The sequence below is a fragment of the Streptomyces marokkonensis genome (assembly GCF_039539045.1).
GTDB classification, from domain to species: domain Bacteria; phylum Actinomycetota; class Actinomycetes; order Streptomycetales; family Streptomycetaceae; genus Streptomyces; species Streptomyces marokkonensis.
The window spans coordinates 1-52,165 of record NZ_BAABCQ010000038.1; the positions used below are offsets into that span (position 1 = coordinate 1).

Genomic DNA, 52,165 nt, shown 5'->3' on the forward strand with positions numbered 1-52,165 from the left:
GTTTTCGCATATTTGCACCGTCCGCGTCCGCGGACCCATCCGTGTGTCGTAGCATCCTCCACGGACCGCCCCATCCGCTCCTCGGTCAACGTGGCCACCGTCGAGCCCAGTTGGTCCGGCGCTCGTGGAGGTTGTATGAAGCAGCGCGGCAGACACCGCCGACGCAGGCGGGGCAGGGCGCTTCGCGCGGCCCTGACCGGGGCGGCCCTCGCACTGACGGGTGCCGCCACACTGATCAGCGCCTCGCAGGCCACGGTCGCCGACGACCCCGGCGCCCTCGAACCTCTCACCTCCGCCGCCGCGACCGACGCGCTGCGGCTGACGGAGCACCGCGTGCCGTCGCCCTGGCTCGACCGGCTCTCCGCCGCGATGGGCGAACCGGTGGGCGTCGACACCGTCCTCGACTCCGCCGACCACACGCTGCGCGACTCCGCCGACTGCGCGACCGGGGACCGGGAAGCGCTGCCGGTCTCCCCCGCCGCCACCCGCGCCTACTGCTGGGAGGACGACGACACCGAAGGCTGGCGTCCCGGCGCGGTCACCACCTCGGGGGACGCCGACGAGGACGGCCGCTGGGGCCCCCACCGCGTCATCCTCTCCGCCTGGTCCCGCGACGACGGCACGCCCGAGAGCGGCCTCGCCCGGGTCTCCTTCGTCGACGCCGACGATCCCGACCACCTCGGCTACACCTCCGCGCTCCTCGCCGTCCCGGTCGACGGCGGCCACAACTACCGGGGGCTCGCCTCCCCGGTCTCCGGCATGGTCTGGTACCAGGACAAACTGCTGGTCACCACCGGTGCCGGGGACCGTGACGCGCTGTACGTGTACGACGTGGACCGGATCCAGCGCGCCACCACCGACGTGGACGCCGTCGGGCGGGTGCCCGGGGGCTGGGCGGCGGACGGTCACCCGTACGTGCTGCCCGCCGTCGCCTCGTACCGGCTCTCCGGGGCACAGGACGCCGCACGCCCGGTCGCGATCTCCCTGGACCGCGGCACGGCCCCCGACAGCCTGGTGGCGAGCGAGCGGGTGCCCGCGGACGGCGACCGTCCCACCCGACTGTGGCGCTACGCGTTCGGCACGGAGCCGGACCGCACCGGGCTGCCTGCCGTCGACTCCACCGGGCACGTCGACGCGGTGGAGGCGTACGAGACCGGGGCGGCGGAGGTCGGGGGCGTGCTGTCGCACCGTCCGGCCGGCGCGGAACGGACCGACTGGTATCTGGGACGCGCGGCCGGCGGACACGACGGGCGCGGGACCCTGTGGCGCCAGGACACGGAGGGCGCCCGGGCCACGGAGTGCGGGGCGGACCGCTCCCAGCGGTGCTGGAGCGGGCAGGCGGGCTCCCTGTCCTACTGGGCACAGACCGGTGAGGTCTGGTCGCAGTCGGGCCGCATGCTGTTCGCGCTGCCGCTGGCCTCGATCGAGGACGCGCTCGACTGACGGCCACCGGCCCCCGGTACGGGCTACGTCGAGGCCCCCCGGGCCACGCGAGGTGCGTTGAGACCTCCGGGGCCACACGGGGTACGTCGAGATTCCCGGGCCGCACCGGCCGCGTGCCCCGCCCCCGCACCGGCCGCGTGCCCCGTCCCCGCGCGGGCCGCGCGGGGGCGGGGATCGACAGACCCGCGGACCGGATGATTCCCTGACCGTCATGACCCACATCGCCGTGACCACCTGGTCCCTGGAGCAGACGGCGCCGACCGATCTGCTGCCGGCCGCCGCACCGGAGGGGGACGTCCGGATCGTCCGCGCCGAGGTGCCCTCCCCCGAGTTCAGCCGCTTCCTGTACGCCTCGGTGGGCGGCGACATCCGCTGGACGGACCGGCTCGGCTGGAGCCACGCGCGCTGGCGGGAACACCTGGAGCGGGCCGGCGTGGAGACCTGGGTCGCCCACGACCACGGCACTCCCGCCGGATACGTGGAACTGACGTCCGGGGACGACGGGGTCGTGGAGATCGAGTACTTCGGCCTCATCCCGGCCTTCCGGGGCCGGCGCATCGGCGGCCACCTGCTCTCGTACGGCGCCGCCCGCGCCTGGGACCTGGCGGACCGGTGGCCCGGGCTGGCCACGACCAAGCGGGTGTGGCTGCACACCTGCAGCAAGGACGGCCCGTACGCGATGGACAACTACCAGCGCCGCGGCTTCCGCCTGTTCGACACCAAGGTCGAGGAGGAGGCGGAGGTGGCCACACCGGGGCCCTGGCCCGGAGCGTTCCCCGCCTGACCGACCGGCCGACCGCCCCCTCCACCGGAGGGCCGCACTGTGACCCACAACACCTCTGTCTTGCTCTGCGAGACAGGGGTGTCCGCGTTTTGGACAAAGCTGGACTGCGTCCAGATCGCCGTGCCAGGCTTCCGCCATGCCTGGAACTGGAATTGCCTTGGTGAGTCGGCGGCACGTCGACCTCGGCCGCATGTCCAGCGCCATCTGTCCGGTCCGCTGAGAGCCTTCTCCAGCACCATCGGATTTCCCCCATTCACCTGACTCCCACGCAATGACGCGCTGGGACACCACACGTGTGCCATGCGCCATGCGTGCAGGTCAGAGTCGCTTTCCGTCTGCCTTGAAGGACGTGTCAACCATGGCCGCCACGCCGCCGAAACCTGCTGCCGCGACCCCCCGCCGCAAGGTGAGCCGTCACCGCGGCGAGGGCCAGTGGGCGGTCGGTCACTTCACCCCGCTCAACGGCAACGAGCAAGTCAAGAAGGACGACGACGGTCTCAATGTGCGGACACGTATTGAGACGATCTACTCCAAGCGGGGTTTCGACTCGATCGACCCCAGCGACCTGCGTGGACGAATGCGCTGGTGGGGGCTGTACACCCAGCGCAAGCAGGGCATCGACGGCGGAAAGACGGCCGTCCTGGAGCCGGAGGAGCTGGACGACAGCTACTTCATGTTGCGGGTACGCGTCGACGGCGGCGCGCTGACCACCGCACAGCTGCGCGTCATCGGCGAGATCTCCCAGGAGTTCGCGCGCGGTACGGCCGACATCACCGACCGGCAGAACGTCCAGTACCACTGGATCCGCATCGAGGACGTTCCCGAGATCTGGGAGCGACTGGAGGCCGTCGGCCTGTCCACGGTCACCGCCTGCGGCGACACGCCCCGCGTCATGATCGCCTCCCCGGTCGCGGGCATCGCCGAGGACGAGATCATCGACGGCACGCCGGCCCTGGAGGAGATGAAGCGCCGGGTCCTGAACAACCCGGCGTACTCGAACCTCCCCCGGAAGTTCAAGACCGCGATCTCCGGGTCACCGGTGCTGGACGTGGTGCACGAGATCAACGACGTGGCCTTCGTCGGCGTCGAACACCCCGACCACGGGCCGGGCTTCGACCTGTGGGTCGGCGGCGGCCTGTCCACCAACCCGAAGCTGGGCGTGCGCCTCGGCGCCTGGGTGCCGATCGACGACGTCCCCGACGTCTACGAGGGCGTCCTGTCGATCTTCCGCGACTACGGCTACCGGCGACTGCGCAACCGCGCCCGCCTGAAGTTCCTGGTCGCCGACTGGGGCACGGAGAAGTTCCGCCAGGTGCTGGAGGACGAGTACCTGAAGCGGAAGCTGACCGACGGCCCGGCGCCCGCCGAGCCGACCAGCCGCTGGCGCGACCACATCGGCGTGCACCGGCAGCGGGACGGCCGCTACTACGTCGGCTTCGCCCCGCGCGTCGGCCGCGTCGACGGCACGATCCTGACGAAGGTCGCCGACCTGGCGGAGGCGCACGGCTCGGGCCGCGTGCGCACCACGGTCGAGCAGAAGATGATCGTCCTCGACGTCGAGGAGGGGCGGGTCGAGTCCCTGGTGGAGTCCCTGGAGGCACTGGACCTCACCGCCCGGCCCTCCACCTTCCGGCGCGGCACCATGGCCTGCACCGGCATCGAGTTCTGCAAGCTCGCCATCGTCGAGACCAAGGCACGCGGCGCCTCGCTGATCGACGAGCTGGAGCGCCGGCTCCCGGAGTTCGACGAGCCCCTCACCATCAACCTCAACGGCTGCCCGAACGCCTGCGCCCGTATCCAGACCGCGGACATCGGTCTCAAGGGCCAGCTGATGCTGAACGACCGGGGCGAGCAGGTCGAGGGCTATCAGGTGCACCTGGGCGGCGCACTCGGCCTGGAGGCGAGCTTCGGCCGCAAGGTGCGCGGCCTGAAGGTCACGGCGGAGGAACTGCCGGACTACGTGGAGCGCGTCCTGACCCGCTACCAGGCCGAGCGCGAGGACGGCGAGCGCTTCGCCACCTGGGCGACCCGCGCCTCCGAGGAGGCCCTGTCGTGAGCGAGCGCGCCGCGCCCTTCTACTGCCCCTACTGCGGCGACGAGGACCTCCGTCCCCACGAGGAAGGTCACGGCGCCTGGGAATGCGGGGCGTGCAACCGCGCATTCCAGCTGAGGTTCCTCGGGCTGCTCGCCCGAGGCGTTCAGCCCAACTCCACGGGAGCGGAATCGATATGACGGTGGTTCAAGAAGAACGTACGACCGAGGACCTCAAGGCGCTCGCCGAGCGGGCGGGCCGCGAGCTGGAGGACGCCTCCGCGTTGGACATCCTCCGGTGGGCCGCCGAGACGTTCGGCAGCCGCTTCTGCGTGACCTCCTCGATGGAGGACGCGGTCGTCGCCCACCTCGCCTCCCGCGCCCTGCCCGGCGTGGACGTGGTGTTCCTCGACACCGGCTACCACTTCCCGGAGACCATCGGCACCCGGGACGCGGTGGAGGCCGTGATGGACGTCAACGTCATCACGCTCACCCCGCGCCGGACGGTCGCCGAGCAGGACGCCGAGTACGGCCCGAAGCTGCACGACCGCGACCCCGACCTGTGCTGCGCGCTGCGCAAGGTGCGCCCGCTGGAGGAGGGCCTGGAGGGCTACCAGGCCTGGGCGACCGGTCTGCGCCGCGACGAGTCCGCGACCAGGGCGAACACTCCGGTGGTCGGCTGGGACGAGAAGCGGGGGAAGGTGAAGGTCTCCCCGATCGCACGGTGGTCACAGGAAGATGTGCAAACGTACGTCGCCGAGCACGGTGTCCTCACCAACCCGCTGCTGATGGACGGCTATGCCTCCGTGGGCTGCGCGCCCTGCACCCGCCGCGTGCTGGAGGGCGAGGACTCACGCGCCGGGCGCTGGGCGGGCCGCTCCAAGACCGAATGCGGACTGCACGGCTGACATGACGACGACCACCGGGACGACCGGGACCGGGACCGCCGGGACCGGGACGACCGAGATTCAGGAGAACCACGTGAGGAGCGGAGCCACCGTCTGGCTCACGGGTCTGCCGAGTGCCGGCAAGACCACCATCGCCCACGAACTGGCCGACCGGCTCCGCGAGGAGGGCCACCGCGTCGAGGTCCTGGACGGCGACGAGATCCGCGAGTTCCTCTCGGCGGGCCTCGGCTTCGGCCGCGCGGACCGGCACACCAACGTGCAGCGCATCGGCTTCGTCGCCGAACTGCTCGCCCGCAACGGCGTCACGGCGCTGGTCCCGGTGATCGCGCCGTACGCGGACAGCCGGGACGCGGTCCGCGGGCGCCACGAGGCGAACGGCACGGCCTACGTGGAGGTGCACGTGGCCACCCCGGTCGAGGTGTGTTCGGTGCGCGACGTGAAGGGCCTGTACGCCAAGCAGGCCGCAGGTGAGCTGACGGGGCTCACCGGCGTCGACGACCCGTACGAGGAGCCCGTCAAGCCCGACCTGCGCATCGAGTCGCAGGACCAGACCGCCCAGGAGTCCGCCGCGGCGGTCCACGCCCTGCTCACCGAAAGGGGACTGGCATGACGACGACCGTGGCCACAGTGGAGAAGGGTTCGGCCGGCCCGTACGCCCTCTCCCACCTCGACGCCCTCGAGTCCGAGGCCGTGCACATCTTCCGCGAGGTGGCGGGCGAGTTCGAGCGGCCGGTGATCCTCTTCTCCGGCGGCAAGGACTCGATCCTCATGCTGCACTTGGCGCTGAAGGCGTTCGCCCCCGCGGCGGTGCCGTTCTCCCTGCTGCACGTGGACACCGGGCACAACTTCCCCGAGGTCCTCGACTACCGCGACCGCACGGTGGAGAAGCACGGGCTGCGGCTGCACGTCGCCTCCGTGCAGGACTACATCGACCGGGGGGTGCTCAAGGAGCGCCCCGACGGCACCCGCAACCCGCTGCAGACGCTGCCGCTGACCGAGAAGATCCAGGCGGAGAAGTTCGACGCCGTCTTCGGCGGCGGGCGCCGCGACGAGGAGAAGGCCCGGGCGAAGGAGCGGGTGTTCTCGCTGCGGGACGAGTTCTCCCAGTGGGACCCTCGCCGCCAGCGCCCCGAGCTGTGGAACCTGTACAACGGCCGGCACGCCCCCGGCGAGCACGTCCGGGTCTTCCCGCTGTCCAACTGGACCGAGCTCGACGTGTGGCAGTACATCGCCCGCGAGGGCATCGAGCTGCCGGCCATCTACTACGCCCACGAGCGCGAGGTCTTCGGGCGCAGCGGCATGTGGCTGACGGCCGGCGAGTGGGGCGGTCCGAAGGACGACGAGACCGTGGTCGAGCGGCGGGTGCGCTACCGCACCGTCGGCGACATGTCCTGCACCGGAGCCGTCGACTCGGACGCCGACAGCATCGAGAAGGTGATCGCCGAGATCGCCGTCTCCCGGCTCACCGAGCGCGGCGCCACGCGTGCCGACGACAAGATGTCCGAGGCCGCGATGGAAGACCGCAAGCGCGAGGGGTACTTCTAGAGATGACCAGCACCACCGAACCCACCGAGCCGCCGGCGACCTGGCAGCTTTCGGAGACCACCCTGCTGCGGTTCGCCACCGCCGGGTCCGTCGACGACGGCAAGTCCACCCTGGTCGGCCGTCTGCTGCACGACTCCAAGTCGGTCCTCGTCGACCAGCTGGAGGCCGTCGAGCGGGCCTCCGCGAGCCGCGGCCAGGAGGCCCCGGACCTCGCGCTGCTCACCGACGGCCTGCGGGCCGAGCGCGAGCAGGGCATCACCATCGACGTGGCCTACCGCTACTTCGCCACCCCGCGCCGCCGGTTCATCCTGGCCGACACGCCCGGGCACGTGCAGTACACCCGGAACATGGTCACCGGCGCTTCCACGGCCGAGCTGACGGTGATCCTCGTCGACGCCCGCAACGGCGTGGTCGAGCAGACCCGCCGGCACGCCGCGATCGCCGCCCTGCTGCGGGTGCCGCACGTCGTCCTCGCCGTGAACAAGATGGATCTGGTCGACTACAAGGAGCCCGTGTTCGCCGCCATCGCCGAGGAGTTCACGGCGTACGCGACCGAGCTGGGCGTCCCGGAGGTCACCGCGATCCCGATCTCGGCGCTCGCCGGCGACAACGTGGTGGAGCCTTCCGCGGTCATGGACTGGTACGGCGGCCCGACCGTGCTGGAGCACCTGGAGACCGTCCCGGTCAGCCACGACCTGGCGCACTGCCACGCCCGGCTGCCCGTGCAGTACGTGATCCGCCCGCGGACCGCCGAGCACCCCGACTACCGCGGCTACGCGGGCCAGATCGCCGCCGGCACCTTCCGGGTCGGCGACGAGGTCACCGTGCTGCCCTCGGGCCGCACCTCGAAGGTGTCCGGCATCGACCTGCTCGGCGAGCCGGTCGACGTCGCCTGGACGCCGCAGTCGGTGACGCTGCTGCTCCAGGACGACATCGACGTCTCGCGCGGCGACCTGATCGTGCCCCGCGAGGACGCGCCGGCCACCACCCAGGACGTCGAGGCCACCGTGTGCCACGTCGCCGACGCGCCGCTCACCGTCGGCCACCGGGTGCTGCTCAAGCACGGCACCCGCACGGTCAAGGCGATCGTCAAGGACATCCCGGCCCGGCTCACGCTGGACGACCTGTCCCTGCACCCGCACCCCGGGCAGCTCGCCGCCAACGACATCGGCCGGGTGAAGATCCGCACGGCGGAGCCGCTGCCCGCCGACTCCTACGCCGACTCACGGCGCACCGGTTCGTTCATCCTGATCGACCCGAGCGACGGCACCACGCTCACGGCCGGCATGGCCGGCGAGTCCTTCGCCACGCCGGAGCCGGTCAAGGACGAAGCCGACGACGGGTGGGACTTCTGAGCATGGGCTCCCCCGACTTCTACTCCACGTTCGCGAAGGAGGGCGGCCGCGTCGGCAGCGGTGCTCTTGGCAGCGGGCAGGGCGGGGTCGCGCGATGTGCGTGCTGACGTACGCGCACCGCTCGCGCGCCCTCACCCCGCACCGCCGTAGACGCGAACCCGCCGATCTCCCGGCCACGACCTGACACCTCGGACCAACCGACAGGCGTGACCGCCGGGCCAACGAGAGGACCACCTCCCGTGCCTGCCACCACCGCCCCGTGCCGCACCCTCGCGGTCCTTGCCGCCCTCCCGCTGCTGGCCCTCGCCGGCTGCGGGTACGGCTCGCAGGCCAAGGACGACGACACCGTGAAAGTCGCGGCGGGCGCCGAGAAGACCGACGGTCTCGACTCCGTCCGGATCGGCTACTTCGGCAACGTCACCCACGCGACTCCCCTGGTCGGCAACCAGAAGGGCTTCTTCCAGAAGGAGCTGGGCGCCACCGAGGCGAAGTACGCGGTGTTCAACGCGGGGCCGTCCGAGATCGAGGCGCTGAACTCCGGCTCGATCGACATCGGCTGGATCGGCCCGTCCCCGGCGATCAACGGCTACGCGAAGTCGGACGGCAAGAACCTGCGGATCATCGGCGGTTCGGCCTCCGGCGGTGTGAGGCTGGTGGTGAACCCCGACAAGATCAAGACCCTGAAGGACGTCAAGGGCAAGCGCATCGCGACCCCGCAGCTGGGCAACACACAGGACGTCGCGTTCCTCAACTGGATCGCCGAGCAGGGCTGGAAGGTCGACGCGCAGAGCGGCAGGGGCGACGTGACGGTCGTCCGCAGTGACAACAAGGTGACCCCGAACGCCTTCAAGTCCGGCTCCGTCGACGGGGCGTGGGTGCCGGAGCCCACCGCGTCCCGGCTGGTCGCCCAGGGCGGCGAGGTACTGCTGGACGAGTCGGCGCTGTGGCCGGACGAGGAGTTCGTGATCACGAACATCATCGTGCGGCAGGAGTTCCTCGAGGAGCACCCGAAAGCCGTGGAGGCGGTGTTGAGGGCCTCCGTGGACACCAACGAGTGGATCGGGGCCCATCCCGACGAGGCCAAGGCCGCGGCGAACAAGCAGTTGGAGAGGGACACCGGCAAGGCGCTGCCGGCCGACGTCCTGGACCCGGCGTGGAAGTCGATCCGGCTGACCGACGACCCGCTGGCCGCCACCCTCGGCGCCCAGGCGGAGCACGCCGTCACGGCCGGCCTGCTGGAGGAGCCCGGCCTCGAGGGCATCTACGACCTCACGCTGCTCAACAAGGTCCTCGAGGCCAAGGGCGAACCCGCGGTCGACGACGCCGGTCTCGGCGTCCAGTAGGCCCGGATCCCGACCATTCCCCAGGAGGTGACGACCATGGCCACGACCACCACCCTCGCCAAGGCCGACGAGGGCACCGCGGCGGTCACGCACGCCGCCCGGATCGAGCACGTCTCCAAGTCGTTTCCGGGCCCCGCCGGGCGGCAGCTCGTGCTGGACGACATCACCCTCGATGTCGCGCCCGGCGAGTTCGTCACCCTCCTGGGGGCCTCCGGCTGCGGGAAGTCCACGCTGCTGAACCTGGTGGCGGGGCTGGACAAGCCGAGCGCCGGCGCGATCAGCACGGACGGGCGGCCGGCCCTGATGTTCCAGGAGCACGCCCTGTTCCCGTGGCTGACCGCGGGCAAGAACATCGAACTCGCCCTGAAGCTGCGGGGGGTGCCCAAGTCCGAGCGCCGCGACAAGGCGGAGGAACTGCTCGAACTCGTCCGGCTGAAGGGCGCGTACGGCAAGCGGGTGCACGAGCTGTCGGGCGGTATGCGCCAGCGGGTCGCGATGGCCCGGGCGCTCGCCCAGGAGAGCCGGCTGCTGCTGATGGACGAGCCGTTCGCGGCGCTGGACGCCATCACGCGGGACGTGCTGCACGACGAACTGACCCGGATCTGGCGCGAGACGCGGCTCTCCGTCCTGTTCGTCACGCACAACGTCCGCGAGGCCGTGCGGCTCGCCGAGCGGGTGGTGCTGCTGTCCTCCCGTCCCGGGCGCGTGGCCCGCGAGTGGACGGTCGGCATCCCGCATCCGCGCCGCATCGAGGACACCGCCGTGGCGGAGCTCTCCGTCGAGATCACCGAAGAACTGCGTGGGGAGATCCGCCGCCATGGCCAGCACTGACACGAAGCGCTCCCAGGGAGGCGGCGCCAAGGACGGCGTCCCCGGCGGCAAAGGCCCCGGGGACGGCGGCGATCTCGCCGGTCTGGAGGCGGGCCTGGACGCGCTGGAGACGGTGCAGCAGGGCCGCACACCCTTCCGGCAGACCTTCGTGGAGAAGATCCTGCCGCCCACCGTCGCCGTTCTCCTGGTGATCGCGGTGTGGCAGGGACTCGTCTCCTTCGAGATCGTCGACGACCCGACCAAGCTGCCCGCCCCGTCCGACGTGTGGGACGTGGTCCACCAGGCCTGGCTTCAGGGCGAACTGCTCGGCTACATCTGGACCAGCGTCTCGCGCGGCCTGCTCGGCTTCTGCTTCGCCCTGCTGATCGGCACCCCGCTGGGACTGCTGGTGGCGCGGGTGAAGTTCGTACGCGCGGCGATCGGCCCGATCCTGTCCGGCCTCCAGTCGCTGCCGTCGGTGGCCTGGGTGCCGCCGGCCGTGATCTGGCTGGGCCTGAACAACTCGATGATGTACGCCGTCATCCTGCTGGGCGCGGTGCCGTCCATCGCGAACGGCCTGGTCTCCGGCGTCGACCAGGTGTCCCCGATCTTCCTCCGCGCGGGCCGCACGCTGGGCGCGACGGGGCTGAAGGGCACCTGGCACATCGTGCTGCCCGCCGCGCTGCCCGGCTATGTGGCGGGCCTGAAGCAGGGCTGGGCGTTCTCCTGGCGCTCGCTGATGGCCGCCGAGATCATCGCGTCCTTCCCCGACCTCGGCGTGGGCCTCGGCCAGTTGCTGGAGAACGGCCGCAACGCCAGCGACATGGCGATGGTGTTCGAGGCCATCCTGCTGATCCTGTTCGTCGGCATCGCGATCGACCTGCTGATCTTCAGCCCGCTGGAGCGGTGGGTGCTGCGCAGCCGCGGTCTGCTGGTGAGGAGCTGACAGCCATCATGTCCGCGCCGGTTCTCCTCGTCATTGCCCACGGCAGCCGCGACCCGCGACACGCCGCGACCGTGCACGCCCTGGTGCGCCGGGTCAGGTCTCTGCGCCCGGAGGTACGGGTGGAGACCGGCTTCCTGGACTTCAACGTCCCCTCGGTGCAGGGGGTACTGGAGTCCCTGGAGACGGAGGGAGTGCGGGACGTCGTGGCGCTGCCGCTGCTGCTGACCCGCGCCTTCCACGCCAAGGCGGACATCCCGGCGGTCCTCGCGGACGCGCCCCCGCGGCTGCGAATCCGGCAGGCCGAGGTGCTCGGCCCGTCCCCACTGCTGCGCTCCGCGCTGGAGCGGCGCCTGTACGAGGCGGGTCTGACGCCCGCCGACAAGTCCTCGACCGGGGTCGTGCTGGCCTCGGCGGGGTCCACCGACCCGGAGGCGATCGCGGTGATCGCAGAAATCGCGCGGGAGTGGCGGCACACCGGTTGGTGCGCCGTGCGGCCCGCGTTCGCCTCCGCATCCCTTCCGCGCACCGAGGACGCGGTGCGGGAGCTGCGGGAGTCGGGCTGCGCCCGCGTCGCCGTGGCACCGTACGTCCTGGCCCCGGGCTTCCTGCCGGACCGCATCGCGCGGGGCGCTGCCGAGGCCGACGTACTGGCGGACGTCCTCGGTCCCTCGCCGGAGGTGGCGCGGGTGGTGCTGGACCGGTACGACGAGGCACGGATGCCGGCGCTGACGGCGGTCGGGGCCTGAACCCCGGGTTCCTCGGCAGGGGCCGCTCAGGCCCCGGTCAGCTCCACGAGCTTGACGACGGTGTTCCAGTTGCGGGTGGTGGCGATCAGGCCCTTGTTCACGCGGGGTCGCGCCAGGGCCTCGGCGAGCTTCGAGCGGCCGAGGCCGTTCGGCGCGTACAGGTACAGGGCCCGGTCGCCGAGGCGGAACTCCTCGGGGAGGAAGGCCGGCCGGTCGACCGTCTCGAAGCGCTCGGCGGCGACCGGCGCGGAGAAGTAGGTGACGTGCAGCTGCTTGGCCTCCAGGTCGGCGGCCGGGAACGGGCACGCCTCGGCGACCGCCTTGAGATAGGCGTGGTCGCGCACGATCACGTCCACCGCGAAGCCGAAGCGTTCCTCGATCGCCTCCGCCAACTCGGCGGCCAGGGACTTCTCGTCCCCGTGGCCGGACGCGAACACGGCCTGCCCGCTCTGGAGGTGGGTGCGTACGGCGTCATGGCCGAGGTCCGTCAGGAGCGCGCGCAGTCCGGCCATCGGGAGCTTCTTCGTGCCACCCACGTTGATCCCGCGCAGCAGCGCCGCGTACGTCGTCGTCATGCGCACACCATAGTGCGGCCGTCGTGCCCCGTGGGGGTGGGCACGACGGCCGCGTCCACGCACCGGGCGGACGTGCGCGCCACTCTCGCCGATGCGGTGTCCAAGGTTCAACCACTGCGCACGCCTGTGACTTATTCAACAAGTCTGCGGAAGGGTCGCGCGGGGGCGCGTCGATCACCGCCGCGTACTGCTGCCGGACCTCACCCACGGCCCGTAAGGCTGAGAGCCGAAGGGCCCCTCGGTTCCCGGGAGTCCTCCCAGCGACCGACGGGCCCTTCTTCTGCCGCGTCTTCTGCTTCGGTGCTCTCTCCCCTGTGGCGGTCAGGCCCGTGCCGCGGCCAGTTCCGCCTCGATCAGGTCGGCGGCCCGTCGGGTGCCGCCCTCCTTGGCCATCCGGGCCTGGAGCTCCGCCAGGCGCCGGGCCACCTCCGGGTCGTCGACCAGGGCGAGGGCGGCGGTGCGCAGCGCCTCGGCGGTGGCCTCCTCGGTCGGCAGGTGGCGTGCGACGCCGAGCCCCTGGAGCATGTCCGCGTTGCCGAACTGGTCCACGGCCTGCGGCACGGCGATCATCGGTGTGGCGGTGGCCAGCCCTTCCTGGCTGCCGCCCGCACCCGCGTGGGTGACGAACAGGTCGGCCTCCTTGAGGATCGCCAACTGAGGCACCCAGGACCGGACTTCGACGTTGTCCGGTAGGTCGCCCAGCTCGGCGGCGTCGACGTGCTTGCCGACCTGGAGCACCACGTGCCAGCCGGGCAGCCCACCGAAGGCCTCGACGCACTCCCGGTAGAAGGCCGGCTGCTTGGTGAAGGACGACCCGAGGGAGACCAGGACGACCTTCTCGGCGCCGTGGGGACGCTGCCACTCCCCCTCGGCGGAGCGGTCGCCCTGGCAGGCGCCGACGAAGGTGTACGTCTTCTCGTCGACCCGGTCGGCGTTCGGCTGGAGGGCCTTGGGGATCAACACCAGGGAGCGGTCGGGGTAGCTGGTGAACACGTCGGGGTGCACGGTGATCCCGTTCTCCTCCAGCCAGGCACGGAAACGGGCGTAGTAGGCCTGGCCGCGTTCGGTCTTCAGCGGCTCCTCCCACATCGGCTCGCCGATCTCCTTGTCGTACCCCTCCCAGGCCACCAGGTTCGGCGAGAGGGAGACCACCGGCACGTTCCAGCGGTGGCCGAGAACGCGGGCCGGGTAGGAGGTGATGTCGTGCAGGACGAGATCCGGCTCGTCGCCCCGGTACGCCTCGATGAGCTGCGGGAGCGCCTGGACGGCGTCGTGGAAGAACGGCTCGACGTTGTCCAGCAGTGTGGTCCCCCAGGCCTCCGGGTCGGCGTCGGGGCCGGGGAGCGTGCTGTTCCACAGCTTGGGTTCGGCGCCCGTCTCGGCGACCTTCTCCGCGAAGAGCGGCGGGATCGCGTACGTCACCCGGTGCCCTCGCGCGACGAGCTCGCGGATCACCTCCAGACTGGGATTCACGTGCCCGTGCGCGGCGATGGAGAACATGGCGATGTGAGCGGGACTGGTCATGCGGAGAATGTAGCCGAGACGAGACGTCTCGTACAACACCTTTTCCCGCAGGTTCGGCGTCAGCGCTGATAGCGGGCGAGGACGAGGTTTCCGTCCTTCTCCAGGCGGCTGCGCAGCTCCTCCAGGTCGATCGCTCCGCTGTAGTACTCCTGGAGCGCGGGGGTGGCCACCTTGTCCTTCCATTCGGGATAGCCCCTCACGGACTGCGCGGGCGCCGTACGCAGCTGCCCGGCGAGGGCGATGCCCGTGGCCCAGCCGTGCTCGGCGGTGTGCAGGGCCGGGTCCTTCAGCGCCTCGGTACCGGTGGGCAGCATCCAGTCGCCGAGGGCCAGGCGCACCATGTTGTCCGGCTGGAGGAGGAAGTCGACGAACGCGGCGGCCTGCATCTTGTGCGGGCTGTCCTCGGCGATCGAGAGGGTCTGCGGGCTGACGCCCTGGGTGAGCCCTTCGGCGCCGGCCGGGGCGGGCAACACCTGCCAGTCGAAGCCCTCGGGTGCCTGCTGCTGGATCTGCTGGCGGTAGGAGAAGCCGAGCGGCACCATCGCGTACTTGCCCGCGAAGAAGCCGGGCAGGGTGTCGGAGCCGCCGCTGCCGAGGGTGGTGGAGGAGGCACTGTGGTCCGTGTTGACCTGGCCGTGGATGGTGCGGGGCACCACCTGGTCGCCCGCCTCGAACCGGACGGTGACCTTCCCGTCCGCTCCCCGGTGGAACAGCTTCCCGCCGGTGGACAGCGACAGGTTGAGCGTGGCGGACACGGGCTCCTTGAGCGGCCAGGCCACTCCGTATCTCCCGTCGCCGCTGAGCCGCTTCGTCACCTGCCGGAACTCGGGCCAGCTCCAGGGGTGTTCGGGCGTGGGGATCCGGACGCCCGACGTCCGCAGCAGGTCGGCGTTGGCGATCAGCACCCGTGGCTCCTGGAGGAACGGAACGCCGTAGACGCCGTCGCCGAAGGTGACCGTCTCCCAACTGCGCTGCGGGATGTCCGACCTCAGCCGTCCCGGCAGCAGGTCGGTCAGGTCGGCGAGGTAGCCGCCGTGGGCGAAGTCCGCGAGGTCGTCGGAGGCGTCGTGGATGATGTCGGGCGCCTCGCCGCCCTCGAAGGAGGTGAGGAGCTGGTCGTGGACGCTGTCCCAGCTGCCCTGGACGTACTCGACGCGCACGTCCGGGTGGGTGGTGTTCCACTCCCGCACCAGTTCCCTGGTGGCCGCCACGGACTCCTCCTGCCAGGCCAGGGACTGGAAGCGCAGGGTGATCCGGCCGTCGTCCGCCCCGTCGCCGCCGCCCGAGCAGCCGGCGAGCAGCAGGGCGAGGGAGGCGAGCAGGGTGATGATCCTCGTGCGTGCCCGCATCAGCCCTTCACCGCCCCGGCGAGCATGCCGCCCGTGATCCGGCGCTGGATGAGGGCGAAGACCACCAGCGAGGGCAGCGTCGCGAGGAAGGCGGCCGCCGCGAGCGGGCCGAGGTCCGCGACGCCCTCGGCGCCGATGAAGTGGGTGAGGATCACCGGCAGGGTCTGCTTCTCCGGTGTCTTCAGCAGCACCAGCGCGAAGAAGAACTCGTTCCACGCGGTGATGAAGGCGAACAGGGCCGTCGCCACGATCCCCGGCGCGAGCAGCGGCGCGGTGACCGACACCAGCGTCCGCAGCCGCCCGGCGCCGTCGACCGCCGCCGCCTCCTCCAGCTCGGCCGGCACCGCCCGGACGTACCCGGCGAGCATCCAGAGCGCGAACGGCAGCGACCACACGACGTACACCATGACCAGCCCCGGTACGGAGTTGATCAGTCGGAGGTTCTTCAGGACCAGGAAGAGCGGGATGATCAGCAGGACGAAGGGAAAGGCCTGGCTGACCACGACCCACCCGGTGGCCGCCTTGGTGAGCCGGCCGCGGCGCCGGGCCATGACGTATGCCATCGGCGTCGCGATCACGACGGCGACCACCGCGGCGCCGAGCGCGGCGAGCAGCGAGTGGAGGGCGGCTCGCAGCAGCGGCTGTTCGTCGAAGGCCTGCCGGAAGTTGTCGAGGGTGGGGTTTTGTGGGATCCAGGTGGGGTGGAGGCTTGCCAGCTCCTGCGGTGGCTTGAACGCGGTGGAGACGAGCCAGAGGAACGGGAAGGCCAGGAAGACGAGATACGCGAGCAGCGCGGCGTACTGGCCCACGCGGGCCCCTGTCGAGGTCCTCATGCCTCGTCACCTCCCGCGGGCCGACCCTTGGGTTGGCTCCTGAGTCCGCCTTTGAGCCGGCCGGCGAGGAAGACGGCCAGCAGGACCGAGATCACGGCGACCATGACGCATCCCATCGCCGCGGCGTAGCCGAACTGCCCGTAGCGGAAGGCCTCCTCGTAGGCGAAGAGCATGGGCAGCCGGGTCCTGCCACCCGGTCCGCCGTTGGTCAGCACGTAGACCAGGGCGAAGGAGTTGAAGTTCCAGATCAGGTTGAGCGCGGTGATGGCGAGCGCGACGGGTCTCAGGGCGGGCCAGGTGACCGTGCGGAAGCGGCGCCAGGCTCCGGCACCGTCGACGGCGGCGGCCTCGTGCAGCTCGCGCGGGGTGTTCTGGAGTCCGGCGAGCAGGGCGACCGTGGTCTGGGGCATGCCGGCCCAGATTCCGACGACGATGACCGCGGGCAGCGCGGTGGCGAGGCCGCTGAGCCAGTCCCGGCCGTCGCCGAGACCGAGGTCGCGCAGGGTCTCGTTGAGGATGCCCGCGTCCGGGTTGTAGACCAGCCGCCACATGATGCCGACGACGACCTCGGGCATCGCCCAGGGAACGATCGCCAGGGCGCGGGCCGGCCAGCGCATCCGCAGGTTCTGGTTGAGCAGCAGGGCGAGGCCGAGCGCGAGCAGGAACTGCGGCACCGTCACCCCGACGGCCCACAGCAGCCCGATGCGGAACGACTCCCAGAACAGCGTGTCCCGCATCAGGTCCTGGAAGTTCAGGGTGCCGACCCACTGGGTGGGCTGCGTCCGACCCGACTGGGCGTCGGTGAACGCCAGCAGGACGCCGTAGAGCAGCGGCCCGACGCTGAGGACCAGGATGGGGATCAGCGCGGGCAGCACCAGGAACCAGGCGCCGTGGTCGGGGCCGCGCCGCTGCCGGTCCCGGCCGGGCGCGCGACGCGCCGGTCTGCTCGGCTCGGTCACCAATGTCACGCAATCAGCCCCTTTGCACGGCTCGAGCGGGCCTGGCCATGGTCGTGAAGGCGCCGTGCCCCGTCAAGACACCTCGCACACGCTCCCACCTGTGCGAATGCGACACTGGCCGACGGTTGGCGGGAATCCGCCGGACATGACGGACACGGAGGCACACAACGATGGACGAGGCACGGGCGCGGGAGGTGCTGGCCGCGGCGGGGGTGCTGCCCGGCCGGGCACGGGAGGCGCGGCTGCTCGCCCTCGGCGAGAACGCGGTGTTCGCCGCCGGTGGCCTGGCCGTCAAGGTGGGCCGCGACGCCGAGCTCCTCGGCCGCGCACGCCGGGAACTGGCCGTCGCGGTGTGGCTGGAGGAGGCCGGGGTGCCGGCGGTGCGGGCGGCCGACCCGACTGCGCTGTTCGTCGACGGGCACCCGGTGACCGTGTGGCAGCGGCTGCCCGACCCGGTGCGGCCCGCCGAGCCGCGGGACGTGGCCGCGCTGCTCCGGCTGGTCCACGCGCTGCCCTCCCCCTCCTTCGAGCTGCCGCCCCGCGAACTGCTGGGCGGTGTGGAACGCTGGCTGCGACTCGCGGGCGACGTGATCGACCCCGCGGACGCCGCGTACCTGCGCGAGCGGCGGGACGGCTTCGCGACGGCCGCCGCCGCGCTCGTCCCCCATCTTCCGCCGGGCCCGATCCACGGCGACGCGCTGCCGCGCAACGTGCACGTGGGACCCGACGGGCCGGTCCTGGTCGACCTGGAGACCTTCTCCGCCGACCTGCGGGAGCACGACCTGGTGGTGATGGCGCTCAGCCGGGACCGCTACGGGCTGCCCGCCGAGGCACACGACGCCTTCACCGCGACCTACGGCTGGGACGTACGGGAGTGGAACGGCTGCGCGGTGCTGCGCGGCGCCCGGGAGACGGCCAGCTGTGCCTGGGTGGCCCAGCACGCGCCCAGCAACCCGAAGGCACTGGCCGAGTTCGAGCGCAGGGTGGCGTCGCTGCGGGACGGGGACCCGACAGTGCGGTGGTATCCGTTCTGACCGCGCGCCGCCTTCCGGCCCGCGGTCCCTGACGGGGGCTTGCGGACCGGGGTTTCCGATACCAGGGGTTTCCGGTACTGGCCACTCCCGATACCGGGCTCGTCCGATACCGGGCTCGTCCGATACCGAGCCTTCCGATACCGAGCCTTCCGGTACCGGGTCAGACCCGCTCGTCGGCCGGTTCGCGCACCGGCCATCTCCCGTCGATGACGGCCGTGGTGTCGCCCTTGCGGCGCAGGAAGCTCTGGAAGTCCGCCGCCCACTCGGCGTACCACTCGATCTGGCGGTGGTGCAGGTCCGCCGGGCCGAGGGACGCGACCTTGGGGTGGCGGCCGGCTATCGCGCAGGCCAGCCGGGCCGCGGCGAGGGCGTCGGCCGTGGCGTCGTGGGCGGCGTCGAGCGGGACGCCGTATTCCCGGCAGACGGCTTCCAGATTGCGTTTGCCGCGGCGATAGCGGTCGACCGAACGGTCGATGGTGTACGGGTCGATGACCGGGGCCGGGTCCAGGCCGCCGAGGCGGTCGCGCAGGGACGGCAGTCCGTAGCGTCGCAGTTCGGCGGAGAGGAGAGTGAGGTCGAAGGCCGCATTGTAGGCGACGACCGGGACGCCCGTCTTCCAGTGGGCGGCGAGCACACCGGCGATGGCGTCCGCGACCTGGTCGGCGGGCCGCCCCTCGCCGGCCGCCCGCTCGTTGGTGATGCCGTGCACCGCCACCGCGTCCGCCGGGATCTCCACCCCGGGGTCGGCCAGCCACTCCCGGCGTCCTCGCGGTTCCCCGCCCACGACCTCGATCACGGCCCCCGTGACGATGCGTGCCTCACACGGATCGGTGCCCGTCGTCTCCAGGTCGAAGCCGATCAGCAGCTCCCGGTGCCAGCCCATGGGCGGTCCCCCTTCTTGGTGGTGCGTTCCCCCAGTGGTCTCCACCTTCCCATGGGCCACTGACAACCAGAGGATCGCATTCCGCTTACGCCCGGGGCCGGCCCCACCCCCGGCCCCGCACCCCGCCCAACACCCGGCCCCCCGCCCGGCCCCCGCCCGGTCCGGCTCCGGACCCGGCGCCGACGCTCACGACACCGGACGCGAATCCGCCCACATCAGCTCGAACTCCTCGCGATAGGTGGGGAAAAGTCCGCCTTCGTCGACCTGGTCCGACTTCACCACCTTGCCGCCGTTCCGCCCGTTCCGCAGGACGAGCACCGGCGCCTCCATCCCCCGCGTCCGGCGCAGATAGGACTGCACGACCGCGATGCCGTCGACGCCGTCCCCGTCGACGAGGTAGGCCGTGAAGCGCGGTGTCTCGTCGAAGACCTGGATCTCGAACGCGCCCGGGTCCCGCAGCCTCGAGCGCACCCGGCGCATGTGCAGGATGTTCATCTCCACGGCGCGGCTCAGCTCGCCCCGCTTGATGCCGAGTTCACGCTCCCGGCGCTTGATCGCGCTGGAGGCCGGGTTCAGGAAGAGCAGCCGCACCCGGCCGCCCGACTCGGCCAGCCGGAGCAGGCGGCGGCCGGAGAAGTTCTGCACGAGCAGGTTGAGGCCGATACCGAGGGCGTCCAGCCGTCGCGCGCTGCCGAAGATGTCCTCCGCCGGAAACTGGCGCAGCAGCCGCACCCGGTCCGAGTGCACGGCGACCACGTCGGCGTAGCGGTCGCCTACCAGGTCCTCCACGGCGTCGACCGGCAGCCGCCGCGTGGCCGGCACGTCGCCGCCCGCGCCGAGGACCTCCAGCAGCCGCGCCGAGGCGCGCTCGGCCTGGTTCAGCACCGCCTCGGACAACGCCCGGTTGCGGGAGACGACGTTGCGGGTGACCTCCAGCTCGTCCAGGGCGAGTTCCACGTCGCGGCGCTCGTCCAGGTACGGCTCGAAGCAGGGCCAGTGCTGGACCATCAGCTCGCGCAGCTGCGGCAGGGTGAGGAAGCTGAGGACGTTGTCGTCGGCCGGGTCGAGCAGGTAGCCCTTGCGGCGGCTGACCTCGCGGACGGCGACGGCCCGCTGCACCCACTCCTGGCCGGCGGGTCCCGCGGCGGCGACCACCCACTCGTCGCCGTGCACGGGTTCGTAGACCGGCCTGAGGACGGCGGCCACGACCGCGCGCAGCCGCTGTTCGACGAGGTTGAGCCAGATGTAGGCCCGGCCGGCCCGCTGCGCACGGGTGCGCACCTCGTGCCAGGCGTCGGTGTCCCAGTCCAGCTCCGGACCGATCGCGCCCGCGCTCATCGGCCGCGCCAGGGACACCGCACCGGGCGGGACGTCCGTGGAGTTCTCCTGGTGACCTTCGTCACCAGGAGGCAGCTCCAGCCCTCCCGAGCCCACCCGCGCACCGCCTTCCGCTCCCCCGGAGCACTACCGGTCAGACCCCGTCTCAACGATCAAGGAAGGGTACTCCGCGAGCGGTCCGCGGTGCAGCCCGATGGACCGGCCGGTTTTCCCAACGACCGTGATCCCCGGGACCGTTCCGGTCCGCCGGACACAGGGGAGTGAGCGGATTCATAGCGGTGACGCCGCCCGGTACGGGGAAGACTTCCTCGCGCCCCCACCGGGGCACTTGCCGAGGAGAACGCCGAGGGGCGGGTAGGAGGACGTACGTGCCAGGTGGTCGCCTCACTTTCGGGGAGACTTCCGGGGGACTCGGACCCAAGGCGTCCGCACCGGCGCCGTACACCTGAAAGAGTCGTGTCCATGCAGGTATGGCCTGGAGAGGCGTATCCACTCGGTGCCACGTACGACGGCGCCGGCACCAACTTCGCGGTCTTCACGGAGGCCGCCGACCGAGTAGAGCTGTGTCTGCTGCACGACGACGGCTCGGAGACCGCGATCGAGTTACGGGAGAGCGACGCGTTCGTACGGCACGCGTACGTGCCGGGCGTGATGCCGGGGCAGCGGTACGGCTACCGCGCGCACGGCCCGTACGCTCCGGAGCGCGGGCTGCGCTGCAACAGCGCCAAGCTGCTCCTCGACCCGTACGCGCGTGCGATCAGTGGCTCGGTCCAGTGGGGCGAGGAGGTGTACGGCTACCACTTCGGCGACCCCGGCCGGCGCAACGACCTGGACTCGGCACCGCACTCGATGACGTCGGTCGTGGTCAACCCGTACTTCGACTGGGGCGACGACCGGCGCCCCCGGACGGAGTACCACCACACGGTGATCTACGAGGCCCACGTGAAGGGCCTGAGCATGCGGCACCCCGGGCTCCCCGAGGAGCTGCGCGGCACCTACGCGGCCCTCGCCCACCCGGCGCTGATCGAGCACCTCACCGAGCTGGGGGTGACCGCGCTGGAGCTGATGCCGGTACACCAGTTCGTCAACGACCACCGCCTGGTGGACATGGGCCTGAACAACTACTGGGGCTACAACACGATCGGCTTCTTCGCCCCGCACAACGCCTACGCCTCCTGGGGCGACCGCGGTCAGCAGGTGCTGGAGTTCAAGTCGGCGGTGAAGGCGCTGCACGAGGCAGGGATCGAGGTCATCCTCGATGTCGTCTACAACCACACCGCCGAGGGCAACCACCTGGGTCCGACGCTGTCCTTCAAGGGCCTCGACAACCCCTCCTACTACCGGCTGGCCGACGACCCCCGCTACTACACGGACACCACGGGCACCGGGAACTCCCTGCTCATGCGGTCCCCGCACGTCCTCCAGATGATCATGGACTCGCTGCGGTACTGGGTCACCGAGATGCACGTCGACGGCTTCCGCTTCGACCTCGCCGCCACCCTGGCCCGGCAGTTCCACGAGGTGGACCGGCTGTCGTCGTTCTTCGACCTGGTGCAGCAGGACCCCGTGGTCTCGCAGGTCAAGCTGATCGCCGAGCCGTGGGACGTCGGCGAGGGCGGCTACCAGGTGGGCAACTTCCCCCCTCTGTGGACCGAGTGGAACGGCAAGTACCGGGACACGGTGCGGGACCTGTGGCGCGGTGAGCAGCGCACGCTGGCGGAGTTCGCGTCCCGGCTGACCGGGTCCTCCGACCTCTACCAGGACGACGGCCGCCGCCCGCTGGCCTCGATCAACTTCGTGACCTGCCACGACGGCTTCACCCTGCACGACATGGTGGCGTACAACGACAAGCACAACCACGCCAACGGCGAGGACAACCGGGACGGCGAGAGCCACAACCGGTCCTGGAACTGCGGCGTCGAGGGCGACACCGACGACCCGGCGGTGCTGGAGCTGCGGGCGCGGCAGATGCGGAACCTCATCGCCACCCTGCTGCTCTCCCAGGGCGTGCCGATGATCAGTCACGGTGACGAGTTCGCCCGCACCCAGCGGGGCAACAACAACGCCTACTGCCAGGACAACGAGCTGGCGTGGGTGGCGTGGCCGGACGGAGACGGCGACGGTGACGGCGACGGCGACGGCTCCGGCACCGGGCTGCTGGAGTTCACCCGTGCGATGGTCTGGCTGCGCAAGGACCACCCGGTCTTCCGCAGACGCCGCTTCTTCCACGGACGCCCCGTGGAAGGCACCCACGACGAGCTGTCGGACATCGCCTGGTTCACCCCCGAGGGAGCGGAGATGGCCCAGCGGGACTGGAACTCGGCGCGGGCGTCGGCGCTCACGGTGTTCTTGAACGGCAACGCGATCTCGGAGCCCGGCGCGCGCGGGGAGCGCATCGCCGACGACTCGTTCCTGCTGATGTTCAACGCCTCGCCGAAGCCGCTGGACTTCGTGGTGCCGGTCGACCACGGCCGGCAGTGGGAGGTGGTCGTCGACACCGCCCTGTCGGAGGGAGTGCCCCCGGTCCCGGCCGCGAAGGTGCAGGCCGGGGACCGGCTGATCCTGCTGGACCGGAGCCTGACGGTGTTGCAGCGGCCGGTCTAGGGACGCAGGGGCGTGTCCCGCGAAAGACACGCCCCTGCGTCCGTGCAGGGGGCGCGATGACACGAAAGGCGGCGGGGCGGGTACGTAGGTCTCCATGACACCTGAGCGACCCGACCCGGTGCTGCCCTCGACCTCCCCGGCCCCCTCGGCCACCTACCGGCTGCAGCTGCAGCCCTCGTTCCCCTTCGGGGCCGCCGCGGCGGCGGTGCCGTCCCTGGCCTCGCTCGGTGTGTCGCATCTGCACCTGTCCCCCGTCCTGGAGGCGGTCCCCGGCTCGCAGCACGGCTACGACGTCGTGGACCACGCGCGCGTGCGCGGGGAACTGGGTGGCGAGGAGGGACTGCGGGCACTGGCGCGCACCGCGCGGGAGCACGGTCTCGGCCTGGTGCTGGACATCGTGCCGAACCACATGGCGATGTCCCCCCGCCACAACCGCGCCCTGTGGGAGGTGCTGCGCGAGGGACCGAAGTCGCCCTACGCGCGGTGGTTCGACATCGACTGGGAGGCGCAGGGGGGCCAGGTGCTGCTGCCGGTGCTCGGCGCCCCGGTCGGCGAGGTACTGGACGAGCTGAGGGTCGACGGCGACGTACTGCGCTACCACGACCACGCCTTCCCCCTGCGGAGCGGCACCGCGGACCTGCCGCTGCCGCGGCTTCTGGACGCGCAGTGGTACCGCCCGGTGTGGTGGCGGCTCGCGCGCACGGAGCTGAACTACCGGCGCTTCTTCAGCATCTCCGAGCTGATCGGCGTGCGCGTGGAGGACCCGGTGGTCTTCGAGGCCACGCACGCCACGGTGCTGCGGCTGCTGCACGAGGGGGTGGTCGACGGGCTGCGCGTCGACCACCCCGACGGCCTCGCCGACCCCGACACCTACCTGCGGCGCCTGCACGAGGCCACTGGCGGCCGGTGGACGGTGGTGGAGAAGATCCTCGCGGACGGGGAGCGGCTGCCGGCCGCCTGGCCCGTCGCGGGCACGACCGGCTACGACGCCCTGCGGCACATCGACGGGCTCTTCACGGACCCGGCCGGGTACGGGGAGTTGCTCGGCCAGTACCGCAGGTTCGCCGCCCCGCAGACGGACCGGGGCGGGGACTGGGCGGCGACGGTGCGGCGGGCGGCGTACAAGGTGCTCACGCACGAGCTGGCCACCGAGACGGACCGGCTGACCCGGGTGGCGCACCGCCTGTGCGTCGCCTCACCGGAGCCCGCGCTGCGCGACCGGGCGCCGTGGGCGCTGCGCACGGCGCTGCGGGAGCTGCTGGTCCGGCTGAAGGTGTACCGGCCGTACGCGTCGGTGGACGCGGCGTCGATCGTCACCGAGGAGGCGGCGGCCGAGGCGCGGCTCGCGTTCGCGGTGCCTCAGGAGGCCGGCGCGGTGGACGTCGTACGGGGTCTGGTGCTGGGCCGGTACGGGGACGGGCCCGGCCACGTGGAGTTCCGCACGCGGTTCGCGCAGACGGCGTCGGCGCTGCGCGCGAAGTCGGTGGAGGACACGGCGTTCTACCGCTACGTGCCGCTGCTGTCGGCGACCGAGGTGGGCGGGAACCCGGCAAGTCCCGCCCTGTCGCCGGAGGACTTCCACGCGTACTGCGCGCGCGTGCAGCGCGACTGGCCCGCGACCGGCACGGTCGTCTCCACCCACGACACCAAGCGCAGCGCCGACGTACGCGCCGCGCTGGCGGTGCTCACCGAGTGCCCGGAGCGCTGGGCGGACGTGCTGACGGAGGTCACCCGCACGGGTGACGGCGTGCCGGACGCGCAGCTGGCGTGGGCAGCCTGGCAGACGGTGTTCGGGCTGGGGCCGGCGGACGGTGGGCGAGTGCGGGAGGCGCTGCTGAAGCATGTGCGGGAGTCGGGGATGTACACCAGCTGGACGGAGCCGGAGCCGCCGTACGAGGAGGCGGTGGTCCGGTTCGTGGCGGCGGGGCCGTGCGGCGCGCCGGGCGAGCGGGTGGCCGCCTTCCGCGACGCCCTGGAGCCGCACATCCGGGCCAATGTCCTCGGCACGGCCCTGACGCACCTGACGATGCCGGGGGTCCCGGACCTCTACCAGGGCACGGAGGACGAGTATCTGGCCCTGGTGGACCCGGACAACCGCCGGCCGGTGAGTTTCGGGGAGAGTGGGGGGATCGGAGGGTCCCGCGACGGGGAGAAGGGCGCGGTGACCCGGGCGGCGCTGGCCCTGCGCGCGCGGCGGCCGGACGTCTTCGGCGACGCGGCGACGTACGAGCCGCTGCGCGCCGAGGGACCGGCGGCCGCGCACTGCGTGGCGTTCGTCCGCTCGGGGGAGGTCCTGACGGCCGTGACCCGGCTGTCGCTGCGGCTGGCGGAGGCGGGCGGCTGGCGCGGGACCGCACTGCCGCTGCCGCCGGGCCGGTGGGCGGACGCGCTGACGCCCGGTCGGGAGTTCACCGGGCACGCGCCCGTGGCGGAACTGTTCGAGGGCGTGCCGGTGGCGTTGCTGGAGCGGGTGCGGGCGGCGGAGGGCGGCGGGGGCCGACCGGTGGCCGACGGAGCCCGACCGGTGGCCGATGAGGGCTGACCGGTGGCCGACGGAGCCCGACCGGTGGCCGATACCGCACTCGGCTCGGAGGCCGGACACGTGTCGCCGCTCACCGGTCCGCCCGGCTCACCCCTCCGTGTCCCACGCGAACACCGCCCCCGTCCGCGCCGCCATCACGCACGGGTTGGGGAAGGTCTGCGTGTACTCCACCGGCCGGTCCCGCCACTGACCGTGCGCGTGGGCGGTCACCGGGGCGTAGATCATCGGGCAGTGGGTGTCCCGCGGCGGGATGTCGGCGATGCGGCCGCCGGCCGCGTCGAGCTCCGCGCAGGCGCGGGCCGCGTGGGCGTGGCCGCGGGGCGGGTGGCACAGCAGCAGGGCGTCGCGCGTGGCGCCGGAGTGGTCACCTGACGGGGTACCGGGCAGGACGTCCGGCCGGACGTCCTGCTGGGCGTCGCCCCGGGTGAGGGTGAGATGGAGCCAGTCGTTCGCCGGTTTCCGCTCCGCGGCGGCCTGTGCGGGGGTGGCGCAGGTGAGGAGGAGGGCGGCTGCTGCCAGGAGGGCGGTGCGTGCCGCCCGGGCGGTGGTGGTGTGGGTCATTCCCGGTGCATCGGCACCGCGGCCTCGGAACCCCAGCCCGGCTCACCCGAACGGGATCCCGCGGTGGGGCGCCGCGCGGCCAGTTCGAAGGCGGCGAGTACGACCCGCGTCTGGTACTCCACCTGGCGTGCGACCGGTATCCAGCGGGCCGCGCAGCCGTCGCGGTAGTCGGCGCAGCCTTCGTCGACGAGCCGGTCCAGTTCGGGCAGCACGCCCGCCTGATCGCCTCCGGTACGGGTCACCAGCTGGTGCAGCAGCCCCGCGGTCCGCAGGGACAGGCGCCGTCCGGCGAGTCGCAGGGAGACCAGGTGGGCGGTGTTCATCGGCGGCAGTGAGCGGCCCGAACCATCGTCGGTGTCGGGGTCCCAGGCGTCGGCCAGCCGGGGGCAGACCAGCAGGTAGTCGTCGACCGGTGCGAGGAGGTGTGCCGCCCCGGGCACGGTGGCGAGGTGGGGGCGGAGCCGGGCGAGGACGCGGTGCAGGCGCTGGGTGTCGTGCCGCAGGGTGCGGCTCACGGAGCGCAGCACCCCGTCCCGGTCGGCCGGGGGCGAGCCGTCCGCCACGGCGGCGACACCCCACATGGGCGCCTCGACGACCGCGGTGACCGTGCCGTACCGCTGCGGGTGGCACCACGTCGAGTCGACGGCGGCCTCGGTGATGGCCGCGGTGAGGTCCCCGCGGCGGGGCGAGGGGATGTGGTAGACGGCGGGGCCGAGATCGGGCCAGTACAGGGTGTCGTAGGCGCCGAGTTCGCGGGGGACGCCGAGCCGGGCCGCGGTGTGGGCGATGCGCTGGGCGAGGCCCGGCAGCTCGTGGGTCACCTCGACGAAGCCGCCGCCGACGTCGACGCCGTGCAGGGAGCACTGCAGGAAGGGCCGCAGTTCGTCCTGAAGGGTGAGCAGGGCGCGGGTCTCCGGCAGCACGGCGCGGTCCGGGCCGTCGGGCAGCCACTCGGGCTGTTCCAGGAAGCCGGGCCGGAAGAAGTTCCGCGCGTAGCGGCCGAGGGTGTACGGGCCGGACAGCCAGCCCTCGTTGCGGCGCAGACCGTCGGGGTCGACGGACAGCAGGAGGTTCCAGGTGGCGTCGGCTCCCTGGGTGAGACGCGGGTCGGCGAGAGCGCGCTCGGCCAGGCTCAGGGCGGTGGCACCGCCCACGGGCTCGTTGGCGTGCGGTCCGGCGACAACGAGGATCTGGCGGCTGCCGTGGCCGACGGAGAGCAGCAGCAGCGGGACACCCGAGCGGGACGTGCCGACGCGGCGCAGCCGGGCGTCCCCGGGGTGGCGGGTGACGAGTGCGGCGGCCCGGGCGCCCAGCTCGTCCACGGTCGGATAGCACAGGAGGGGCGGCAGGGCACACCTCCACGATGCGGGCCGTCGGTTCACCTGACGTGCGCGGTGTACGCACAGTCAGTCACGACTTCAGGGGTACGTCAACACCATGAAAAGCAAAGGGGTTTGTCCTATCAGCCGCCCCGTCGTGATGCGCAACTTCGGGTGAAGCCCAGGCCAGAGCTGTGCTCCGTCCCTTCCTCCGGCTCAGTTCACCGCGAGGCGGAAGGCCATCTGGCCGAAGCCGATCTGGTCACCCTCGCGGACGACGGCCGCACCGATGACCCGCCGTCCGTTGACCGTGGTGCCGTTGGTGGAACCGAGGTCCCGCAGCACCCACATGCCGCCCTGCCGGCTGAGTTCGGCGTGCACGCGGGAGACCGTCTCGTGGGTCAGCCGCAGCCCGCTCGCCGGATCGCGTCCTATACGCAGCGGATGACCGCCACCGGAGTGGGGCAGCAGCAGCTTGGGCAGCCGCTCGGCCTGCCAGGCCCTGCGCAGCCGTACGCCGAACCCGGACACGGCCTCGACGGTGCCGAACACCAGCCGCGACATCCGCCCCTCGGTGGCGAGGTCGGCGGTGAGCGGGGCGAGTTCGTCCGGGCGGCGAGCGGCGAGCGCCAGCTCCATCCTGCGGATGTACGTGTCGTGCGACAGACGTCCCATGGCGACGCCGTCCCGGAGCAAGTTCAGCGCCTTGTCGCGCTCCGCGTCGGACAACCGCGCGGGGTACGTGTTGAACTCGAAGGACGACGTCACGCAGGTGATTGTCGGTCAGCCGGGCCGGAGTGTCCAGAAAACGGGAAAACGGCCGCCACGCGCGCCGGGCACGGCCGTCACCCTCGGATCACGGCACGACACCCGCCGCAAACGGGGACTTTCAGCAGCGCGGAGATCACTTTTGCAGGACCATGGACGGGCTACATCACGGTGAGCAGACGAAGGGGAACCGTCCGTGCAGTTCGAGGTGTGGGCACCGCAGGCCGGCCGAGTCACGTTGCAGTGCGACGGCGCCACGCGCGCTTTGGAGCGCGATCCGGAGCGGCCGGGGTGGTGGTGCGCCACGGCCGAGGCGCGTGACGGCTCGCGGTACGGCTTCGCGGTGGACGACGGACCGGTGCTGCCGGACCCGCGGTCGCGCCGGCAGCCGGACGGACCCGACGGGCCGAGTGCGGTCGTCGACCACGGACGGTACGCGTGGCGTACCGACTGGGCCGGGCGCTCGCTGCCCGGTGCCGTCCTGTACGAGCTGCACGTGGGCACCTACACGTCCGAGGGCACACTCGACGCCGCCGCCGAACGGCTCGGCCACCTGGCGGACCTCGGCGTCACGCACGTGGAGTTGATGCCGCTGTGCCCCTTCCCCGGTCGGCACGGCTGGGGGTACGAGGGGGTCTCGCTGTGGGCCGTGCACGAGCCGTACGGCGGCCCCGAGGCGCTGAAACGGTTCGTCGACCGGGCCCACGCACACGGTCTGGGCGTGGTCCTGGACGTGGTGCACAACCATCTGGGCCCGTCCGGCAACCACCTGCCCGCCTTCGGCCCGTACTTCACGGACACCCACCACACACCCTGGGGCGTCGCCGTCAACCTCGACGCTCCCGGCTCGGACGAGGTCCGTGCCTTTCTGGTGGACAGCGCGCTGGCGTGGCTACGGGACTACCGGATCGACGGACTGCGCCTGGACGCGGTGCACGCCCTGGCCGACACGCGCGCGTGCCACTTCCTGGAGGAACTGTCGACCGCGGTGGACGGCCTCGCCGCCGACCTGGCCCGTCCGCTGTTCCTGATCGCCGAGTCCGACCTCAACGACCCGCGGATCATCACCCCGCGCGCGGAAGGCGGCCTGGGCGTGCACGCACAGTGGAACGACGACTTCCACCACGCCCTGCACACCGCGCTGACCGGTGAGTCTCAGGGCTACTACGCCGACTTCGCGCACGCTCCACTGGCGGCGCTCGCCAAGACGCTGACGCGGGGCTACTTCCACGACGGCACCTACTCCAGCTTCCGGGGCCGCCGTCACGGCCGGCCGCTGGACCGCGGCCGGGTCGCCGCGCACCGGCTGACCGGCTACAGCCAGACCCACGACCAGGTCGGCAACCGCGCCCAGGGCGACCGCCTGGCCGCCCTCGTCTCCCCCGGTCTCGCGGCCTGCGCGGCCACGCTGACGCTGACCGCGCCGTTCACACCGATGCTGTTCATGGGCGAGGAGTGGGCGGCGGGCACGCCCTGGCAGTTCTTCACCGACCACACCGACCCGGGACTCGCCGAGGCGGTCCGCGGCGGCAGGCGGCGCGAGTTCGCCGCGCACGGCTGGAAGGAGGAGGACGTGCCCGACCCACAGGACCCGGCGACACGCGAGCGCTCCTGCCTCGACTGGTCCGAGCCGGAACGCGAGCCGCACGCGCGCGTACTGGCCTGGTACCGCCGGCTGATCGCCCTGCGCCGCGAGCAGCCGGACCTGACCGCCGCCGACCTCGCCGACACCAGGGTGGCGTACGACGGTGAGGCGCGCTGGCTGGCCTTCCGGCGCGGCGACATCCGGGTGGCCGTCAACCTGGACTCCGAACCGGCGGCGATCCCGCTGGGCACCCGCCCCGCTCGCGTGCTCGCCGCATGGGAGCCGGTGCGGGCGCCGGGCGAGGACGGGGTGTTGCGGGTGCCGGGCGAGTCGAGCGTGGTGCTCGTGCAGGAGTGACTTGTACAGGAGGTGACTCCTGCAGGAGTGAGGGGCGCTCAGGGCGGGGTGTCGTCCGTGCCGTCCTCGCGCAGCTCCGTCACGCGTTCCAGCAGGATCGGCTCCCAGGCGCGCCGCAACCGGGTCCTCAGCAGGGGCGGGAGCAGGGGCGGGAGCAGGGGCGGGAGCAGCGGCGGCACGGACACGGGTTCGGCGGACCGGCCGGCGAGGGCTTCGGCGAGGTGGACGAGGGCGTCGCAGCGGGCCAGCCACAGGCCGCGCAGGCAGGGGCGGGCACCGTAACCGGCGAGGGTGGCGGCACGGACGGCGGCGGGCGAGCCGACACAGAGCGCGAGTGCGGCAATGTCCTCGGCCGGGTCGCCGAGGACCGCCTCGGTCCAGCCGAGGACACCGCGTACCCGGCCGTCGGCGCCGACCACGAGGTGCTCACCGGCCAGCCCGTGGTGGACGAGGACCGGCGCGCCGGGCTGCACACCGAGCTGAGCCGTCGCGGCCCGGGTGAGCCGCTCCGGCCGGGCGGCGTCGAACTCGTCGGCCTCGGCGAGGTGGCGGACGGCCCGCTCGGCACTCTGCCGCAGCGTCTCCAGCGTGCGCGGGGCGGACCGGGGCACGCCGAGAGTCTCGGCCTGACGGACCGGGACCTCGCGCAGCCCCGCGAGCATCGCCGCGAGGTCCGCCTCGCCGAGGGCCGACACGTCGTGGCCCTCGCCCGGCCCGGCGGGCACCCCGGCGTCCAGCGTGTAGGTCAGCCCCGGTGCCCACTCGCCGTGCGCCACGCTCGTCGGCACGGCGACGGAGACGTACGGGCGGACCAGCTCGCGCAGGCGCAGCTCGCGCCGCTGCCGTACCGCGGCCCCGCGGTCGGGGGCCAGGCGCAGCACGTGCCGGTCGCCGACCCACCAGGTGGCGGGTCCGGCGCCCGGCGCGACGGGCCGTACGTCGTCCTCCGCCCTCTCGCCCAGCAGGGAACGGACCAGTCGGCGGACGGTGTCCGCGGTGGGTGTCGGTGCCTGGGTCATGGTCGCGCCGTCGTCTTCCGCATCTGCCGGGGCGCTCGGGCCCGCCGGGGCGTTCGGGGCTCTTCGTCGCCGCTCACTCCACTATGACCATCTCCCGGGTCGTGTCGTTGAGACGCCGGCCGCCGTCCTCGGTGACCGTGACGATGTCCTCGATGCGTACCCCGAACCGGCCGGGCAGATAGACGCCGGGCTCGACGGAGAAGCACATGCCGGGCACGAGGAGCTGCTCCTCGCCCTCGATCATGTACGGCGGCTCGTGCGTGGTCACGCCGATGCCGTGCCCGGTGCGGTGGATGAAGTACTCGCCGTAGCCGGCGCCGGCGATGACCGCGCGGGCGGCCCGGTCGACCTCCTGGCAGGCCACCCCGGGCCGTACCGCACCGAAGCCCGCCTCCTGCGCCTCGCGGACGAGGTCGTGCACCCGGCGCTCCTCGTCGGTGGGCGCGCCCACGTGGACGGTGCGGGAGGTGTCGGAGCCGTAGCCGTCCTTCAGGCCGCCGAAGTCGAGCACGATCATGTCGCCGTCCCCGATGACGCGGTCGCCGACCTCGTGGTGCGGGTTGGCCCCGTTGGGGCCGGAGGCGACGATGGTGAAGTCCACCTGGGAGTGCCCGAACCGCCGCAGCAGTCCGGCGAGGTCGGCGGCGACGTCGGACTCCCGCCGCCCGCCGAAGGGCACCTTGCGGATCTCCTCGAAGGCGGCGTCCGCGGCCGCACCCGCCGCCGTCAGCAGCTCCAGTTCCGCCGTGTCCTTGACGGCGCGCAGCATGGGCAGCGCCTCGGTGAGGGCGGCGTACGAGGTGTCGGGCAGTGTGCGTTGCAGGGCCAGCAGGTGTATCGCCCAGGCGTTGTCGCTGACGCCGAACCGTCCGGAGCCGTCGAGGAGGGCGGCGGTGGCGGCGTAGGGGTCCTTGCCGTCGGTCCAGTCGCGCAGGGTCAGGGCGGGCGCGCCGACGGCCTTCTCCGCGTCGGGCGCCTCCAGTGTCGGGACGACGAGGACGGGGTCGCGGCCGGCGGCGAGGACGAGCAGAGTGAGCCGTTCGGTGGCCGCGGTGGGCGCGTAGCCGGTGAGCCACACGAGGTCCGGGCCCGGCGCCACCAGCAGTCCGGCCAGCCCGGCGTCGGCGGCCGCCCGAGCCGCGCGCTCCATGCGGGCCCGGTAGTCGTCGGCGGTGAAGGAAGCAGTGGGCGCGCTGCCGGTCATCCGGGTCTCCCTGAGCGACAAGAGTGAAGGGGCTACGGGCAGCATCCTGCCCCCGGCGAGGAGGTGACGCGAGCCGATCGGCAGGGAACGACCGTCACGCCGTTGCCGGACTCCTGCCGACCGCCCCACCCGGATTGCCTCGTCGCGCCGCTCGGCCGGCGGACGGCAAGGCCTCCGGTCGGGTCGGCCCACCACGTGCCGGACGGCACGGGACGGCTCACGAGCCACATCCGTGCGGTCAGGTGACGACCCCCGGTACGGCCGTCAGCTGCTGGTAGCCGCCGCTACCGCGACGCACGGTGACCTTGACCTCCTTGCCCGGCCGGGCGCGGGCCACGGCTCGGGCGAGGTCGGCGGCCGAGTCGACCCGGGCCGTACCGAACGCCAGGAGCACGTCGCCCCGGACCAGGCCCGCCGCGTATCCGGGGCCGGGCACGTGGACTCCCACGACCAGGGCCCCCGGCTTCTCGTCGTCCACGGCCTCCACACCGAGGGTCGCGGCGGCCGGCACCGGGGACGGGGACGACGACGTGCCGGCCGGCGGACGCTCCGGGGCGGCCCGGCCTCCCTTCGGCACCGCCACTTCTCCGGCCGCACCCGACGGCCCCGCCTGCCGTTGCAGTTCGGCGAGTCTGCTCATGCCGATCACCGTGGCGCCCATCGTGCCGAGTCCCGCGCCCGCCAGGAGCAGGACCGTCGCGGCGCACACGACCAGCAGCAGGGCGGTGACCCGTCGTCGGCGCCGGCCCCCGGCCTGCGGACGCCGGGTGGTGTCGGGTGCGGTGCCGGCCCCCGGCTCCTGACCGGGCATCGGCTTGGGTCGCAACGCTGTCTGTTCCATGGTTCGCCTCCGGCAGGTGCTCTACCCGGCGCACCGGCGCGTGACGAGCCACGAAAGAGTGAGACTGACCGAGGGTCAGCCGAGCGCGGACAGAACGGTGCGCCTCGGGACGGGCACGGCCGGGATCCGGTCCGGGAGGAAGCCGTGGGTGCGCCCGGCGAGGTACCCGGCCTTGTACCGCGGGACCTCCCGGTGCCAGTTGAGGATGCCGGCCATCCAGTTCTGCAGATCGGTCACATACCCCTGCATGATGGCGCGCGCCTCGTCCGACAGCTGGAAATCGTCGTATACGACGGGGAGTTCATGCGCGACGACGTGCTCGAACTGGCGCATGCGCTGGTTCATCAGGTCCTGGACGACGGGCAGCGCGGTCGGATAGTCGACGCCGAAGAAGTTCTGCACGACGAGGACCGCGTTGTGGATCTCGCCCTCGTACTCGATCTCCTTCTGGTACGAGAAGACGTCGTTGAGGAGGCACGCGTAGTCGATCGCCGCGTTCTCCAGGGAGCGGACGGGACCGCTGCGGTAGACCTCGGGCGGCACGGCGGGGCCGTGGCCGGCGCGGCACAGGCCCAGGGTGAGGTCGGAGCCGAAGGTGGCGCGCCGCATCTCCAGGTAGTCCACCGGGTCGGGGACGCGGTTCTGGATCTGGTTGGCCAGCTCCCACACCCAGGCCTCGGTCATCTTGTCGACGGCCGTCTTCAACGGGAGCCGCTCCTCGGGCGTCATGCCCGCGGTGGTGCGTGCCCACAGGTCGATCAGGGAGCGTTCCATGGCGTTGGCGGGCGGCGGGACCGGCTCGGCGTCCAGCGGCATGCAGGCCGACAGCCGGGCCGTGGTCACCCGGGCGGCGGCCAGGTCGCGGCGGTGGCCGTAGACGAGCGGGTAGTAGTCGTCGCCGTAGGTGCCGAAGGCCAGCCAGCCGGAGGCGAGGTTCAGCTGGTCCTGGGTGGCGTCCGGGTCGAGGCCGGCGGCGCACAGGGGCAGGTCGCAGCTCGCGAGCTTGTCCTCGTCCCACACCCCTTCGCTGAGGAACCCGATGCGGTGGGACCACTCGAACAGGTGCTGTCGGGCGCCGTCCAGGGCGGGACTCAGCTCCAGCGGGAACGGCATGCGGATCTCGGGGATGACCGAGGGGCCTACCTTCTGGAAGGGCGTGTACGTGTAGGGCCGCGCCCGCTCGGCGGCGGCCGCGGCGAGCAGCCCGCCGACGTCGGCGGCGGAGGTACCGGGGCCGGTCAGCGCCTGCCAGGGGGCCGTGGGCCGGGCCCCCTTGTTCATGTAGCGGCTGGAGCGCATGTGCCATTCGTGGCCGCCGGACTGCCAGTCCTGCAGGCCCTTCGCGTACGCCCCGACGGCGGCGACCTCGGCCGGGGTCAGGCCGCTCTCCAGGGCCACCGCGGGCACCTCGGTGAACGCGGTGTGCTCGAACTGGTGCAGCCGGGAGGTGAGGACGTCGTTGACCAGCTCGGCGGCCTCCTGGGTGGTGCAGTCGAAGAAGGTCTCCAGGACCAGCACGCCGTTGCTCAGCTCGCCCTCGTCCTCGACCTCCCGCTGGTAGGAGAAGAGGTCGTTGCGCAGGTGCACGGCGTCGGAGAACGTCTCCATCAGCACCCGCAGCGGCCTGGAGCCGGCGACGGCGGAGGGCACCTCGGCGGTCGCGTACTCCACGAGCCCGGCCGACCAGGGTGCGCCGCCGACCTTGCGCCGCATCTCGATGTACTCGACGGGGTTGGCGACGCGTCCCTCGTTGATGTTGGACAGCTCCCACAGGGACTCGTTGAGCAGGTGCTCGGTGGCGACGGCGAAACGGCCGCGCCAGTCGGCCGACATCGCGGGCACCGTGCGCCTCCAGAGGTCGGCGAGGCCGGCCTCGACCGGGTTCTCCGGGGCGGGCGTGTCGGCGGCGGGGTCGAGCGGCATGAACAGGGGGAGCCGGTCGAGGTGTGCCTTGCCGCCCACGCGGTCCTGGCTGCGTTTGAACTTCTCCAGGAAGTGGTCGTCGAAGAAGAAGACCCACACGTACCAGTCGGTGACGAGGGAGAGCGCCGGCCCGTCGCAGTCGGGGTGGGTGTAGGCGCAGAGCAGGCCGTAGTCGTGTGCGTCGAGGTCGGACTGCTCCCAGACCCCGGAGCCCTCCAGCATGCCCATCTCGCGCGCCCACGTCGTCGAATGGGCGCGGGCCTCGTCGAGGTGTGGGTTGAGCCGCGCGGGATGCGGCAGGTAGAAGTGCGGGAGTTCGAAGGGCTGTCGCGTCATGGCCGGGCACTACCCACGGCCCTCCGGGCACATCCACGGGCCGGGACATGATCACACCATCGCGTGAATCAGGGCGAAACGTGGAACTTCTGCCGGTCGGCCCTCCGGGGCGCGGGGGCGCGGACGGGGTTCGCCGCTTCCGATGCGGGCGTTCAGCGCCTGACCTGGATCAGGGCGTGCGTCCCGCTCGTCCGCCAGCGCTGTTCCCCGTTCGCCACCAGCGCGGCCTCCGTGTCCGCGGTGAGACCGGTGATCACGTCCGACTTCAGGGTGCGCAGAGCGGCGACGGGGCCCGGGAAGTAAGCGGTGGCGTCGGCGAAGGACGTGGTGGGCGACCACCAGCGGTCGCCCACCAGGCGGCGGTAGTTCAGGTCGCCCTTGAGGACGGTGACCGTGGCCGCGGCGAACTCCGCACGCAGGTCGTCGGGCATGTCCGCGTACGGCAGCGGGGCGCAGGAGAAGGGGTGGGCGCGGACGGTGACGCGGCCGTCGGTCAGGGCGGTCCACAGCCGGTCGCCGTACACGGCGGCCGCGCCGCCCGCCGCGCCGAGCCGGCGCAGCGCGTCGAGCACGTCGGCGGGCGTGGCGTCGGAGACGTAGTACGGATACGGCTTGACGTGCAGGACCGCCCGGTCGATGCGGCCCCGGCCGAGGAGGTGTGAGACGAGGAGCAGGTCGGGGACGAGTTCCCGGCCGGCGTTGTCGGCGACGAGGCACAAGGTGGTCGGGCCCGTGGCGCTCGTCCCTGCGGCGCTCGGGCCGGAGGCGCTCGGACCGGAGGCGCTCCGGCCCGAGGCGCTCGTCCCTGCGGGCGGGAGCAGGGACCAGAGCACGTCGCTGTCGTCGGTGACCAGGGCCGGCACCCGGTCCTTGGTGCCGGTGCCGGGGCCGCTGTCGGAGAGGCGGAAGCCGAGGTCCGCGCGGTTGCCCCAGAGCGAGCCGTGCAGCAGGGCCCGGGTCCGCTCGTCGGTGGGAAGATCGGCGAGGGCGTCGAGCGCGGCGAGTTCCTCGTCCGTCTCCGGCGCGTCGAGCTCGGCGAGCTTGGCGGGCCGGAAGGGGTCGAGGCCCTCCCAGACGCCGGGGCCGAAGTAGCCGACGGCGTCGAGGAGCCGCCGGTAGAAGTGGCTCTCCGCCCACAGCCAGGGCACGTCGAACCAGGACCGGCCGGCGTACGCGTCCATCCCCCAGTCCGCCCAGCGGCGCCGGTCGCGGGCGTCGGCGTCGACCGGCAGTGGCTCGATCACGCCGTCGGCACAGCTCGCGAGGAGCGCGTCGAGGGCGCGTCGCCGTTCGGGGTCGTAGGGGAACGCATCCCGCACCTGCCGGATGATGGCGGGATGCCGCTCGGCCAGCACGCCGTGGGGGAAGGCTCCGGGCTCGTTGCCGATGATGACGGGGGCGGGCTCGGACGAGGTGTCGGGCATGCGCCTCACCGTATCGCGCGGTCCAGGGCGGGAAGGCGGAGCCGGCCCGGTGGCGGCGAGGGTCGCCCCCTCGGGTCAGACCCCGCCCGTGTCCCGTTCCAGGCGGGCCACGAGGGTGAGGTAGCGGGCGCGCCGGGTCACCGGCACCATGCCGCGGATCAGGATGTACCACATGCCGGCCAGGCGGCGGGGCTGCCGCGCGGCCGGTTCGAGGGTGCCGCCCACGACGCGGGTGCCGACGATGGAGCAGACGAGGGTGTGGGCGACGGAGTCGATGTCGATGTCCGGGTGCACGTCGGACTGCCCGACGGCGGCCAGGAGACGGGAGGAGGCTATCTCCCGCCACTCGGTGAAGGGGTGCGGCAGCGGCGGCCGTACCGGCACTCCCCCGGTGGCGAGCCGCAGCCCGGCCCGCAGCACCGGACCCTCCTCGCACAGCCGGGCCATGCCGAACGTGAGGCGCATCAGCGCCTCCAGGGCGGTGTAGCCCCGGCCGTCCAGATCCGTCGCCAGCCGGCGCGAGGTCCTGGACTGGATCTCCATGATGGCGTTGGCGAGGTCTTCCTTCGCCGCGAAGTGGAAGTACAGGGCGCCCTTGGTGACTCCGGCGTGGGCCACGATCTCGCTCAGGCTGGTCGACTCGTAGCCGTGCCGGTCGAACAGGTCGGCGGCAGCCCCGAGGATCGTCGCGCGGGTCTGCTCGGCGCGTAGCTGCCTCGCCATCGGCTGAACTCTCCTGGGCTGGAACTCAACAGGCCGTGCTGCCTGCATTAACCCCCTGTACACGATAACTTACCGTCAGATCAGCGCGCTTACGGCCCTGCGGACCGCGGTCCTGGCCGCCCGCACGCGACATGGTCCGGACCCGGCCGGCCGGTCGGTCCGGTCGGTCCGGTCGGTCCGGTCGGTCCGGTCGTTTCCTGGCCGTTGACGTACACCGGGTTCGAGCCGCGCGGACGGCTTCGCGGCCGCTGGAACAACAGGCCGGTGGACCCGCGCCCACGCGCTCGCCCCGTCTCCGTTCATCACGATGCGGCACCGACAACTCACACCTGGTCGCTGGTCACTTGACTACCGGCCGTCACACACTGTTTGCTCCGGCCAGGCGATGTACACCCGGCTGGCGCACCGACCCGCGGCTCCGGTCCACCTCGTCCCGTTCCTCCTGCTCGGCCGCACAGCGAGGTGCCCCAACCCCCATGAGCACATCTCCCCCGCCCACCCACTCCCCCGGACCTCTGCGCGCCGCGGTTCTCGCCGCGGCCGTCTGTCTGCTGGCGGCCGGCTGCTCGGCCCTCGGCGGGACGGAGGACTCGGCCGCGAACGCCGGCGGCGGGTCCGGCGCCGACCGGATGAAGATCGTCATGGTCACCCACGGCGGTGAGGGCGACGCCTTCTGGGACCGGGTGCGCAAGGGCGCCGAGGCGGCGGCCACCAAGGACGGCATCGACCTGACGTACGCCGGTGACTCCGACGCCGCCGACCAGGCCGACCTGGTGCGGGACGCGATCCGCGACAAGGCCGACGGCATCGCCGTGACCTTGGCCAAACCGCAGGCGATGAAGGGGCCGGTGGCCGAGGCCAAGGCGGCCGGCATTCCCGTGGTCGGCCTCAACTCAGGCATCGACGCCTGGCGTGCCACCGGGCTCCTGGGCTACTTCGGACAGGACGAGAGCGTCGCGGGCCGGGCCGTCGGCGACAAGCTGACCTCCCTCGAGGCCCGGCACGCCCTGTGCGTCATCCACGAGCGGGGCAACGTCGCGCTGGAGGCCCGCTGTGCCGGGGTGAAGAAGACCTTCAAGGGCGAGACCGAGATGCTCTACGTCGAGGGCACCGACATGAAGTCGGTGGGCGCGGCCGTCACCGCACGGCTGCGGCAGGACTCCAGCATCGACGAAGTCGTGATGAACGGCGCGGCGTTCGCCCTCACCGCGGTCGAGTCGGTCGACGAGGCGGGCAGCAGGGCCCACGTCGCCACGTTCGACCTCGACAAGGACCTCGTCGCCGCCGTCAAGCGAGGGGACGTGCAGTTCGCGGTGGACCAGCAGCCGTACCTGCAGGGCTATCTCGCGGTGGACGCGCTCTGGCTGTACCGGACCAACGGCAACGTCAGCGGTGGCGGAGTGGCACCCGTACTGACCGGCCCCGCGTTCGTGACCCGGACGAACGCCGACGCGGTCGCCGAGTTCGCCGCGGGCGGCACCCGTTGACCGGGCACCGTCACCACGGGCGCCGGCGCCCGTGGCCGCGCCCCCTCCCGCGCACAACCGCCCCCCTCCCCCACTGATCGCCTAGGACGACGATGTCTGCACGGACAGATGCCCGGCGCCGCCTCGGCTCCATACGTCTCTCCCTGATCCTCCTGGCCCTGGTCCCCGGCGTCACCCTCGCCGCCGTGTGGGGGGTGACGACGATCCAGATGTTCTCGGAGGGTCTGCGGCTGAGCTCTCAGACGGAGCTGAGCCGCGACACCGGGGCCATGGGAACCGAGGCGGCGCTCGCGCTGCAGAAGGAGCGCAGTCTGTCGGCCGCCTGGCTGGCCGGACCCGGCGGCGACCGGGCGGAGCTGGACGCCCAGCGGAGGAAGACGGACCGGGCGGTCGCCCAGCTCGTCGGCGAGTCCGACGCGATCGAGCGCGCGCCCGACCGGGTCTCGGACCGGCTGTACTCGGTGCTCGGCTCGGTGGGCAGCCTGGAGTACTACCGCAACCAGGTGGACCACCCCAGCGACATCACTCCCGAGCAGGCGCTCGACCAGTACACGTCGATCATCGACGAGCAGATCCACGCCTTCCAGGAACTCTCCCAGGTCGACGACGGCGACCTCACCTCCCAGGCCGGGCCGCTGGTCGCCCTCGAGCACGCGGCGGAGCTGATCTCCCAGGAGAATGCCCGGCTCACCCTCGCCTGGCCCTCCGGCCGGATGGACGAGGAGCAGTGGGCACAGTTCGCCCAGCTGGCCCACACCCGGCGCTGGCTCGTCCGGGACCAAATCGTCCCGTCTCTGACCGGCAGCGCGAAGGCGCAGACCGAGCGGGTCCTCGCCAGTGCGGAGTGGCAGACCCTGGAGGCCGTCGAGGACCAGGTACTCGCGGCCCGGGCGGCGGACGGGGGCGAGGACGGGGACCGGGCCGGAACGATCGTCCTGCCGGACTCGCGGCAGCGCTGGACCGCCGCGCTGGACACGGTCTCCGACCAGTACGAGGCGCTGATCCGGCAGCAGACCGACGGGCTGCTCGACCGCAGCGCCGACGAGGCGCGCGGGCTGCTGATCACGGCCGCCTCCCTCAGCGCGGGCGGCCTGGTCGCCCTGGTGCTCTGCGTCGTGATGTCCTGGCGCATCACCCGCTCGCTGTCCCGGCGGCTGCGCGGACTGCGGCTCGCCACCCTGAGCCTGGCCGAGGAACGGCTGCCCGACGTCGTCGCCCGGCTGGAACGGGGCGAGAAGGTCGACGTGGAGTCGGCGACCCCGCCACTGGACTACGGACGGGACGAACTCGGCCAGGTCGCACAGGCGTTCAACACGGCACAGCGCACCGCCGTACACACCGCCGTCGAACTCGCCGACACCCGGCGCGGCTTTCAGAAGGTGATCCTCGGCATCGCCCGGCAGAGCCAGAACCTCGTCAACATGCAACTCGGCAAACTGGACGCGCTGGAGCGCGAGCACACCGACCCGGAGATCCTCAAGGGCCTGTACGAACTGGACTCCACCGCCAGCCAGTTGCGCCGGTACGAGGAAAATCTCGTCATCATCAGCGGCGAGCAGCCCAGACGCACCTGGCGCGAACCCGTCGCACTGGTCGACATCCTGCGCAGCGCCGTCGGAGAGGTCGCCGAGTACCAGCGCGTGGAAGTGCACACCGACGAGGAGGTGGCGCTCGCGCCGCCCGCGGTGGCCGACGTGATCCACCTGCTCGCCGAGCTCATCGACAACGCGACCGCCTACTCCCCCGCGCCCAACCCGGTCGGGGTGCGGGCGGCGATGGTGGCCAAGGGCCTGGCCGTCGAGATCGAGGACCGCGGGCTCGGCCTGTCGGAGGAGGACTACGCCTCCTTCAACACCCACCTGGCGGTGGCCCCGCAGTTCGACGTGGTCGCGCTCGCCGACGACCTGCGGCTCGGCATGTTCGTCGTCGCCCGGCTCGCGCACCGGCACGGCATCACCGTCACGCTGCGCTCCTCCCCGTACGGGGGGACCACGGCGATCGTGCTGATCCCGCACGACGTCGTGGTGCGCGAGCCGGTCGACGCGCCCCACGGTGCGGCCCACGCCGCGGACGGTACGGCGGACCACGGGGCGCCCGGCACGCCCGCGCCGCCGGTACCTTCCGCGCCTTCCGCGCCTTCCGCGTCCGAGGCGGGTTCCGTTCCCGTGAAGCGGCCCGTCGGGCCGGTGCGGCCCGTGCCCACGAGCCGGGTCGGCGTTCCCGCCCGCATCTCCTCCGCGAGCGCGTCCGCCACCGAGCGGGACGGCCCCACCCCGCTGCCCCGCCGGGTGCCGCAGACCAGCCTGGCCGCCGAACTGCGCGACGAGGACGCCGTCGCCGGCCAGAACGGTACGCACGCCGGGCCCGACGACTACCTCGACTTCACGGCCGAGCGCGCCGCCTCGTCCCTCGCCGGTTTCCAGCGCGGCACGCTGCGGGCCCAGGCCGCCGATACCGACAGCACGGGCACGGGCACGGATGCCGACGAGCAGGCATTCTCCTCCACCGCTCCCTCGACTCCGACCCCCGACCACCGACCGCCCACGAAGGACACGCGATGACCCGACCCTCCCCCGCCACGCACGCCGAGCTGGACCAGCTGCTCACCGGACTCGTGGAGCGGGTCGCCGACGTGAACCAGGCCGTGGTGCTCTCCGAGGACGGACTGGTCGTCAGCAAGTCCACCGGCTTCCCCCGCGACGACGCCGAGCGGCTGGCGGCGACCGCGTCGGGTCTGATGAGCCTCAGCAAGGGCGTCAGCATGGACTTCCGCGGCGGCCCGGTGCGGCAGGCCCTCATCGAGATGGCCAACAGCTACCTGATCCTCAGCTCCGCGGGCCCCGGTGCCCACCTCGTCGTGCTCACCGGCCCGAACGCCGACGTCGGTGTGGTCGCGTACCAGATGAACATGCTGGTGAAGAAGATCGGCGAGCACTTGAGCGCGGCACCGCGGTCCACCGCCGGCCCCGGCGAGTGACGTGACCGGTGGCGACGCGGAGGGCCGGCTCGTACGGCCGTTCACTCTGACCGGCGGCCGGACCCGGCCCAGCCGCGCCGACTTCACCCTCATCACGACGGTGGCCGCGGTGGACCCGCAGCCCGCTCGGGCCGCGCGACCGCAGCCCGAGCACCTGCGGATCCTGCGGCTGTGCGCCGAACCGCTCGCCGTGGCGGAGGTGGCGGCCCGCCTCGACCTGTCTGTGAGCGTGACCGTCATCCTGCTGTCGGATCTGCTGGAGGCCGGCCGGATCACCGCCCGGCCGCCGCATCCCGTCTCCCGCGCCACCCCGGACCTGGACCTGCTGCAGAAAGTGAGGGACGGCCTTGGCCGGCTCTGACCGCGCCACTCCGGCGCCCGCCGCAACCGCACCGGCGGCTGCCGCCCCCGACGCCGTGAAGATCCTGATCGCCGGCGGTTTCGGCGTCGGCAAGACCACCATGGTCGGGTCGGTCAGCGAGATCGCCCCGCTGCGCACCGAGGAACCGCTGACCGCGGCGGGGCTGGACGTCGACGACCTCGCCGGCATCGAGGAGAAGCGGGCCACGACCGTGGCCCTGGACTTCGGGCGCATCACCATCGGCCGGGAACTGGTGCTGTACCTCTTCGGCACGCCGGGTCAGCAACGGTTCTGGTTCATGTGGAACGATCTGTCGATCGGGGCTCTCGGAGCCGTGGTGCTGGTCGACGTCCGCAGGCCCGAGTCGAGTTTCGCCGCCATCGACTTCTTCGAGCGGCGGGGAATCCCGTTCGTCGTGGGCGTCAACGGCTTCCACGGGCGGCATCCGTATCCGGCCGACGAGATCCGGGAGGCGCTGGCGCTGCCGCCGCACGTTCAGGTGCTGCTGTGCGACGCGCGGGAGCGGGCTTCCAGCCGCGACGTTCTCATCGCCCTGATCGACCAGCTGATCGACGCCGCGGCCGGGGCCGCGGCGTCGTGAGGGACGTACGCCGGTCGGAACCGGACCGGTCAGAATCCTGACCGGTCCGGTTCCGACCGGTCCGGTTCCGACCGGTCCGGTTCCGACCGGTCCGGTTCCGACCGGTCAGACCAGGCCCGGTCAGACCAGGCCTGCCGACTCGAGCCACTCCTTGGCCACGTCCAGGGGGTCCTTCTTGTCCAGCTGGACCTGCGCGTCCAGGTCGAGGAGCGTCTTCGTGTCCAGCTCGGCGGAGACCTCGTTCAGCGTGTCGACGCCCTCCTGGGACAGCCCCTCCTTGTGGACCAGCGGTGTGACGTTGGCGTACCCGAAGAGGTTCTCCGGGTCCTTCAGGACGACGAACTTCTCCTTGATGATGGTCGGGTCCGTGGTGAAGATGTCCGCCGCCTGCACGGTGTTCTTGGTCAGCGCCGACTGGGTCAGCGGGCCGCCCGCGTCGAGCGCCTTGAAGGACTCGAACTTCAGGCCGTACACGGACTCCAGGCCCTTGAGCCCCTGCTGCCGGGTCTGGAACTCGGGCGAGCCGCCGATCACCAGGTCCGGCGCGATGTCCTTGAGGTCGGCGAGGGTCGACTCGGCGGTGAGGCCGTGCTTCTTCGCGGTCTCCGCGTTGACGCTGACCGAGTCCTTGTTCTCGGCCGGCGACGACTCAAGGAGCGTCAGCTTCTTGTCGAGCTTGGCCTTGGCCGCGGTGTTGACCGCCTCGGTGGACTTCTGTTCTGCATCGGGGTCGAGGTAGGCCAGCAGCGCGCCGTTGTACTCCGGCAGCACCGTGACCGAGCCGTTCTTCATCAGGCCGTAGGTCGTCTCGCGGCTGCCGATGTTGTGCTTGTAGGTGACCTTGAGGCCCTTGGCCTTGAGGGCCTCGCCGTAGATGTCGGCGAGCAGGGTGCTCTCGGCGAAGTTGTTCGAACCGACGACGACCGTGCCGGCCTCCGCCTTCTCTCCGGCGAGGGGGTTGTCGGACGTGTCGTCGGAGGAGGAACAGCCCGCGAGCAGCGCCGCAGCGGCGGTGAGCGCGACCGCCGCCGAGCCGGTGTGCCTCATCCTGGACCTGCTGCTCTTCGCGGTAGAAGTCATCCAACGATCCAAACGAGCCACTTGTCGGTCAGTCAAGAACGGCCTGGTTACGGTTTCTTTCACAACTGTGTTCGAGTCCGTCTTCGGTCTCAGCGCCTGCGCACCCCCGGCGACACCGTCAGTCGTTCCGCCGCCCAGAACACCCCGAGCGTGACGAGCGCCAGGAGTGCCACCAGGGTGGCGCCGCCGACCACCTTCTCGTAGTTCCGCTGGTAGAGCCCGTCGATGATGTACCGGCCGATCCCGCCGAGACTGACGTACGCGGCGATGGTCGCCGTCGACACGACCTGGATGGCGGCCGAGCGCAGTCCGCTGAGGACCAGAGGCAGGGCAACCGGCAGTTCGACGCGGAAGAGGATGCCCGACTCGTGCATGCCCATGCCTCGCGCGGCGTCCACCGGGGAGGGGTCGACCGAGCGGACCGCCTCGTAGGTGGTCACCAGGATCGGCGGGATCGCGAGCACGACCAGCGGGATCATCACGGGCAGCAGGCCGATGCCGACCGTGACGGCGATCAGCACGAGCAGCCCGAAGCTGGGCAGGGCGCGGGCGGCGGTGGCGACGAGGGCGACGGCGTTTCCGCCGCGCCCGGTGTGCCCGGTCAGCAGCCCGACGGGCAGGCCGATCGCGGCGGCGAGGCCGAGGGCCATCAGCGTGTACTGGACGTGCTCCAGCAGACGCTGCGGAATGCCGTCGTAGCCGTGCCAGTGGGCACCGTCGCTGAAGAACGCGTTGGCGAAGTCGAGTACGTTCACCGGGTCGCCGCCTTCTCCGGTTCGGGCCGCTCCTGCCGCGCGACGGCCCGTCCTGCGGCGGCCTGTCGCACAGTGGTCTCCTTCGGGCGTTGCCGCTTGCCGCGCGGCATCCAGGGGGTCAGCAGGTTCCGGACCAGGACGAGGGCCGCGTCGCACAGGATCGCCAGTACGGCGGTGGTGAGGACGGAGTTCACCGCCAGCTCGGGACGGCCGTACTTCTGGGCGTCCGCGAGCAGGTTGCCGAGGGCGCCCTGGTTGCCGATGAGGGCGCCGACGCTGACCAGGGAGATGCTGGAGGACACCGCCACCCGGAGCCCTGCGAGGATCGCGGGCACGGCGATCGGCAACTGCACCTGCACGTAGCGCCGTACGGGCCCGAAGCCCATGGCCGTGGAGGCGGCCAGGGTCTCCTGGGGCACCGACCGTACGCCGTCGACGATCGCCGGGACGAGCACGACCAGGCTGTACACGGCCAGCGGGATCATCACCGTCAGCTCGGTCTGGCCGGTGTAGTCGATGAGGACGACGAAGACGGCCAGCGACGGCACGGCGTAGAACACCGTGGTCACGCCGAGAACGGGCGGGTACAGCCAGCGGAAACGCACACAGAGCTGGGCGATGGGCAGCGCGAGCAGCAGCCCGGCCAGGACCGGCAGCAGCGCCTCGCGCAGGTGCAGCCCGATCAGACCGAAGTAGGTGTTGTCGAGGTCGCTGGGGATGTCGAAGAAGCCGTTCACGGGCCGACCTTCGTGACGCCGGCCGACCCCGACGGCTGCCCGTCGCCGGCCTGTGCGCCGCCGGACTGCGGGGCGGTGGACTGCGGGGCGGTGGACTGCGGGGCAGCGGGTTCCCCGGTGCCGTGGGCCGTACGGATCGCCTCGCCGATGGTCTGCTGGGAGACGACACCCGTCACCCGCCCGTCGGCGTCCACGGCGACGGCCCAGCCGGTGGGTGAGAGCACGGCGCAGTCGAGGGCGGCCCGCAGCGAGTCGGTGCCGGGTACGAACGGCCGCCCGTACGACAGCAGCCCCTCCACCGCGATGTCCCCGGCGGTCAGGTCCCGCGGCTCGGCCCAGCCCAGCGGCCTGCCGTCCGCGTCGGTCACCAGCAGGTAGGGGAGGTCGGGCGCGGTGAGCTGCTCGGTCGTGGCGTCGACACGGACGACCGGACCGGTCGTCAACTCCAGGCCCGCGGAGGGGAAGAAGGACAGCCGCCGGATACCGCGGTCGGCGCCGAGGAAGTCCTCGACGAAGTCGTCCGCCGGGTTCGACAGCAGCTCGGCGGGCGGCGCGAACTGGGCGAGCCGGCCGCCGGTGCGCATCACCGCGACCATGGTGCCCAGTTTGATGGCCTCGTCGATGTCGTGCGTGACGAAGACGATGGTCTTGCCCAGCTCGTCCTGGATGCGCAGGAGTTCGTCCTGGAGGCCCTTGCGGACCACGGGGTCGACGGCGGAGAACGGCTCGTCCATGAGCAGTACGGGTGGATCGGCGGCGAGCGCCCGCGCCACGCCGACACGCTGCTGCTGGCCGCCGGAGAGCTGGTACGGGTACCGCTTGCCGAGGGAGGCGTCGAGCCCCACCCGCTCCATCAGCTCCGCCGCACGTTCGCGGGACTTCTGCCTGCCCCACCCGATCATGCGGGGCACGGTGGCTATGTTGTCGATGATCGTCCGGTGCTGGAAGAGGCCGGCGTTCTGGATGACGTACCCCATCGACCGGCGCAGCGTGGTGAGCGGCTGCCCCTGGAGGTCCGCGCCGTCGAGGCGGATGGTGCCCTCGGTGGGCTCGACCATCCTGTTGATCATCCTCAGGGTCGTCGTCTTGCCGCAGCCCGAGGGTCCGACGAGGACCGTGATCGAGCGGTCGGGGATTTCCAACGACAGCCGGTCGACCGCCACGGTGCCGTCCGGGTACCGCTTGGTGACTGATTCCATCCGTATCAAAACGCCGATACCCTTCGGGTGGGCGGGAAGTTCTGGCCAGGTCGCTACGGTCGTTGCCGGGAGAGTCTAAACGTCCGGTGTCGCGGAACCGTGATGGCCGTGTGTGGCCCTGTGCCGCGAAATGACCCCCGGCAGCCCTCGCGCGCCACAGCCCACGCGACGCCCTCGGCGCCCATCGCGAAGCCGCCGTGGCGATCGTGTCCGACCTCGAGGGCGCATGCCCGATGAGGCCACCGCCGCCGTGTTCGCGTGGCCGCGTGAGGTCGGCGCGCTTCAGCCCGTTCCGGCCCGACGGCCAGGCGTCCCGGCTGGACCGGTGTGAAGACCGGTCCAACAGGCCCGAGTTGCGTGAAGTGCACGACTTCTGCGAGGAGTACCGGGTCACGACCGGAGGCCGCACGTCAGGTACCGGCGCCCTGGGCATTCCGGTGGCCGACCGGGAACGGATCCGCTCCCGGTCGCGCGCGCTCCGAGCCGCGGGTTCAGCCCTCCGTGGGCGCCAGCCGCAGCGAGATGCTGTTGATGCAGTACCTCTGGTCGGTCGGGGTCGCATACCCCTCGCCCTTGAACACGTGCCCGAGGTGCGATCCGCACCGGGCGCACCGCACCTCCGTGCGGACCATTCCGTGCGACCGGTCCTCGATCAGCTCGACCGCGTCGGTGTCCTTCGGGTCGAAGAAGGACGGCCAGCCGCAGTGCGACTCGAACTTGGTGGTGGAGGTGAACAGGTCCGCACCGCAGGCGCGGCAGGAGTAGACGCCCTCGGTCTTGGTGTCGGTGTACTCACCGGTGAAAGCGGGTTCCGTGCCGGCCTGGCGCAGCACGGCGTACTCGGCCGGTGCCAGTTCCGCGCGCCACTGCTCGTCCGGCTTCTCGACGTCGTACGACATGAGTCCTCAGCCCCTTACAAGTTCGTTGCTCTACAGCTCGTCCAGGATGCGCGGTCCGAGGTCGGTGACGTCGCCCGCGCCCATGGTGAGAACGAGATCACCGGCCTTCGCCATTCCCGCGATCACCGCGGGCGCGCCGGCCTTGTCGTGGACGGGCGTGACGTCCGCGCCCGCGGCCCGGGCCGCCTCGATGATCAGCTCGCTGGTGATGCCCGGGATCGGGTCCTCACGGGCCGGGTAGATGTCGAGGACGACCGACGCGTCCGCCAGCGCCAGCGCCTGGCCCATCTCCTTGCCCAGCTCCTGGGTGCGGGAGAAGAGGTGGGGCTGGAAGAGGACCAGGATGCGGGCGTCGCCGACCGCGGCGCGCATGGCCTCCAGGTCCGCCGTCATCTCGGTGGGGTGGTGCGCGTAGGAGTCGACGACCTGGACGCCGGCCGCCTCGCCCTTGAGCTGGAGGCGACGCTTGACGCCCGTGTAGGCGGCCAGCGCGGGGGCCAGCTCGGCGGCCGGGATACCCAGGGCCGCACCCGCCGCGAGGGCGGCGACCGCGTTGTGGGCGTAATGGCGGCCGGGGACGGAGACCGCGAAGGTCAGCTCTGTGCCGTCCACCACCACCGTGACCTCGCTCTTCAGCCCCTGCGGGACGACCGACAGGATCCGCACGTCGGCGTCCTCGGACTCTCCGTACGTCACCGTCCGCACCGAGCCGGCCAGGCGACGCGTCAGCTCCCGGGCACCCTCCTGGTCGGCCGCGACCACCAGGGCGCCGCCGGGGACGATCTTGTCGGCGAAGGTCTCGAAGGACTCGTAGATCTCGTCCATCGACGCGTAGTTGGCGTGGTGGTCGAGTTCGACGTTGAGGACGATGGCGACCTCGGGCGCGTACTTGTGGAAGCTGCGGTCGCTTTCGTCCGCCTCGGCGACGAAGATCTCGCCGTCGCCGTGCAGGGCGTTGGAGCCGGGCGCGTCCAGGTCGCCGCCGATGGCGTACGAGGGGTTCAGGCCCAGCTCGGACAGGGAGACGGCCAGCATGGAGGTGGTGGTGGTCTTGCCGTGCGTGCCGGCCACCGCGATCGGGCGCAGTCCGTTCATCAGCGCGGCGAGGGCGTCGGAGCGGTGCACGACCGGGATGCCGCGTTCGGCCGCGCGAACCAGCTCCGGGTTGTCCTCACGGATCGCCGACGACACGACCACGCAGCTCGCGTCGTCGGCGAGGTGCTCCGCCGCGTGCCCGATGTGCACGGTCGCGCCGAGCGCGCGCAGGGCCTCGGCGGTCGCGGACTCCCGGGCGTCGCTGCCCGCCACCTCGGCGCCGCGCTGGGCGAGGATCTTGGCGATGCCCGACATTCCGGCGCCGCCGATGCCGATGAAGTGCGGTCGGTCCATGGCGGTAGGAAGGCCGGGTGCCATGCGCTGTTCTCCCCAGAGGTGCGACGGGTGGTACGACAGGTGGTGCCTGCTCATCACGTCTGCCGGGGGTGTCCGGCTGACGCTGTCTGCCGCCGGTGTCCGCCGGCGGGCGCGCCCCGGGCACGGGCCCCGGAGTGCGAGGCCCAGCCTATGCCTTGCTGTGGGAGAACAGTTTCAGGACCGGTACGCCGACCTTGTGGCGGGCGCGCGAGGCCCAGTCCCGGTGGAAGAACTCCTCCACGTAGTGCGGATCGGTCAGGACGATCACCTCGTCGGCACCGGTCTCCAGGACCAGGGCTCTGAGCTCCTCGAGCGGGTGGTCCTCGATCAGGCGGCCTTCGGCCTCCGCCCCGGACGCGCGCAGCGCGGTGAGGGACACTCCCAGTGCCCGCTGCCCTACGCTCTGCGCCTCCTCGCCCTCGGGCGTCTCTCCTTCCCGTACGGCGTCGTCGAGCTCGCCGAGCGCGACGTCGTCGATGGCCCGCAGCAGTCTGTCCGCCTGATCGCCGCGCGGCTGGAGCAGCACGTGGAAGGCGACCGGCTCCTCCCCGTGCAAGGTGGTGACGAACTCCACGTCGGCGGACGTCAGGGCCTTCTCGATCATCAAAACGCTTGTGAACACCAGGCGCCCCTTCTCCTTCGAGGGCCCGCGGGCCCACCCTCCGTAGGCCGTACCGGACCCTGCGGAAACCATCCTGCCCCGTGATCGCGCAGGTACTGCCTGATTCAGTGTGCCCGGCGCGGGCCAAGCGGAACGGGAGATGCCGTCGATTCCCTCAGTCACGCCGGTAGCGACCGAAGAGGAAGCCCTCCTCCTCCAGCAGGGACGCCAGCGCGAACCGCCGCGGCACGTCGACCGAGGGCCCGCCCGCGATCCGCTGCGCGTCACCCGCGGTGAGCATCGGCGAGACGGTCAGGCACAGCTCGTCGAGCACCCCGGCCGTGACGAACTGTCCCAGCAGTCGCGGACCGCCCTCGGTCAGCAGCCGGGTGTGACCGAGCCCGGCGAGCGCCTCGACGGCGCGGGCGGGGTCCACGCCGACGCCGTCACCCGCGATCACCACCCGGGCGCCGGCCCTCTCGGCGGCCGTGATCCGGTCCGGGGCCGCGGCCGCGCCGGTCAGGATCAGCGTGGGCACCACGGGCGAGGTGAACAGCGGCAGGGAGAAGTCCAGCTCCAGGCTCGCGCTGACCACCGCGATCGCCGGCGCGGGACTCTGCCCCGCAGCCCGCCGCAGCTCGGCGAACTCCGCACGCGAGCGTGCCGGACGGTACCCCTCCTGGCGTACGGTCTCGGCGCCGGCGATCACCACGTCCGCCAGGGAGCGCAGGGTGCCGAAGACGCGCATGTCGGCCGCGCTGGAGATGGGCTGGGAGCGGCCGTCGTGCTGTGCGGCCCCGTCGAGGGTGGAGACCATGTTCGCCCGTAGCCAGGCCCTCGGCCGACCGTCCGGCTCGGGGTAGGCGTAGGCCGCGGCCAGCTCGGCGAGGCTCCACTCCCGGTCGGTGGCGTCGAGGTCCGGGCCGGCTGTCTGATCGGTCACAGTAGGCACAGGGAGCACAGGGAACAGGCGTCGCATGCCGTGCAGTGTTCCACGCACCCGCCCCCGAGCCGCCCAACCGCCCAGCCGCCAACCCACCCGGCCGCGGGCAATCGTGCCGCCAGGGGCGGCACGGGTGGGCGCGGCGGCACCCCGCGACGCCGGGCCTCGCACCCCACCCCACCCCCACAGCGACGCCGGGCGCCCACACGATCGGCCCACCGCACAGCCGCACCACTCCGCCACCGAGCCGCACAGCCGCACAGCCGCACAGCCGCACAGCCGCACAGCCGCACAGCGACACCCGCCCCCGAACAGGGCCTACCATGGATCCCCGTGTCGTCCTCCTCCCCCACCCCCGGTTCCGCCCCCTCCGGCCACCCCCTGATAGCCGGGGCGGCGTCCGCGTCCGCCCCGCTGTCCCTGTGCGCCCGCGAACCGCACGTCCCCGCGGACCGCCTGGTCGCCGAGATGGTGCCCCCGCCCCGCTTCGACTCGGTCCGCTTCAGTACGTACATCCCGGACCCGAACCAGTCCAGCCAGAGCGAGGCAGTACGGGTCCTGGAGGACTTCGCGACCGGACTGGGCGGAGCCCCCGCCGCCACCGCCGGGCGAGGCTTCTTCGGTCTCGGCCGCCGCAGGGCCCCCAAGCCCCCCGCCGGCCCCCGCGGCGTCTACCTGGACGGCGGCTACGGCGTCGGCAAGACCCACCTGCTGGCCTCCCTGTGGCACGCCACCCCCGCCGAACCCTCCCGCAAGGCGTTCGGCACCTTCGTGGAACTGACCAACCTCGTCGGCGCCCTCGGCTTCCAGCAGACCGTGCGGACCCTCTCCGGGCACCGTCTCCTGTGCATCGACGAGTTCGAGCTCGACGACCCCGGCGACACCGTCCTCGTCTCCAGCCTGCTCGCCCGGCTCGTCGAGGCGGGCGTGGCGCTCGCCGCCACCTCCAACACGCTGCCGGGCAAGCTCGGCGAGGGCCGCTTCGCATCGGTCGACTTCCTGCGCGAGATCCAGGGTCTGTCAGCCCACTTCCGCGCCCTGCGCATCGACGGCGAGGACTACCGCCACCGCGGCCTGCCCGAGGCGCCGGCGCCGTACTCCGACGAGCAGGTGACCCGCGCGGCGCAGGCCGCCGAGGGCGCTTCCCTGGACGACTTCCCCGCGCTCCTCGACCACCTCGCCCGCGTCCACCCCAGCCGCTACGGCGCCCTGACCGACGGCGTCGCGGCCGTGTGCCTCACCGGGGTAAGCCCGGTACCGGACCAGTCGACGGCACTCCGCCTCGTGGTCCTCGCGGACCGGCTCTACGACCGTGAGGTGCCCGTCCTGGCCTCCGGTCTCCCCTTCGACCGGCTCTTCAGCGAGGAGATGCTGAAGGGCGGGTACCGCAAGAAGTACTTCCGTGCGATCTCCCGGCTCACCGCCCTGGCCCGGGACGCGGCGCGGCTCGTCGACACGCCCTGAGACGAGTCCGTTCCCGCCAACCGAGCACACTTTTCG

The 52,165-nt window shown here is 72.1% G+C and carries 47 protein-coding genes; 23 read left to right on the forward strand and 24 right to left on the reverse strand.

Translation table 11 applies throughout. The features are described 5' to 3' along the window. Window positions 1-135: 135 nt before the first annotated feature. The 13 genes from ABEA26_RS12345 (at window position 136) to ABEA26_RS12400 (ending at window position 11,911) form a co-directional block, all read left to right on the forward strand. Entirely contained in the window at window positions 136-1,443 is a 1,308-nt protein-coding gene (locus tag ABEA26_RS12345) for a hypothetical protein (protein ID WP_345591903.1), read from the forward strand. Window positions 1,444-1,654: 211 nt separating this feature from the next. Continuing rightward, a complete protein-coding gene (locus ABEA26_RS12350; protein WP_345591904.1) occupies window positions 1,655-2,227 on the forward strand; it encodes a GNAT family N-acetyltransferase in 573 nt (190 codons plus the stop codon). A gap of 136 nt (window positions 2,228-2,363) precedes the next feature. After that, entirely contained in the window at window positions 2,364-2,447 is an 84-nt protein-coding gene (locus ABEA26_RS36320) for a putative leader peptide (protein ID WP_351391960.1), read from the forward strand. Window positions 2,448-2,585: 138 nt separating this feature from the next. Then, window positions 2,586-4,283 (forward strand): sulfite reductase SirA, encoded by a 1,698-nt coding sequence (sirA, locus tag ABEA26_RS12355; RefSeq protein WP_345591905.1) that lies wholly within the window; start codon window positions 2,586-2,588, stop codon window positions 4,281-4,283. Next, window positions 4,280-4,459 (forward strand): hypothetical protein, encoded by a 180-nt coding sequence (locus ABEA26_RS12360; RefSeq protein ID WP_345591906.1) that lies wholly within the window; start codon window positions 4,280-4,282, stop codon window positions 4,457-4,459. The genes sirA and ABEA26_RS12360 overlap by 4 nt, the downstream gene beginning before the upstream one ends. Beyond that, window positions 4,456-5,166, forward strand: coding sequence for a phosphoadenylyl-sulfate reductase (locus ABEA26_RS12365; protein WP_345591907.1), 711 nt, complete (start codon window positions 4,456-4,458; stop codon window positions 5,164-5,166). The genes ABEA26_RS12360 and ABEA26_RS12365 overlap by 4 nt, the downstream gene beginning before the upstream one ends. A gap of 1 nt (window position 5,167) precedes the next feature. Then, the gene (gene cysC / locus ABEA26_RS12370; RefSeq protein WP_345591908.1) at window positions 5,168-5,776 is read left to right on the forward strand and encodes an adenylyl-sulfate kinase; all 609 of its coding nucleotides are present in this window, start codon (window positions 5,168-5,170) and stop codon (window positions 5,774-5,776) included. After that, window positions 5,773-6,711 carry a sulfate adenylyltransferase subunit CysD gene (gene cysD / locus ABEA26_RS12375; protein WP_345591909.1) on the forward strand — a complete coding sequence of 313 codons (939 nt, stop codon included), beginning with the start codon at window positions 5,773-5,775 and terminating at the stop codon, window positions 6,709-6,711. The genes cysC and cysD overlap by 4 nt, the downstream gene beginning before the upstream one ends. 2 nt (window positions 6,712-6,713) lie before the next feature. Further along, window positions 6,714-8,066: a sulfate adenylyltransferase subunit 1 gene (locus ABEA26_RS12380; RefSeq protein ID WP_345591910.1), complete on the forward strand. Its 1,353-nt coding sequence runs from the start codon at window positions 6,714-6,716 to the stop codon at window positions 8,064-8,066. A 239-nt stretch (window positions 8,067-8,305) separates the two neighbouring features. Further along, entirely contained in the window at window positions 8,306-9,409 is a 1,104-nt protein-coding gene (locus tag ABEA26_RS12385; protein WP_345591912.1) for an aliphatic sulfonate ABC transporter substrate-binding protein, read from the forward strand. Between the two features lie 36 nt (window positions 9,410-9,445). Next, window positions 9,446-10,240, forward strand: a complete 795-nt coding sequence (locus ABEA26_RS12390) for an ABC transporter ATP-binding protein (RefSeq protein ID WP_345591914.1) — start codon at window positions 9,446-9,448, stop codon at window positions 10,238-10,240. Next, the gene (locus ABEA26_RS12395; protein WP_345591916.1) at window positions 10,227-11,165 is read left to right on the forward strand and encodes an ABC transporter permease; all 939 of its coding nucleotides are present in this window, start codon (window positions 10,227-10,229) and stop codon (window positions 11,163-11,165) included. The genes ABEA26_RS12390 and ABEA26_RS12395 overlap by 14 nt, the downstream gene beginning before the upstream one ends. 8 nt (window positions 11,166-11,173) lie before the next feature. Next, the gene (locus ABEA26_RS12400) at window positions 11,174-11,911 is read left to right on the forward strand and encodes a sirohydrochlorin chelatase (protein ID WP_345591917.1); all 738 of its coding nucleotides are present in this window, start codon (window positions 11,174-11,176) and stop codon (window positions 11,909-11,911) included. 26 nt (window positions 11,912-11,937) lie between these two features. Here the strand turns inward: ABEA26_RS12400 and ABEA26_RS12405 are convergent, their stop codons facing one another. The 5 genes from ABEA26_RS12405 to ABEA26_RS12425 all read right to left on the reverse strand — a co-directional run bounded on the left by ABEA26_RS12405 (window position 11,938) and on the right by ABEA26_RS12425 (window position 17,160). Beyond that, the gene (locus tag ABEA26_RS12405; RefSeq protein ID WP_345591918.1) at window positions 11,938-12,486 is read right to left on the reverse strand and encodes a DUF1697 domain-containing protein; all 549 of its coding nucleotides are present in this window, start codon (window positions 12,484-12,486) and stop codon (window positions 11,938-11,940) included. A gap of 321 nt (window positions 12,487-12,807) precedes the next feature. Then, window positions 12,808-14,010 (reverse strand): glycosyltransferase, encoded by a 1,203-nt coding sequence (locus ABEA26_RS12410; protein WP_425587826.1) that lies wholly within the window; start codon window positions 14,008-14,010, stop codon window positions 12,808-12,810. A gap of 59 nt (window positions 14,011-14,069) precedes the next feature. Further along, a complete protein-coding gene (locus ABEA26_RS12415; RefSeq protein ID WP_345591919.1) occupies window positions 14,070-15,359 on the reverse strand; it encodes an ABC transporter substrate-binding protein in 1,290 nt (429 codons plus the stop codon). Further along, on the reverse strand, window positions 15,359-16,192 hold the full coding sequence (locus tag ABEA26_RS12420) for a carbohydrate ABC transporter permease (RefSeq protein WP_345591921.1): 834 nt from the start codon (window positions 16,190-16,192) through the stop codon (window positions 15,359-15,361). Before ABEA26_RS12420 ends, ABEA26_RS12415 begins: the two co-directional genes overlap by 1 nt. Then, the gene (locus ABEA26_RS12425) at window positions 16,189-17,160 is read right to left on the reverse strand and encodes a carbohydrate ABC transporter permease (protein ID WP_345591922.1); all 972 of its coding nucleotides are present in this window, start codon (window positions 17,158-17,160) and stop codon (window positions 16,189-16,191) included. Before ABEA26_RS12425 ends, ABEA26_RS12420 begins: the two co-directional genes overlap by 4 nt. Window positions 17,161-17,321: 161 nt before the next feature. On the opposite strand from ABEA26_RS12425, the gene ABEA26_RS12430 reads away from it, so the two are divergent. After that, on the forward strand, window positions 17,322-18,185 hold the full coding sequence (locus ABEA26_RS12430) for a phosphotransferase enzyme family protein (protein WP_345591924.1): 864 nt from the start codon (window positions 17,322-17,324) through the stop codon (window positions 18,183-18,185). Between the two features lie 160 nt (window positions 18,186-18,345). Here the strand turns inward: ABEA26_RS12430 and ABEA26_RS12435 are convergent, their stop codons facing one another. Further along, window positions 18,346-19,068: a 3'-5' exonuclease gene (locus tag ABEA26_RS12435; protein ID WP_345591926.1), complete on the reverse strand. Its 723-nt coding sequence runs from the start codon at window positions 19,066-19,068 to the stop codon at window positions 18,346-18,348. Window positions 19,069-19,254: 186 nt separating this feature from the next. Next, a complete protein-coding gene (locus tag ABEA26_RS12440) occupies window positions 19,255-20,502 on the reverse strand; it encodes an SAV2148 family HEPN domain-containing protein (RefSeq protein WP_345591928.1) in 1,248 nt (415 codons plus the stop codon). Between the two features lie 366 nt (window positions 20,503-20,868). On the opposite strand from ABEA26_RS12440, the gene glgX reads away from it, so the two are divergent. Continuing rightward, window positions 20,869-23,010, forward strand: coding sequence for a glycogen debranching protein GlgX (gene glgX / locus ABEA26_RS12445; protein WP_345591930.1), 2,142 nt, complete (start codon window positions 20,869-20,871; stop codon window positions 23,008-23,010). Between the two features lie 94 nt (window positions 23,011-23,104). Continuing rightward, window positions 23,105-25,552: a malto-oligosyltrehalose synthase gene (gene treY / locus ABEA26_RS12450; protein ID WP_345591932.1), complete on the forward strand. Its 2,448-nt coding sequence runs from the start codon at window positions 23,105-23,107 to the stop codon at window positions 25,550-25,552. Between the two features lie 87 nt (window positions 25,553-25,639). On the opposite strand, the gene ABEA26_RS12455 is transcribed toward treY, so the two are convergent. The 3 genes from ABEA26_RS12455 to ABEA26_RS12465 all read right to left on the reverse strand — a co-directional run bounded on the left by ABEA26_RS12455 (window position 25,640) and on the right by ABEA26_RS12465 (window position 28,200). Continuing rightward, on the reverse strand, window positions 25,640-26,113 hold the full coding sequence (locus ABEA26_RS12455; RefSeq protein ID WP_345591934.1) for an SSI family serine proteinase inhibitor: 474 nt from the start codon (window positions 26,111-26,113) through the stop codon (window positions 25,640-25,642). Further along, entirely contained in the window at window positions 26,110-27,435 is a 1,326-nt protein-coding gene (locus ABEA26_RS12460; RefSeq protein WP_345591936.1) for a M14 family zinc carboxypeptidase, read from the reverse strand. Before ABEA26_RS12460 ends, ABEA26_RS12455 begins: the two co-directional genes overlap by 4 nt. Window positions 27,436-27,648: 213 nt before the next feature. Then, window positions 27,649-28,200, reverse strand: coding sequence for an FHA domain-containing protein (locus ABEA26_RS12465; RefSeq protein WP_345591938.1), 552 nt, complete (start codon window positions 28,198-28,200; stop codon window positions 27,649-27,651). A gap of 196 nt (window positions 28,201-28,396) precedes the next feature. Here ABEA26_RS12465 and treZ point away from each other — a divergent pair, with 196 nt between their 5' ends. Further along, window positions 28,397-30,142, forward strand: coding sequence for a malto-oligosyltrehalose trehalohydrolase (treZ, locus tag ABEA26_RS12470; RefSeq protein ID WP_345591940.1), 1,746 nt, complete (start codon window positions 28,397-28,399; stop codon window positions 30,140-30,142). A gap of 38 nt (window positions 30,143-30,180) precedes the next feature. Here the strand turns inward: treZ and ABEA26_RS12475 are convergent, their stop codons facing one another. The 6 genes from ABEA26_RS12475 to ABEA26_RS12500 all read right to left on the reverse strand — a co-directional run bounded on the left by ABEA26_RS12475 (window position 30,181) and on the right by ABEA26_RS12500 (window position 37,612). After that, a complete protein-coding gene (locus tag ABEA26_RS12475) occupies window positions 30,181-31,161 on the reverse strand; it encodes an aminoglycoside phosphotransferase family protein (RefSeq protein ID WP_345591941.1) in 981 nt (326 codons plus the stop codon). Window positions 31,162-31,234: 73 nt separating this feature from the next. Beyond that, a complete protein-coding gene (locus ABEA26_RS12480; protein ID WP_345591943.1) occupies window positions 31,235-32,365 on the reverse strand; it encodes an aminopeptidase P family protein in 1,131 nt (376 codons plus the stop codon). Window positions 32,366-32,603: 238 nt separating this feature from the next. Further along, window positions 32,604-33,206: a PDZ domain-containing protein gene (locus tag ABEA26_RS12485; protein WP_345591945.1), complete on the reverse strand. Its 603-nt coding sequence runs from the start codon at window positions 33,204-33,206 to the stop codon at window positions 32,604-32,606. A 75-nt stretch (window positions 33,207-33,281) separates the two neighbouring features. Next, window positions 33,282-35,465: a germacradienol/geosmin synthase Cyc2 gene (gene cyc2, locus ABEA26_RS12490; protein WP_345591946.1), complete on the reverse strand. Its 2,184-nt coding sequence runs from the start codon at window positions 35,463-35,465 to the stop codon at window positions 33,282-33,284. Window positions 35,466-35,617: 152 nt separating this feature from the next. Continuing rightward, window positions 35,618-36,889: a damage-control phosphatase ARMT1 family protein gene (locus tag ABEA26_RS12495; protein ID WP_345591947.1), complete on the reverse strand. Its 1,272-nt coding sequence runs from the start codon at window positions 36,887-36,889 to the stop codon at window positions 35,618-35,620. Between the two features lie 75 nt (window positions 36,890-36,964). After that, a complete protein-coding gene (locus ABEA26_RS12500; protein ID WP_345591948.1) occupies window positions 36,965-37,612 on the reverse strand; it encodes a ScbR family autoregulator-binding transcription factor in 648 nt (215 codons plus the stop codon). A 476-nt stretch (window positions 37,613-38,088) separates the two neighbouring features. On the opposite strand from ABEA26_RS12500, the gene ABEA26_RS12505 reads away from it, so the two are divergent. The 5 genes from ABEA26_RS12505 (at window position 38,089) to ABEA26_RS12525 (ending at window position 43,038) form a co-directional block, all read left to right on the forward strand. Continuing rightward, on the forward strand, window positions 38,089-39,099 hold the full coding sequence (locus ABEA26_RS12505) for a substrate-binding domain-containing protein (protein ID WP_345591949.1): 1,011 nt from the start codon (window positions 38,089-38,091) through the stop codon (window positions 39,097-39,099). A gap of 92 nt (window positions 39,100-39,191) precedes the next feature. Continuing rightward, on the forward strand, window positions 39,192-41,660 hold the full coding sequence (locus tag ABEA26_RS12510; RefSeq protein ID WP_345591950.1) for a sensor histidine kinase: 2,469 nt from the start codon (window positions 39,192-39,194) through the stop codon (window positions 41,658-41,660). Continuing rightward, window positions 41,657-42,076, forward strand: coding sequence for a roadblock/LC7 domain-containing protein (locus ABEA26_RS12515; RefSeq protein ID WP_345591952.1), 420 nt, complete (start codon window positions 41,657-41,659; stop codon window positions 42,074-42,076). Before ABEA26_RS12510 ends, ABEA26_RS12515 begins: the two co-directional genes overlap by 4 nt. 1 nt (window position 42,077) lies before the next feature. Continuing rightward, window positions 42,078-42,437: a DUF742 domain-containing protein gene (locus ABEA26_RS12520; RefSeq protein WP_345591954.1), complete on the forward strand. Its 360-nt coding sequence runs from the start codon at window positions 42,078-42,080 to the stop codon at window positions 42,435-42,437. Then, window positions 42,424-43,038 carry a GTP-binding protein gene (locus tag ABEA26_RS12525; protein WP_345591955.1) on the forward strand — a complete coding sequence of 205 codons (615 nt, stop codon included), beginning with the start codon at window positions 42,424-42,426 and terminating at the stop codon, window positions 43,036-43,038. Before ABEA26_RS12520 ends, ABEA26_RS12525 begins: the two co-directional genes overlap by 14 nt. A gap of 120 nt (window positions 43,039-43,158) precedes the next feature. Here ABEA26_RS12525 and ABEA26_RS12530 read toward each other — a convergent pair whose 3' ends face one another. The 8 genes from ABEA26_RS12530 to ABEA26_RS12570 all read right to left on the reverse strand — a co-directional run bounded on the left by ABEA26_RS12530 (window position 43,159) and on the right by ABEA26_RS12570 (window position 50,701). Further along, window positions 43,159-44,118, reverse strand: a complete 960-nt coding sequence (locus ABEA26_RS12530) for an ABC transporter substrate-binding protein (protein WP_345591957.1) — start codon at window positions 44,116-44,118, stop codon at window positions 43,159-43,161. A gap of 89 nt (window positions 44,119-44,207) precedes the next feature. Then, window positions 44,208-44,873, reverse strand: coding sequence for an ABC transporter permease (locus tag ABEA26_RS12535; protein ID WP_345591959.1), 666 nt, complete (start codon window positions 44,871-44,873; stop codon window positions 44,208-44,210). After that, window positions 44,870-45,610: an ABC transporter permease gene (locus ABEA26_RS12540; RefSeq protein ID WP_345591960.1), complete on the reverse strand. Its 741-nt coding sequence runs from the start codon at window positions 45,608-45,610 to the stop codon at window positions 44,870-44,872. The genes ABEA26_RS12535 and ABEA26_RS12540 overlap by 4 nt, the downstream gene beginning before the upstream one ends. Continuing rightward, window positions 45,607-46,818 (reverse strand): ABC transporter ATP-binding protein, encoded by a 1,212-nt coding sequence (locus ABEA26_RS12545; RefSeq protein WP_345591961.1) that lies wholly within the window; start codon window positions 46,816-46,818, stop codon window positions 45,607-45,609. Before ABEA26_RS12545 ends, ABEA26_RS12540 begins: the two co-directional genes overlap by 4 nt. Window positions 46,819-47,300: 482 nt before the next feature. Next, entirely contained in the window at window positions 47,301-47,708 is a 408-nt protein-coding gene (msrB, locus tag ABEA26_RS12555) for a peptide-methionine (R)-S-oxide reductase MsrB (RefSeq protein WP_345591963.1), read from the reverse strand. Window positions 47,709-47,738: 30 nt separating this feature from the next. After that, the gene (murC, locus tag ABEA26_RS12560) at window positions 47,739-49,121 is read right to left on the reverse strand and encodes a UDP-N-acetylmuramate--L-alanine ligase (protein WP_345591965.1); all 1,383 of its coding nucleotides are present in this window, start codon (window positions 49,119-49,121) and stop codon (window positions 47,739-47,741) included. Window positions 49,122-49,269: 148 nt separating this feature from the next. Continuing rightward, complete coding sequence (locus ABEA26_RS12565) at window positions 49,270-49,743, reverse strand: indole-3-glycerol phosphate synthase (RefSeq protein WP_345591967.1); 474 nt, start codon at window positions 49,741-49,743, stop codon at window positions 49,270-49,272. A gap of 154 nt (window positions 49,744-49,897) precedes the next feature. Next, window positions 49,898-50,701 (reverse strand): pyrimidine reductase family protein, encoded by an 804-nt coding sequence (locus ABEA26_RS12570; protein WP_345591968.1) that lies wholly within the window; start codon window positions 50,699-50,701, stop codon window positions 49,898-49,900. A 297-nt stretch (window positions 50,702-50,998) separates the two neighbouring features. On the opposite strand from ABEA26_RS12570, the gene zapE reads away from it, so the two are divergent. Further along, window positions 50,999-52,129, forward strand: a complete 1,131-nt coding sequence (gene zapE, locus ABEA26_RS12575) for a cell division protein ZapE (protein ID WP_345591969.1) — start codon at window positions 50,999-51,001, stop codon at window positions 52,127-52,129. Window positions 52,130-52,165: the final 36 nt, after the last annotated feature.

Coding starts and splice junctions, on each gene's coding strand:
- ABEA26_RS12400 (WP_345591917.1), top strand. CDS start 11,174: ATGTCCGCGCCGGTTCTCCTCGTCATTGCCCACGGCAGCCGCGACCCG.
- ABEA26_RS12475 (WP_345591941.1), bottom strand. CDS start 31,161: ATGACCCAGGCACCGACACCCACCGCGGACACCGTCCGCCGACTGGTC.
- ABEA26_RS12455 (WP_345591934.1), bottom strand. CDS start 26,113: ATGACCCACACCACCACCGCCCGGGCGGCACGCACCGCCCTCCTGGCA.
- ABEA26_RS12415 (WP_345591919.1), bottom strand. CDS start 15,359: ATGCGGGCACGCACGAGGATCATCACCCTGCTCGCCTCCCTCGCCCTG.
- ABEA26_RS12430 (WP_345591924.1), top strand. CDS start 17,322: ATGGACGAGGCACGGGCGCGGGAGGTGCTGGCCGCGGCGGGGGTGCTG.
- ABEA26_RS12420 (WP_345591921.1), bottom strand. CDS start 16,192: ATGAGGACCTCGACAGGGGCCCGCGTGGGCCAGTACGCCGCGCTGCTC.
- cysD (WP_345591909.1), top strand. CDS start 5,773: ATGACGACGACCGTGGCCACAGTGGAGAAGGGTTCGGCCGGCCCGTAC.
- sirA (WP_345591905.1), top strand. CDS start 2,586: ATGGCCGCCACGCCGCCGAAACCTGCTGCCGCGACCCCCCGCCGCAAG.
- ABEA26_RS12485 (WP_345591945.1), bottom strand. CDS start 33,206: ATGGAACAGACAGCGTTGCGACCCAAGCCGATGCCCGGTCAGGAGCCG.
- ABEA26_RS12510 (WP_345591950.1), top strand. CDS start 39,192: ATGTCTGCACGGACAGATGCCCGGCGCCGCCTCGGCTCCATACGTCTC.
- ABEA26_RS12350 (WP_345591904.1), top strand. CDS start 1,655: ATGACCCACATCGCCGTGACCACCTGGTCCCTGGAGCAGACGGCGCCG.
- ABEA26_RS12345 (WP_345591903.1), top strand. CDS start 136: ATGAAGCAGCGCGGCAGACACCGCCGACGCAGGCGGGGCAGGGCGCTT.
- cysC (WP_345591908.1), top strand. CDS start 5,168: ATGACGACGACCACCGGGACGACCGGGACCGGGACCGCCGGGACCGGG.
- ABEA26_RS12495 (WP_345591947.1), bottom strand. CDS start 36,889: ATGCCCGACACCTCGTCCGAGCCCGCCCCCGTCATCATCGGCAACGAG.
- cyc2 (WP_345591946.1), bottom strand. CDS start 35,465: ATGACGCGACAGCCCTTCGAACTCCCGCACTTCTACCTGCCGCATCCC.
- ABEA26_RS12530 (WP_345591957.1), bottom strand. CDS start 44,118: ATGACTTCTACCGCGAAGAGCAGCAGGTCCAGGATGAGGCACACCGGC.
- msrB (WP_345591963.1), bottom strand. CDS start 47,708: ATGTCGTACGACGTCGAGAAGCCGGACGAGCAGTGGCGCGCGGAACTG.
- ABEA26_RS12380 (WP_345591910.1), top strand. CDS start 6,714: ATGACCAGCACCACCGAACCCACCGAGCCGCCGGCGACCTGGCAGCTT.
- ABEA26_RS36320 (WP_351391960.1), top strand. CDS start 2,364: ATGCCTGGAACTGGAATTGCCTTGGTGAGTCGGCGGCACGTCGACCTC.
- ABEA26_RS12390 (WP_345591914.1), top strand. CDS start 9,446: ATGGCCACGACCACCACCCTCGCCAAGGCCGACGAGGGCACCGCGGCG.
- ABEA26_RS12435 (WP_345591926.1), bottom strand. CDS start 19,068: ATGGGCTGGCACCGGGAGCTGCTGATCGGCTTCGACCTGGAGACGACG.
- ABEA26_RS12410 (WP_425587826.1), bottom strand. CDS start 14,010: ATGACCAGTCCCGCTCACATCGCCATGTTCTCCATCGCCGCGCACGGG.
- glgX (WP_345591930.1), top strand. CDS start 20,869: ATGCAGGTATGGCCTGGAGAGGCGTATCCACTCGGTGCCACGTACGAC.
- ABEA26_RS12395 (WP_345591916.1), top strand. CDS start 10,227: ATGGCCAGCACTGACACGAAGCGCTCCCAGGGAGGCGGCGCCAAGGAC.
- ABEA26_RS12365 (WP_345591907.1), top strand. CDS start 4,456: ATGACGGTGGTTCAAGAAGAACGTACGACCGAGGACCTCAAGGCGCTC.
- ABEA26_RS12405 (WP_345591918.1), bottom strand. CDS start 12,486: ATGACGACGACGTACGCGGCGCTGCTGCGCGGGATCAACGTGGGTGGC.
- ABEA26_RS12515 (WP_345591952.1), top strand. CDS start 41,657: ATGACCCGACCCTCCCCCGCCACGCACGCCGAGCTGGACCAGCTGCTC.
- ABEA26_RS12480 (WP_345591943.1), bottom strand. CDS start 32,365: ATGACCGGCAGCGCGCCCACTGCTTCCTTCACCGCCGACGACTACCGG.
- ABEA26_RS12500 (WP_345591948.1), bottom strand. CDS start 37,612: ATGGCGAGGCAGCTACGCGCCGAGCAGACCCGCGCGACGATCCTCGGG.
- murC (WP_345591965.1), bottom strand. CDS start 49,121: ATGGCACCCGGCCTTCCTACCGCCATGGACCGACCGCACTTCATCGGC.
- ABEA26_RS12570 (WP_345591968.1), bottom strand. CDS start 50,701: ATGCGACGCCTGTTCCCTGTGCTCCCTGTGCCTACTGTGACCGATCAG.
- treY (WP_345591932.1), top strand. CDS start 23,105: ATGACACCTGAGCGACCCGACCCGGTGCTGCCCTCGACCTCCCCGGCC.
- ABEA26_RS12505 (WP_345591949.1), top strand. CDS start 38,089: ATGAGCACATCTCCCCCGCCCACCCACTCCCCCGGACCTCTGCGCGCC.